Consider the following 57,671-nt stretch of genomic DNA (forward strand, 5'->3'; position numbering starts at 1 on the left):
ATCCACCGTCTCTTTCTTCATACACCTTTACTTCTTGTGATGCATACTCATTTGAAATACCTGATGATAATGATGGCTCGTTATACGTAAAGAAACTTTTCGTTATATTTACTTTCTTCTCAGTTAAGCACACCCACTTAAAACCCAAATCCGTATGAATTTTTATCCATCCACCGTCTCTTTCTTCATACACCTTTACTTCTTGTGATGCATACTCATTTGAAATACCTGATGATAATGATGGCCCATTATACGTAAAGAAACTTTTCGTTATATTTACCTTTTTCACTTTTACTTCGCTATCTTTAGATTGATCCGTTACCGCAACAAGTCGCGCTGCCTCAGCACGTGTTATCGATTTGTCAGGTTGCCACTGTTTTCCATCGATACCACTTGATATACCTAATTCTACTAAAATATTAATGAATTTCTCACCCCAATGATCTTTCACATCATTAAATAATGTCGGTAATTCTCCATTAACTTTCGAATCTAATTGATATGCTTGTACAAGCATTGTTGCCATTGCCGCTCTTGTCATTTGACCGTACGGATTAAATTTCCCGTTTCCTTCACCTTTAATAACACCTGCTTTTTCCACCGCTGCAATGTAGGAAGATGCCCAATTATCTTTCGAATCTATAAAGGTCGGCTTGTCCCCTTCTTTAACTTCTAATCCTAAAACTTTAGCCATAATTGTAGCCGCTTCAGCCCTACTTAATACGCTATGCGGTGAAAATGTTCCATCCGGCATTCCTGTAATTACTTTTTTATTTACTAAATAATTAACAGACTCTTCCGCCCACCCTGGAACATCAGGGAATGATTGTGGTGCTACTTGTAAATTACTCACTGCCCTTTCTAATTCTACTTCTCTTTTTTCCTGTTCTTCCTTTTTCTTTAATTCAAGTTCTTGTTTTTCTTGCTCTTCTTTCTGCTTTAACTCAAGTTCTTGTTTTTCTTGCTCTTCTTTTTGCTTTAACTCAAGTTCTTGTTTTTCTTTTTGCTTTAACTCAAGTTCTTGTTTTTCTTTTTGCTTTAATTCAAGTTCTTGTTTTTCTTGCTCTTCTTTTTGCTTTAGCTCTATTTGTTGCTGCTCCAATTGTTGCTGCGTTATTCTTAATTCTTCTTGCTGTTTCTTTAATTCCTCTCTCTTTTGTTTCTCTTTTAATTCAGGATTTGTTTCTTCTTGATTATTCTTTTCGTTTTCCTCTAATCGACTCTTCTCTTCAAGCTCTTTCTTCCTTTTTTGTTCCTCTAATTCATTCAAGTTTGTCTCTTCTTGGTTATTCTTTTCTTGTACTTCTAACGGATTCTTCTTTTCAAGTTCTTCTTGTTGTTTCTTTAATTCATCTAATTTTTGCTGAACTTCTTCTAATTTTTCTTTATCTTCACTATCTTGTTTTAGTAATTCTTCTTTTTTCTGTTTTAATTCGTCAACTTTATCAAATAACTCTTCCTGCTGTTTCAAAATATCTTTTCTTTTTTCTAATTCCATTTGTTTCTCTTTTATAGCATTAAATTGTTTTTGCAATTCACTCTGTCTATTACTATGTATACTCTGTAAAGCTTCTATATTATTTCTTGTATTATTTTCAATTTCCGCTAGTGAACTAGAAGGAAACGCTAATAGATTTGTTGTCAATAAACTGGCTACTGCAATTACACTATATTTTTTCATCATACACACCTTTTCTAATTTTACTTCAATTCTATTTCCTACCATATATAAATGTAAGATTCCTCCATAATCATAGCAAATCTTTTCTACGCTAAGGGACTTTTCGTAAAAATAAAAAAAGCATCGTATAATACAATGCTTTTTTTGATGTGTCTCGATATTTATTTGTTACTTTCGCGTGATTGAGAAGTAGAAAGGGCCGGAGTGATAACTAATTGTCTCGGCTCAGTTTTCTTTAAGTGATTTTTGACGTTACACTTACGACGTTGAACAACCCACGCTTTAATAGGATTTGTCAAAATAATCTTTTGCTCTTCGTTAGGGGCCTCTTCTTCCAACCTACAACTTTCGCTCCATTTATTCCATTTCATTGTAAGTTTAGAAGAAGAATGATCGTCTTCTCGATCAAACAAGTGCAAAAAATCCATTTCGCCAGCTAGCATTACGGTGTTGCTAGTTGCTAAAAAAGAAAAGGTCGTCCAACGTTTCTCCATGCCCTCCTACTCCTTTTTCACATATAGAGTGCCTAAAACTTAATTTACCTAAAATATGCTTGCCTTTTACCTTACACTTATAGTTTATCCAAAACACTACTATGCAACTATCGATTTGCCTTACAACTACCTTACATTTTTGTAAGAAACAAAAAACCTTCACTCTCTATACGTGAAGGTTTCTCATTTCTCATCTATATGATCTTTCATATGATCGACTCCAGCTTCTTGTAGCTGTGACATCATACCGTGGGAAATTGCGCCTAATACTAAGGTCATTCCAATTAGTGAAATCCGAATTGCAGGTACATCAATTATGTAAGCCAACATGCCAAGAACAATTGTTAAAAGTAATGCTTTTATAAATGTTGCACTTGTATATTCTTTCTTTTTCATCATAATCACCCTATATGGAAGCGTTTTCTTAATATAATCAGTATATCATACCATCTGACTATTTTGTGGGGATTTCTGTAAAAACCTTATATCTTCTTTGACTTTTTTCTTTCTATCCTTTACAGTCGAAATGTTCACAAGTTTTACACTGTAGGAGGATTCAAATGAAAATTGAAATAAAAGACACTTTAATTTCTGAAGAACAATTACAAGAAAAAGTAAAAGAACTAGCGCTTCAAATCGAACGTGATTTTGAAGGAGAAGAAATCGTTGTAATCGCTGTATTAAAAGGATCTTTCGTATTCGCTGCTGATTTAATTCGTCATATTAAAAACGAAGTAACTATCGACTTTATCTCTGCATCTAGCTACGGAAATCAAACAGAAACAACTGGAAAAGTAAAACTATTAAAAGATATCGATGTAAACATTACTGGAAAAAACGTAATTGTCGTAGAAGACATTATCGATTCTGGTTTAACACTTCACTTCTTAAAAGATCACTTCTTTATGCATAAACCAAAAGCATTAAAATTCTGTACGTTACTTGATAAACCAGAGCGCCGTAAAGTGGACTTAAAAGCTGAATATGTTGGCTTCCAAATTCCAGACGAATTTATCGTTGGCTACGGTATCGACTGCGCAGAAAAATATCGTAACTTACCATTTATCGCTTCAGTTGTAACGGAATAATATAATAAAATAAAGTGAAACTTTAATCAGTGGTTTTTTTTCTCCCACTGATTATTAGCCTTCACCAATCGGGCTTTTACGGGCAGTTAATCTCCCACCTGACTTCCTCGTATTCGGCGAAATTTGAGGTGGGAGTCTTACTGCCCGTTAAGCGGGGTAAACTTCCATCAATTACTGATGGAAGTTTATTTTCTATCACGATTCGTAAAAGACAAAGGGAGAGAATAAAAATGACAAAGACAAAATTTGAAAAAGTACTCCTCATCGTAAATCCAAAAGCTGGACAAGGCGACTTACATACAAATTTGGCGAAAATCGTACCACCTCTTGCGGCAAATTTTCCTGACTTACATATCCTCCATACGAAAAAGCAAGGTGATGCAACAAAATATTGCCAAGAGTTTGCTAGTAAAGTAGATTTAATTATCGTCTTTGGTGGTGACGGAACAGTATTTGAATGCACAAACGGCTTAGCTCCTCTTGAAACTAGACCTACACTTGCAATTATTCCAGGCGGAACTTGCAACGACTTCTCTCGTACGCTAGGCGTTCCACAAAACATTGCAGAAGCAGCAAGACTTATCACAAAGGAACACGTAAAACCAGTTGATGTCGCAAAAGCAAACGGACAACATTTCTTGAACTTCTGGGGCATTGGGCTCGTATCTGAAGTATCAAACAATATTGATGCGGAAGAAAAAGCAAAGCTTGGAAAAATCGGCTATTACTTAAGTACAATTCGAACTGTAAAAAATGCTGAAACATTCCCGATCAAAATTACTTACGACGGACAAGTATATGAAGACGAAGCTGTCCTTGTTATGGTTGGAAACGGTGAATATCTCGGGGGTATCCCATCCTTTATTCCGAACGTAAAATGTGATGATGGTACACTTGATATTTTCGTAGTCAAATCAACAGGCATTCAAGCGTTTAAAGATTATATCGGAAAGAAACTATTTGAAGACTCAAACGAAAATGATATCTTCCACGTAAAAGCGAAATCCATTCAGATTGAAACAGAAGAAGAAAAAGAAGTAGATACTGATGGAGAAAGCTCGCTCCATACACCGTGCCATATTGAACTATTACAAGGGCACTTTACGATGATTTATAATCCTGCGGTTGTGTAATAAAAAACGAGTGCTAGCACTCGTTTTTCTCTTCTAATCTAGTTATGTCGTTGGATCATTTCTTGTATTTCTTTAACTCTCTCTAAAGTAATTCCATTTCTTTGTTCGATCGCTAAAGGATGCTCGGTTGGCTCTAATTCAACATACGGTGCCATTCCAACTTCTCTTATATGTACATTTGTTTTTAAATTTAATGTTTCTGGATAAACTGGTATTTCTACAGATAACCAACCAAAATAAGGATCACTATTTTCTCGGGCTCTCTCATCCCACTTTTCTAATACTTCATCATAACTTTCTTTACTAAGTGATACCCACACAGTCCATATGAAATTTTCGTGGTAATCAATGATAGGAATCTCTAAACAACCTCTAATAAAGTAATGTCCATTATGCAAAGTTCTGATGTTAAATGGAAGCGTTCCTCTCTTTCATGGGGCGCTACCTCGTAATAATAATATGGTGCTTCACTTCCGTAGCATAGAGGTAGTGCAAAACGATTCATTTGTACTTTTTCTCCGGATTTTCTTCTTCTTTTCATTTATTATTCTTTCTCCTATCCTTTTCAGTCACAATCAAACTCTACCCAATTTCTCCAATGCGTATTAGAATCCTTATTCACAATAACACTTGGATCTTGCTTCTCTATCGCAGCAGCTACTGATTGGAAAAATTCATTTTCACTTACTTTTTCTTCTTCAACGTGTTTCCACTCTTCCGTTTCATACGCTACTTCCCAATCGCCTTCTAAACCGAACTCTTCTAAAATTTCTTCTTTATCCCACCATAATAATTTTCTAGCTTCGTCATTGGTAGCAAGCATACGCATGAAATCTCTTGGATAAGACTCTGTCGTTTGTACTTCTATTCCGTTATGTACATACTCTTCTTCTGTAAATTGATATTCAAAATGATGATCGCGAATTTTTAAACTACCGTTATGAATATCCGGTATAAATTCACCTTCATCATCAAATAATTCATAATCTCCATCTTTTACTTGCAAAATACCGTCATCACCAATTGAATGATTCATTCTATCACCATATACTTGGATATCATTAAATACACTTAATGAACCTACACCGACAACCTGAAATACCATTAACCAATCCTTATTCTCTTTAAAGAAAAGAGAAAACTTCACTTGTGAAATATCCATGTAGTCATTATCAAAGGCAAGAAATTCATAATTACTTTGTTTTTTATCTAACAGCTTCAAAATATCTTTTTGCATATATATCATCTTCACCTCTATATAAATTTTTCAATTTCACTAGAGTATAACATAGACATAATTGCCTTTCATTTTCTAATAATACTACTAATAAAATAGCAGAAGGGTCTGTTTGCATGCCCCAGTTCTTTTTAGATACAATGAAGGAAAGAAGCAACCTGATACAAGGGAGAGAAAAAACTGTGTTCAACCAACAGTTAGTTAATTTACGCATTGATTTTGCATTTAAACAATTGTTTGGTACGAATGGTAGTGAAGATATTCTAATTGCATTTTTAAACACTATGTTACAAGAGTCTTTAGAGTCGCCCATTGCTTCTCTACAACTAGAAGATCCACATTTACATCGGGAATATGAAGAGGATAAGTTATCTATTTTAGACATTTCAGCGACATTAAACACAGGAACAAAAGTCAATGTAGAAATACAACTCAATAATAATCACGATATGATAAAACGTAGTTTATATTATTGGGGAAAATTATACACATCCCAATTACAAAAAGGTATGCCTTACAGTTCGCTTCATAAAACCATCACCATTAATTTATTGAACTTCATAATGTTTTCAGATCACAAAGAATTTCATACAACGAGCATATTATGGAATACACAACAACAAAAACTCCTGAGTGACGACATAGAAATCCACATTATAGACATTCCAAAGTTAACAGAACAATGGCATGAAGAAAAAGTAAATCCGTGGAAAGATCAATTTGTTCGTTGGCTTTTATTGCTTTCAGCAAATGAGGATGAGCACTTAACTAAACTATTGGAGGATATTGCTATGAACCAAGATCCTATTTTACAAAAGGCGATAAATAAATGGGAACGTATGAGTCAAGATTCTTCTTTCCGACAAGCCTATAACGCAAGGGAGAAAGTTTTAATGGATGAAGCAGCAAAATTCGCCCACGCAGAGACAGAAGGTATGAAAAGAGGCTTGGAAAAAGGCTTAGAAAAGGGCTTAGAAAAGGGCTTAGAAAAAGGGCTTAGAAAAAGGGCTTAGAAAAAGGGCTTAGAAAAAGGGCGAAAAGAAGGGGTTCAACAAGGAAAAATTCAAATGATTAAAAGTATGCATGATCTTGGTATACCACTTGAAACAATTGCTAAGGCAAGTCAATTAAGTTTGCATGAGATTGAGCATATTTTAGGACATAAATAGTCATAAAAAAAGAGCTTGAATAGTTTCAAGCTCTTTTTTTATCAACTCTCCTCAATATCATCCAATTGAGTCTTATAACATTCATCACACTCTGGCCTCGTAGGAAGAATCCCTCTTTCATCAGGTAATAAAACCCTCAAAACTTCTCGATCCATCTCTACGAAAGACTTCATAATAATGGGATAGCCTTCAATAATATTCGTATACTCAATCCCTTGTTCAAACTTTCTCCCACTACGTATTTCTTCTATTATAGAATAAAAAACACCGTGCGCTACTTCAGGGTCCATATTTAATGTAATTTGTAAATCTTGATGATTAAGGTTATCTCTTAGACCATGCGTATGATAATTAGCATGGATGCCATCAATATCTTCTGCTACAAGAGTATGCATGTACCATCCATACTCTTGTAGCATATTTTCTTCCCATTCATCTGCATCCTCTTCTAAATCTTCATCAAACAAATTTGGATCATACCACACGTCCTCGTAATCTCCATCAATTAAAAATCTCCAACCAGGTGGTAACCCTAAATACTTCTTTATTTCAGGTGCCCATTCATCAATATGTTGAACGTGTAAAGGAAGAAAGAAATCTTCTTCTGTCCCCATTTCTTCACCAGCCCAAATGTACCAACCTGTCGTTCCGTTTTCTATAGGCATCCGTAACCCATTCATCGGAACGATACCATCTTTCACATTTTGCGCTATTCCTAATTTCAAGTCATTCGGAGATTCTACATACTCTACTTTATATTTGTCACATATACTCATTTGCTCTTTTATGTATTTTTCCATCCCTTTAGCACACTCCAATCCCCATCTATTTCCAATCTATTCTTTCAATCTTCCAAACTAAATTATTTGGGCTATCTTTCTCTAAAAAGGTTAACATCCATACAGTTTTTCCTTTATCGTTCATCAGCATCACTTTATGGCTTAACTTCCAAGCCACTTCACTAACATGATCAAACATCTTATACATATCTTCTTCTCTAATAAGCTTTTCCTTTTTGATTAACCGCCTCGTTCTATACTCTCTTATTTCTAAGTACACGTCAGCATAAGCCACTTCATGCTGACATGTTATACTACATACGTATTTTTTATTCGGACTACTCTTTTTTATATATACGAACTCGTTTCTATAATTCAATTCTAGTATCTTATTCTTCACTTTTTCTAACTCTTCTATATCCCAATCATATTTCACAGCTAAGCGTTTCATTTCAACATGAACGATTTGAAGGACTAATTCTTTTTTCTCTCTATCTGATAAAGAGGGAAAATTCTTCACACCCTCATACTCCACAAAAACATTCATATATTCAGGGAAAATCCGATATTTCTTCTCCCACTCATCGAGTAATGAAATATCATCCACACAATGAATCAAAATCCCTCTCTCATATTTCATTCTTACCTTTGGCATATGTCGAAAATATAACGAAGTAATACAACTCGCCTCTTTACAAAAAGATATATCTTCATCATAGTTGCTTGTAGATGTTAACTGTAATTCCTCTATGCTGCTTATATGCTCTTTCGCTTTTAGAAAACTCAACTGTATATCTCTTATAATCGGCATTTCTTCTCTCCTTCTTCGCAATACAACTATGTTCATATGCCTTAATCGATTTCAACCCAGCCCATTCCCATAGAAAGAAATAACAGTCCGACTACAAAAAAGAGGCCCCCAGTTAAAAAGTAGAACGGTGCTCCGTGCAACGGATCACTAAATAACTCTATCAAATTTCCAGCTACTACTTTCCATTTCTCTTTCTTTGAATTTTTTTCTTTTATTTCTTTAACAAATCGGCAAATACTTATACTAATCAAAATAATGCCTATTAATAGGCACCCTACTATGATCAAAATCCCCAAATATAACACTCCATGTGTACATCTATATTTATTTTTGTTTACATACTATTGTTAAGCACATCTCATTTTAGCTAATAAACAAATAAAAGAGAACATAATTTTCACTATGTTCTCTTGCTCTCTTTTTTATTTACTAACAATCCTGAAATAAGAACGAACCGTCAACAAATAATAACCAATATAAATAACACTATACACACCGATGCGAATTAGTAAAGGAACTGCAATTTCATACGGAATAACTGTCGCTAATCCTTTTAGCGCAAATAAAGTGTGTAATATACCAACTACTAAAAGAATGAAGAAGATAAATCTCATTTGTTTTTCGATTGCTTTTTTCATTTCTTTTTTCGTGACACCTAGTTTTCTAAGAACGATGTAACGCTCACGATCTGCATGCGCTTCTGTCCTCTTTAAGTAACAGCATTGAGTATAGAGATATTTTCTTAAAAAGACATTGTATACTCATAAAAAAGCCTGCAGCTGTTACACTGCAGGCTTTCAAATACTCACTCTATTTTTTATTCATTGTAATAAGATTAACCTAAATATGCTTGTTGTAATGCCTCTAAGCCATCTTTATAAATTCCATGGAATAGATTAATTACCTCTTCATCAGTAACCTCTACAGGAGTGAAGCTACCAGACCATTCAACTAATGATGTGTTAGCATCTTTACCTTCTTTAACACGAATTGTAGATAAATAATTCGTCACAGGGAACGGTGCTTGCATAATTGAATATGTGTAGTAGCGCTCTTTCTCATCAAATGCTTCTAAACGCTCTACGATCGCATCGCCATCAGGATTAGCTAAATGACGTACACGTCCGCCTTCAGTTACTTTACTGCTAGGAATATACGGTAACCAATCTGGAAGTGCATCAAAACCTCCAATTAATTGCCATACTTGTTCAGGTGAAGCTGAAATTTCAATAGATGTAATAGTATTTGCCATTTTCATTACTCTCCTTTTTATTTAACGTTAATTGGTAGTGGTGCATTAGCTGCAACTAATTTTTGTTCACGCATTTCTTCCCAGAATGCTGCCGGAATTACTGTTTTCAATGCAGCTTGGTCTTCTGCAATTCGTTCAGGTTTACTTGCACCAGGAATAACAGCTGCAACTGCTGGATTAGCCAATGCAAATTGTAAAGCAGCAGCTTTAATGCTGATTCCATGACGATCTGCAAGGTTTTTCATTTTATTAACTTTTGCAATGATTTCTGGTGACGCTTTTTGGTATTCAAAGTGAGTACCTCCAGCAAGAACACCTGAGCTATATGGTCCACCAACAACAATGTCCATATTATTTTTTACAGCCGCAGGCATTACGCGTTCTAACGCACGCTCGTGGTCTAATAATGAATAGCGACCAGCTAGTAAAGAAACATTTGGTTTTGCTTCTTCTAAGTCCAGCATAAGTTCAATTGATTCTACTTTATTTACTCCAAGGCCCCAGCCTTTAATTACACCTTCATCACGTAATTGAGTAAGTGCACGGAACGCTCCTGTTCGAGCAATTTCAAATTGTGAAATCCACTCATCTCCATAAAAATCTTGTGCTACGTCATGAATATAAACAAAATCTAAACGATCTGTTTTTAAACGTTTTAAACTATCTTCAATAGAACGAAGAGTTGCGTCCGCACTATAGTCGTTGATAATTTTATTTTTACGACCAAATTCGAAAAGTCCGCCTTTTTCACCTAAATCACGTGTAGATGGATCTTCCAATTCATCTGAAATAATTCGACCTACTTTTGTACTTAAGAAGTACTCATCACGATTTCTTTTCGATAATGCTTCACCAAGACGAATCTCCGCTAAACCAGATCCATAAAGTGGAGCTGTATCAAAGTAACGAACACCATTCTCCCAAGCAGCATCCACTGTTGCGATTGCTTCTTCTTCCGGAATATTACGGTACATATTACCTAGTGGTGCCGTACCAAAACCAAGTGTACCTTTTAATAAATCTTTCATTTAAAATCTCCTCCTAAAATGTATTTAAAAATGATGAATGAATGTAAATAATGTGAAAAGAATTGACCTAAAGGATTCGAGCAGTCAAAGCAGTATGCACTTGAAAGCACGACAGTTATTAAAAATAACGTAGATGCTTTTTAATACTGTATTTTTCAATTGCCCCTTACGCAAGCTATTATGATGTGTATTTGACATAATGAAAAGTACGTACTTTAAAGTGTTATAGGTACTAAAAAGTAACATATATACTTTTTGTTTTCATACTACTCATTTCCCTCTCACGTATGTAATTATGTCTTATCTACAACACAATAAAAAGTACGCACTTTAAAGTGTTATAGATACTAATAAGTAACAATTTTATGTTTCAACGTCTGTAGCTTCAAAATAAAATTATTAAAAATGATTTTATAAAAAAATCCTCCTATTCTTGCGGGGGTAACTGTAGAAATTATCAGTGGAACATAGAAAGTTGTTATTATTTCTTCATAAAAAAAGACCACAACGAGCCGAAATATGTTCGTTGTGGCCTTTTACCCTCTTTAAAATATTAAATTACATTTCGAACAAAAAGGAGCAGAATTTCTTCTTCTAATTTTCGCATTACATTTTGGACAATATACATATCGCTCTTCTATCTTTTCTCGTTCTATCATATGTAAGGATACTATTCTCATACTACACATAAATCCAATTAAAATAAGACTAACAATGAGTAGCATCACTCTCGCCTCCTACTAACTATTACCATAAAATAACAAAACCGATTCCCACATTGAGAATCAGTTTTATATCTACAATCCTAATTTCACCTTCGCTCCATCAGGAATTTCATCTGGCGTTACTTGTACTTTGTCATGTAAAAGCTTCCCTCTTGTAAGCACATGCCAGTACGACCCTTTTGGTAATTCATCTACTTCGTCAATTGTAACTTCTTTTTCCTTACCATTTTCATCATAAGCTTTCACTTTATATTCACGACCTCTATTTCCACCTAACTCTTTTCCATCTGTATCAATAATTGCATAATAATTCTCTATATCAAGAAAGGGATTCATTTGATCTAACAGCTTACTCCCATTTAATAAATATGCGGCTCCTGCCACAATAACAAGTAATGATCCAAAAATAAATCTTTTCATCTATATTCCGCCTTTCATTATGTTTTTCAAGAAGACCTTTCTAAGTATAGAGAGTGTTTCTTAATAAAAACTCGTACAGTTTCTTAACATTTTCTTAAACTAAAAGTGAAATATTAATTAAAAAGATTAAAACAGCGAAAAGTAACTCTTTACGCCATTGTTGACTTTTTTTATACCTTTAGTGTAAATTTACACTACAAGAAAAAAGGAGCTGTATGATGAATAAACAAGAATTTATTGAACTAGTTAATTCAAAATTAAAACTCATCCGTGTTGAAAATGATTTATCACAAGACAAAATGTCTGAAATTATTGGTTTATCGAAGAAAACATTAGTGGAAATTGAAAAAGGTAGACGCACGCTAACATGGTCAGGTGCAGTTTGTGTCGTAACACTCTTCGAACAGAGCGATACAGTCCAGATGACATTCGGGGATGATGTGAATGAAATTATAAAAACAATCGCTTTTGCACATTACAATACGAACTTCCCGAAGACTTTAGGAGGAAAAGTATGGTGGCGACAAATAAAAGAGTTAAACGGTTATCAAATACAGCAAAATATATTATCTCAACATTATCGAATTTTAGATAAAGAAGACCGCAGAATATGCCATTCATTCGAATTGGATGAAATTGAACAAAGATTTATGGAAATGGCAAAAACATCTCAATAAAATAAATTTCGGAGTGTAATTCAAATGAAGGAACAGACAAATATCACGATTTTAAATACGTTAATCATTAGCACCTTAGTATTAAATTTATTTATTTTCACATCGATAATGAGCTTTTTACCTTGGTATATTGAAGATGGATGGGGATATTTAGGATTATTATTTACATCCTTTATTTTCTTACTTTGCTTCTTTCAATCTTCGAAGCTTCATAAAGATGGAAAGTTAACTACGCTACAAAAGTTCATTCCACTTGCTTCTGCCGCACTTTCAATCTTTGTTCTTATCACTCCATCAAGTGATTTTATGACTATATTAGCTAATCTGATCAATACAATCATATTAACAATTTATATAACTGTATTTCAGACAAATCCTAATGTAAGTGATAAGAAGCTAGTACATTAAAAGGGAGAGTTATTCTACAAAATAACTCTCCCTTTTATACTACTCTCAATAAGTGTAAACCTTCATTCTATTTACTTACTCATCACCGTACTTCTTCTTTGCTTATACAAATAAGCACCACTCGCAACAACAAAAACAATTCCACCAAAATACACGCCATACTCTATTGCCATTGCTACAATCCTGTTAATGTGTTGTCCAAATAAAGAACCGAGCACAAAATAAACGAGTGTCCAAACAAATCCTGTCGTATAGGAATACAAAGCATACACCTTAAATGACATGTTATTCATTCCAACTAAATACGGTACAATATGTCTTACAACTGGTATGAAGTAACTTGTGACTAACGCATAATGGCCATACTTCTCTACCATTTGTTGAGATTTCAAAAGATATTTCGCCTTTTTCTTTTTCATTAGCTTATCAAGTACTTTCGCACCAAATATTTTCCCTAATATATAACCTAACGATAGCCCAGATACGACACCTAAATATGTTAATAAAAATGCTGGAATGACACTTAATATACCTAGTGAAGAGACAAAACCACCACTCATTACAATCATTTCGTCTGGAATTGGCATACCGATAATACCTAACCATAAACAGAAAAATAATGCCCAATAACCGTACTGCTCAATATAAGATAATAATTCATGTAATTCCATTATGCATACGCTCTCCTTAGTTCTTTTTTGCAACTAAAGACGTAGGCTGGCGGAAAATTGAGCCATACTTTTTCTAGTGTAATTTCAGGGAAGAAATGCTGTATAAATCCTTTTTTCACAAGTGAATATTGAAATGTAATGAATTCACCATTCTCATGTATCGCTTCCATCGCATTGTTTAAAATGCGCTTTGAAACTTCTTCTGGTAAAGAAGTGAAAGGCAACCCTGATAAAACGTAATCAATACATTCTATATTGAGCTCTTCCATATACTTCTTTATATTTTCAGCTGAACCGTGTACAACAATGACGTTCTGCTCATCTTTAAATTTTCTCTTTAGCTCTTTGCAAAACACTTCATTAATTTCAATAAGAAGAAATATTGTTTCCTTCTTTTTTCTCTTCATAATCTCTTTCGTAAAAACCCCTGTACCAGGCCCTAACTCTACAATACATTTCGCTTTATTAAAATCAATTACATCTACCATTTTCTTTGCTAATATTTTTGAACTTGGCGCAATTGCACCAGTATGTTTCGGATGTTTAATAAATTCATGTAAGAATGTTATGAGTTGCATATAAATCTCTCCTCATTCGTTCGATAGTTTTTAACTTGTGTCTAAGTATAACTATCGTTTCTTAACAAAAATTGAGGAAGTTTCTTAAGATTTTATTAAGATAAAGGGAAACTTTAATGAAAAATGACTCGAACATATGCGAATAAAACATCTCACTTATTTATCATAAAGAATAATGATCCTACTCAGATTTTGTATAGCACAGCTATTATTTTTATGTTAGAATCCTCTAAGATATTTGGAATTAGTATCAAAATCATTTTTGGAGGCTTTATGAATAATCAAAACGATAACAAATCAAATGCATTGTTTGCAGTTATACACATAGTGCTACCACTTTTATTACCCATTCTTCTCCCTACATTTGTAATAGTGGGAATGAAAAAATGGATGTCAGATGAAGTTCAATATCCAAGCATAATATCATTGCTCACATTATGCATTGGATTTTTTATAGTTGAAATCCTCTTCTCTCTTGTTTTGCATTTATGTAAATTATCTGAGGAAAAATTAAAGGAATTAGGTTTTTTAGGATTTACACTTTCGGCTGTTAGTACATTTCTAACTTTTTATGTAGGTTACTTTTGGCTAGCAAACCTTAACTTCACATCAGTTGAACTATCACCTCATGCCGTATTAGTTTTCGCAATAGCATGTACATTGCTATTGGAAAGTATCTTTAAAGTAATGGACATGTTTGATAATTCAAATGAAAATCAAGCTAACCTATAGATAAAAAAAGCATTCGACTAACATACTAGTCGAATGCTTTTTACTAAGATTAAACAACTCCCCTATTATTTCGCACTCACAATCTTATAATAAGAACGAACTGTTAAGAAGTAATATCCAATATAAATAGCGCCGTATACTCCAATACTAATTAGAAGTGGAATCATAATTTCAAATGGTAATATATTTGCTAATCCTTTTAGTGCAAATAAGCTGTGTAAAATACCGATTACTAACGGAATAGCGAAGATAAAGCTTACTTGTTTTGCGATAGCTTTCTTCATTTCTTGCTTCGTTACACCAACTTTATGAAGGACAACGTAACGATCGCGGTCAGCACTTGCTTCTGTAAGTTGCTTGAAGTAAATGATTGAGCCTGTCGCTAATAGGAATACTAATCCTAAGAATAGCCCGATGAACATCATTAATCCTGTTGTTTCAAGTCCCATTTGGAATCCTGTATAGAAATCGTTAAATGGTTTTAAAACTTCTGATTCACCAGCTGGCATAACGCTCGCTAATTTTGCTGTTAGCTCTTTACTATTTCGCTCACCTTTTACATCAATATTTTTTACAGTACGTGTTTCGTTTAATCGTTTCGCTTGCTCATATGTTTTATCCGGAACGATTACAAATAGTTCATTTAAGTTTGTAACACTTCTATTATTTACACCTTTAATTGTTAGCTCTTTCGATTCATTTCCAACAGGGAATACAGCTGTATTTCCTGTATAAAGAGGACCGAAATCAAGTTTTTCAATATATAAACTATCATATACGAAAGCTTCATTCGCACTTAAATTTACAGGTTCTACATCTAAATGTTTCGCAAGTGTATTAAAGCTTGATTGAGAAATAAGCTGGTACTGATTCGTAACATTATAGTGTGTGTTCAGAACTTGATCAGCTCTTTCACCTTTAAATGTTCCTTTCACAGGAATCATTTCAATTTCTGATTCATATGTCACTGGATGATTATTCTTCTCTCCAGAAAGTATTTCATTTACTTTTTTATCTAATACTTCATCTTTTTTCTCATAAGAATAACTATACGGCGCAGCCACTTTTGATTGCGTGAATGTATTGTAATACATCGTAACTGACGTACCAACCGCTGTTAATGTAACTGCACTTAAAATAGCAATCGTCGCAAGTGATTTCGCATTTCCCTTAATACGGTATAGTAACTGAGATGTCGTTACCATATTCATACCGTTATAAAACGCTGACTTATTATTTCTTGCACGTTTCAATACGAATACTGTGAAGAACATGAACAATAAATAAGTCCCTGCTACTGTCGCTAATAAAATGTATAATGCAACGACCATAAAGTCTGCATACATAACTGCCTTCATATACATTAACGCTAAGAAATAACCTGAACCGATTAAGAAAACTGAAATTAAAGCCATAATGACAGATCCTTTTGGCATTGCTTCTCCTTCACGTTCTGCGCGGAAAAGTTCAATTAACTTAAAGCGATAAATTAAACGATATCCTTGAAGTGATGTATATAAAATAATCACAAGGAAAATAATTGCTGTATCAATAATGGCAGCCATCGGTACTTCAAAATGAACGTTTAAGTTTAAGCCCATCATACTTACTAGTAGTTCAAGGAATAATTTTGAAAGGACACTACCAATCGCAATCCCGATTACTAATGACATTAATCCCATTAACATATTTTCATAAAAGAGCATTTTACCAATTTGTCTTTTACGAATACCTAATAAAGAATATAAGCCAACTTCTTTTTTACGTTTACGTGTAAAGAATCCGTTCGAATATATAATGAACACTGCTACGAAAATGATAAGCATCACACTGGAAACTTGGAACGCGCCGCTAATTTTTTTAGAAGCTTCTGCTGCTTTTTCCATTTGTGAATTATATTGCAGTGCTTTAAATGTAAAGTAAATTACAATACTAAAAATCATAGATGCAAAATATACAAAGTAGTCTTTAAAGTTCCGCTGTATGTTGCGGAGGGCAATGCTAGATAAGGTCATCAGTCATACCTCCAGAAATAGAAGACATTACATCCACGACTTGTTGGAAGAATTGTTTACGCGTTAATTCCCCGCGATGTAATTCTTTATATAATTCACCATCTTTAATGAAAATAACTCGTTTACAGTAACTTGCCGCAAATGCATCGTGCGTTACCATTAAAATTGTTGAGTTATCATATTCATTTAATGATTTCATACTTTCTAATAAATCTGTTGCTGATTTAGAATCGAGTGCTCCAGTTGGCTCGTCCCCAAAAATCATACTCGGATTTGTAACAATCGCACGCGATGCTGCACAACGCTGTTTCTGTCCACCAGATACTTGATATGGGAACTGACTTAAAATATGATCGATACCGAACTTTTTCGCAATTTCAAGAACACGTCGATCAATTTCATTTGCCTTTACTTTCGATAAAGCAAGAGGTAACGCAATATTCTCTTTCACTGTTAACGTATCTAATAAGTTATAATCTTGGAAAATGAAACCTAAATGATCGCGGCGGAATAACGCCAGCTTATCATCATTCATCTTCACGATATCTTTTCCATCAATTAAAATCTCACCGTTCGTCGCATTATCAATTGTAGAAAGAACATTTAATAGTGTCGTCTTACCAGAACCAGAAGGTCCCATAATTCCAACGAACTCGCCTTCTTTTACTTGTAAGTTAATACCTTTTAACGCTTCAAATTTATTTCCACCCGTGTCATATACTTTTTTAATATTTTTTGCTTCTAACACTGTTTTCATCTCGACATCCCTCATTTCTTCTATTCTCTATCTTCACTATATACATTCTCTACTCTTGCCACTATCGATGTTTCTTACACAAACATGACAGTTATGTAAGGCACATAAGTAAAGACATCAAAATTTAACCTACTGAATCAAAGTACTTTGTTACTATAACATTGGGATATCATACCATCCATTCATTCTCCTTACAGGAACATTACAATTTTGTAAGGTAAAAAATGTACCTACAAAGTTGTGCACGAAATGTCGGATGGAGCTATTTCGTTCCTGCTATTCTATGTACAGAGGAGGTCATAATATGGATTCACTTAAAAATATGAATGCTGCAATGCGGTATATCGAAGACAACCTTACGAATGAAATTGATTTTAAAGAAGTTGCGAGGCTAGCTCTCTGTTCTGAGTATCACTTTAAAAGAATGTTTTCGTTTTTAACAGGTATATCACTATCTGATTATATTCGCTGTAGACGTCTTACTCTCGCTGCCTTTGAACTAAAAAACAGCAATGTAAAAGTCATTGATGTCGCTATAAAATATGGATACAACTCACCAGATTCATTCGCTCGTGCATTTCAAAACTTGCACGGTATAACACCTTCAGAGGCCCGAAATAGTAGCCATTCTTTAAAGGCTTATTCACCAATGACCTTCCAACTATCCATTCAAGGAGGAAATGAAATGAACTATCGAATTGAAGAAAAAGACTCATTTCGAATTATAGGTATTACAAAACGAGTACCCATCGTTTTTAACGGTGTAAATGAAGAAATTGCTTCTATGTGGAAAAGTTTAAACCCAGAGTCTATTCAAACATTAAAGTCCCTTTCAAACATTGAACCTACTGGAATTATTAGTGCTTCTACTAATTTTTCTGAAGGAAGAATGGAGGAAAAAGGAGAACTTGATTACTATATTGGCGTAGCCACAACAAAGGATTGTCCAGAGCAGTTTAAACAACTCGAAGTTGCAGCTTCAACATGGGCTATATTCGAAGCTGTCGGCCCATTTCCTGATGCACTACAAAATGTATGGGGACGTATTTATTCTGAATGGTTCCCTTCTTCGAACTATGAACTAGCGGAAGGACCGGAGATATTGTGGAATGAAAGTAAAGAGATGTCCTCACCGAATTTCAGAAGCGAAATATGGGTACCTATTTTAAAAAAGTAATATAAGGGTCTAAACCTTTTCAAAATAAAGAAGCTGCTCTTCCTCTTTAAAGGAAAAGCAGCTTCTTATTTTATCCCGCTATTTGCGGGCATTAAACGTACGATTGGTGAGGGGTGATAATCAGTGGGGGATGCCCCCCCACTGATTAAAGTTTTACTTTATACTTCTTCTCGACTCGTTCTTATACAAGAAAATAGTAATAATCGTAAGCACTATAACAACTAAAAAAGTAAATGCTCTGTAGTTCGAGATCGCAGCCGTACCGATTAACAAAGCAGGTATAACAGCCACAATTAAGCCACCAAACATACCAACAAATGATCCTACACTTTGTTTTACTACTTGGGTTTCTGATACCCAATCATAATACCCAAATCGATTATTAATAAAAATCCCCCATACTGCCGAAAATAATGAATATGCTAGCGGTGTTATTACGATTAAAAGAGAACTCCAAACATCTAGTTTTAATCCTATTATCAGTAATACGGCACTAATAAGTGATGCAGGTATACTTAATGAAAGATTCATAAGCATTTTACTGTCATAAATCACCTTTGGCGCTATAGGCAATGACTTAATAATCCATACATTTTTTCCTTCTAAAGACAATGACACACATGTTGTACACGTCATCGAAATCGCTGCTGCAATAGCAAATGGCGCAATCTTTTGCAACAGGGGCTCAACTCCAGGATACGCTATTAATTGACTTGGCCCTACTACAACTATAGCCAGCGAGAAAGCTATCGCTATCACGACTCCCATTCCACTATTTATGACATACACCGTAGAAGAGAAGAAACGTTTCAGTTCTTTTTTATACAATGCGACCAATACACTTTCTTTTCTCATACTATTAATCTCATAATTTGAAAGCATATGATAAGTGGAAATCCCTGTGTTTATTTGCTTATATTTTAACGAAAGTATTTTTATAAAAAGATAATACCAAGTAACCGATATTCCAACGAATAGGATGAAAGCTACAATATCAGCATGAACAATTGCTTTTTGAAACATGTTAGCTAGTGGATACACTTTCGTTAATTGCTCCGAGACAATTGCACCAATTCCATTCCTATCAGTAAGGCTATATTGAGCATTTCCGTTTTTTAGCATAAAGAAGCCAAATGTAATAATTACTATAAAACTTAAAATCGTAGTTATTTTATTCGCATTTTTAAATTTAGAAGCGATTGCTGTAATCACCGCTCCAAAGATCGCTGCAATTGTTGTTGGAATTAAAGATGCTATAAACATACTGATGAACCACATAAAGTAAAAAGAAACTGATGGATTCCCATGTATGCCATACACAACTCCCATCGGTAGCATGATTATGATTGAAAAAATCGTATTCAGCAAGTATAAATACAAAAATCTACTTGCAATAACAGTACTTACACGAATCGGCAATGACATTAAAAAGTCGTAATCCTTAAAAGCAAAAATTTCTCCATTTGCCTTAAATATAGTGAAAAACAACGTTAATACACTACTAATAACTAGTGCATAAACGGGAATAATTTCACTCATTCCTAGTTTCACCAATCCATATGCCGAGGTTCCGCAATATAACATTAGCATGACACCAACTAGGGCAATAGATGCTGTCAGCAAAATCTTATTCTGCCTCTTTTTCTTATCTTTTTCGTATTTAAAAGTGTTTAAACCGAGCTGCGTTACCAAACGGATTTTCAAAAGCCCTAAACTATTAGTATTCATTAGCAAGCTCCTTCATAAAGAGCTCTTCCAATGAGCCTTCCTTTATTAAAGAATTCACTTCCCCTGAAAGTGCTAATTTCCCTCTATTAATCATCGCTATTTTATTACATAACTTCTCCGCCACATCTAAAACGTGCGTAGAAAAGAAAATCGCACTTCCCTTTTCACAAAGCTCTTTCATAATACCTTTCAATACTACGGCTGCCTTTGGATCAAGACCAACGAAAGGTTCATCTAAAACTAATAATTTCGGTTTATGTAAAACCGCCGATATAATCGCTACTTTTTGTTTCATACCGTGTGAATAAGAAGATATTAAGTCTCCTAAGTAAGGTGTAATCTCAAAGGCATCCCCATACTTCTGTATCTGTTCTTCCCGATCCTTCGCAGACACTTTAAACACATCCGCAACAAAATTCAAATATTGAATTCCTGTTAATTGCTCATATAAATCTGGATTATCAGGAATATACGCCATTACTTTTTTACATGCAATCGGATCCTTTTTTACTGAATGGCCATCAACAAAAATCTCCCCCTCTTCAAAATCTATAACTCCTACTAACGACTTAATTGTTGTACTTTTCCCCGCACCGTTATGACCGATAAATCCAAAGATGTCTCCTGCTTTAACAGTAATATTTAAATGATCTACCGCTTTCTTACCACCTTTGTATGTCTTACTAAAATTTATAATTTCTAACATGTGATTTCCCCCAAATCATCTTTTTGACTGAATTTTCAGACTCAAAAGATAGAATTTACTCAGCGAGCTTTTTCATTATCCTCACTGAGTATTTAAATCTCTTAACCCATAGAAACTATAAATATAAAATTTGACTCGTACAGTTCAATCGATTATTGCTCACAATTGCATTTCTTTTTTATAAATAGCATATGACTTTATCGTTGATATGAAGAGGCATATTAATATTATTCCAATCCCTATAAAAATATTAAATGGATCTGGAAGCAAAGCCCCGGCATATATACAAAGTGAACCTATTACAAATACCCTCGAAGCAAACCTGTGTGTTTTTCTCCAAACTACAGGGTTTTCTAACGTCCAGTCCATCCGGATTCCTACTAAACCATTTGGCTTCGTTTGTTGCATATAATTGCCGAGTACAAGAAACAACGTTCCAAGCCCGAAATTAAATGCAATGGAGGCCGATGCAATATAATTAGACGCTGCTAATAGCGCAAATATGTTACATCCAAATCCTATAAAAAGAATGGCATAATTAATTGCAGTAAGAACTTTAGCTTGCTGTGTAGACTTATCTTTCATGAATCCAAAAGCTAGCCATATCATATAAAGTACTACCATACTTCCTATTGAAAATGAACTAGCCTCTACTTTAGAAAAATATCCATCTACCATTCCTGCAGCATTATAATGACGTGGAATTTGTTCTGGTAAATACGGCCATACAATATACCATCCAATTGTAATCCCAATAATTAAACTCCATGGCAATACGTGTCTTTTCATCCTCTCTCCCCCATATTTTTTATTAGGCCCCTATTTCTTTCTTATAAGCAACATATGAATATCCCATCGTTAATCCTACTGCACCGATAATAATGCCAATGATTAGGAAAGCTTTCCACGCTACCGGAGCAAAAATACTTAAAATCATAATAACTCCTAATACAACAAACACCTTTCCGCTAAAACGGTGCGTTTTTCTCCACACTTCTTCGTTACTTAGCGTCCACGGTGTTTTTATACCTACAAAGTAATTTGGTTTACATTGTGGTAAATAATTGCCGATGACTATAAATAAAAGACCAACAAGAATATGCGGTGTACTATTCATTGGAATGTCATAACCTAATCCAGCCCCAATTCCAATGATACTTACTAAAAATAATAGGAATAATACGCTATAATTCATCACATTATATCCTTTAGAAAACTTCTCATAATTCCTATGCTTCGGATCTATCTTAGGCAATACAGTTAATAAGGCATATATAAAAACCATAATTGCTACATCAAAAATCATCATCCCCATTTTTGACATATGCCCATCTACCTCACCAGCGACATTCCAATGACTCGGAACCTCTCCGGGTAAATGCGGCCATGCGATGCACCATGCAATAATCGTTAAAGCGATTAACAATAACGGAAATATATGCTTTCTCATTTCCCTACATCCCCCTTATTCGTAAACGTAAACACCCAAGTCAATAAATCTTGAAAGACAGTTGTGTTTAAAGAGTACACAACGAATTGCCCTTTTTTTTCATCTTGAATAAGTTCAGCATTTTTAAGCGCACTTAAATGATGTGAAATACTTGGCTTTGTCATATTGAACTGTTCAGCAATTTCGCCAGCTGTTAAATCGCCTTCTTTTAATAAGTCTAAAATTTTTCGCCTTGTTGGATCTGCTAATGCTTTGAATGCTTGATTCAATGTCTTTCTTCCTTTCACTAATTAGACATTTAGATATTTATCTAAATATTAAATCGAAAACCGCCAATTGTCAATTATATCCATAGCCCTTTTTACTTTTTCCACTTTTGACCTATACTGTTTACTAGCTTATATTTCAACATAATGAAAAGACTTGAAACACATGATACACTATAGCTACAATTGTTTTTTTAGGAGGAATATACATATGTATAAAATTTTAATCGTTGAAGACGATCCAAATATTTCATCATTACTGCAATCTCACATTCAAAAATACGGTTACGACGCTGTTGTTACTGAAAACTTTGATGATATTATGGAATCGTTTAACGCAGTGAAACCACATCTTGTTTTACTTGATGTAAACTTACCGAAATTCGATGGTTTCTACTGGTGCCGTCAAATTCGTCATGAATCTACTTGTCCGATTATTTTCATTTCGGCACGTGCTGGTGAAATGGAACAAATTATGGCGATTGAAAGTGGCGCGGATGATTACATTACGAAACCGTTCCACTATGACGTTGTAATGGCGAAAATTAAAGGTCAATTACGCCGTATTTACGGTGATTATGCCCCAAATATTTCTGAACGTATCGTTGATGTAGAAGGACTAAAATTATTCCCGGAACGTCCAGAAATTCATTTTGGATCTGAGCAAGTTCTTTTAACGAAGAAAGAAGCTATTTTAGCAGAAATGCTATTATCTAAATTCCCTCGTACAGCAAGCCGTGAAGATTTATTAGCTGCCCTTTGGGATGATGAGAGCTTCGTTGAAGAAAATACATTAAACGTAAACATTACGCGTCTTCGTAAAAAGTTTAATGAGCTTGGTATTGAGAACTCTATTGAAACAGTACGTGGACTTGGGTATCGTTTTAACGCAACTTGGAGTGAATAAGCATGAAGCTATTTTTACGTGATCATTTTGCATTTTTTCTACTATATGTATTAAACTTCGGTATCATTTTCGTTCTTTATGATGCAGTAGATGGATTTCAAAATAATAAATTTTACTTCATCGTTTTAAGTTTATATTTATTCATTTGTTTCCTCGCTTATCGTTACGTTCGAAATCGTAGAATGTACCATAGATTAAGTGAGCAACCAGAGAAAATGGAAGATGCGTTTATTGAAAGAGCAACTGCTCCGATGCCTCACGGTGTAAATGAGCTCGTGCGCACGCAATATCGTCTATTCCAAAAAGAACTACAATCGTATGAAGTAAAACAACAAGAACATCAATTATTCATTAACCATTGGGTACATCAAATGAAGACACCTGTATCTGTTATGCAGCTTATGGTGCTCGAAATGGAAGATGAACATTTGATTCCGAAATTCAAAAAAGAATTAGAACGATTAAATCAAGGACTCGATATGGCTTTATACATGGCAAGGTTAAATAACTTCCATGAAGATTTCCATGTTGAGACGATTTCATTAAAGGATACGGTAACAAAAAATATTAACGGATTAAAAGAACTATTCATTCGAAACGGAGTCTTCCCTGTTTTAGAGGTTCATTCTGATTTAAAAGTTGCTTCTGATGCGAAATGGTTAAAGTTCATCATTTATCAGTTAATGACAAATGCAGTTCGTTACTCCGGTGAACGTGGAAAGAAAGTGTTCTTATCCGCTTACCGAAACGGAAAAGATATTATTTTAGAAGTTCGCGATGAAGGTGTTGGTATTCCGCAAGAAGATATTCGAAGAGTATTTGAACCGTTTTACACTGGGAAAAACGGTCGCGCATTCGGAGAATCTACTGGTATGGGACTTTATATTGTAAGTAAAATTTGTGATTATTTAGGTCACTCTGTCAAACTAGATTCTGAAGTTGGTAAAGGAACGACGATTAAAATCATCTTCCACAACGCTGCAAATAATCAAGCAGAAACTGAGGAGAAGGTGACCGAAGCATGATCGTAACATATGCTAGCAAAATGTATGAGAACTTACTCTCATACATTTTTTGCAATAAGACTACATATTTGCCTTCTAGCGGGAGGTACATATTATGACATTTTGGCAGTTTGCCTTTAAAAATGTAACACGTAATGCCAGAGCTTATTTTGCTTATTTCGTAAGCAGTTCCTTTTCCATTGCTGTTTTCTTTTCGTTTGCTGTTTATTTGTTTCATCCAAAATTACAAAATCCCACTATGATCTCTGAAATTTCAGGATTAATGATTTTTTCAGAAGTTGTTATTGTTTTGTTCTCGTTCTTTTTTCTACTCTATTCAATCGGATCGTTTTTAAAAGTTCGTAAAAAACAATTTGGTATTTTAACTATTTTAGGTATATCAAAAAAACAATTACACCGACTCGTTTTCACTGAAAATATGTTAATTGGTATTTTATCTATCTTTTTCGGTATGCAGTTTGGACTTGTCTTTTCGCAGCTTTTCTTATTAGTAACAGCGAAAATTACACATCTACCAGGGATATATTTATATCCCCCTACGAATGCTTTCATTTTAACAACGATTGTGTTTCTTGGTCTCTTTATCGCTGTATCTTCATTTACACCCATGCTAATTCGTACGAAAAAGACGGTAAACCTATTAAAAACTAATAGTGGGAAACAAAAGGAAAGAAAACCATCCATATTTATCTCTCTATTTGGTGTTATCTGTTTATTAGGTGGTTATATTTTAGCTGCAAACCCTAAATATTTCTTCTCAATAAACACGCAAGTAGGCGTTATCTATATGGTTTCAAGTGTTTTTGTGATTCCAACACTTGTTACAATTGGGACATATTTTTTCTTTTCTCAAATTAGTTTCTTACTTATTTATATTTTAAAGAAAAGAAGAAAGTTTTATATGAAACGAATTAATATGCTTTGGATTTCGGATTTAGTAAGTCGTATTCGAACGAATATCAATATGCTTTTTATTGTAGCGATGCTTTCTACAATTGCTTTCACAATGATTACGTTCCTATATGGATTCGGAAAGTTTACAAAGCTAGATGTTACGAGAAGTTCACCTTTTCCATTTTCTTATTTTTCATATGACGCAAACCCTTTTACTAACGAGCATCTAACTTGGCTTGAGCAGCAGTTACAAAAAGAAAATTTCTCTTATAAAAAGATCAAAGCTGATTTATATGAAACACCACTGAAAGAAGATGAAGGTATAACGACTTACAATGACATCTATGCAATGAAACAAAGTGACTATAATAAACTCGCAGCTGCCCTGCGAATGAAACAACTATTCATGAGCGATAACGAAGCATATGTCTTAAGCGATGGCGCTTATTTCACCTTATTCAGCCAATTTGAGCCAAGCTTCAATAGAAAATCCATTACACTTTCTAGCACAAATACGATATTACAAGTAAAGGGCTATGAACAAGCAGGGGCCATTCCCTCTAACTTTTCATATCAAACTTTAATTTTACCTGATGTTGTTGTAAACAACTTACCAAGTACAACAAAGCGTGTATCAGCGTACAATTATAACGTACAAAACTGGGAAAAGACGTATGAAATTGCTAATGATTTTATGAAAAAAATACAAAAAGATCGAGAGGCATTCCAATACGAAGGCCCCCTTATACGCTCCTATGAATCAGCAGACTCATTATATAGAATCACATCAGGAAGTGCTGCATACTTCCTAATCGGGACATTCTTAGGTGTCATTTTCTTTATTGGAGCAGGTAGCGTTCTTTATTTCAGAATGTATACGGATTTAACGAACGAACAAGAAAAATATGTAGCAATTTCAAAAATTGGTGTAACAGATGCAGAGATGAAAAAATCTGCAACCATTCAACTTAGCATTTTATTTTTCGTTCCGTACGTTATGGCGTCCATTCATACAATGTTTGCAACAAAAATGCTTCAAGATGTAATTGATTTATCACTATTCAAAGAAATTTCAGCCGTTCTTATTATTTTTGGCGTAGTTGAAGTCATTTTTTTCTTATTCATTCGCTCCCTTTACATGCAAAAGTTATCAGAGTATACGAATGGTTAAGTTTTATAAATACATTAGTACAGGAAAAGGGTATCTCTTATAGCCTTTTCCTCTTCACTCTATTAGGAGGTTTAGGTGAATGACATTTTGGCAGTTTGCCTTTAAAAACGTGACACGAAACGCCAGAGCTTATTTCGCCTATTTTGTAAGCAGTGCGTTCTCCATTGCAATCTTTTTCTCATTTGCAGTTTATTTATTTCATCCTAAACTGCATATGACAGACGTGAATTATTCTCTGAACATATTAATGACAATTTCAGAAGTTGTCATTGTGTTCTTTTCATTTTTCTTTTTACTGTATTCAATCGGGACGTTTTTAAAAGTACGAAAAAAACAGTTCGGGATTTTAACAGTACTTGGCATATCTCAAAAACAATTAAAACGACTCATATTTATAGAAAATATGTTAATTGGTGTTCTTTCTATATTTTTTGGCATTCAACTTGGAGTTGTCTTTTCACAGTTCTTTTTATTAGTTACCGCCAAAATTACACACGTACCTGGTTTATATTTATATGGGCCTACAAGTGCTATCGTTTTAACTATCATCATCTTTCTCGGGCTCTTCATTCTCGTATCATCTTTTACACCGATGCTCATTCGTACGAGAAAAGCCGTACGTCTTTTAAAAGAAGGAACACAACAAAAAGAAAGAAAAGCATCCGTACTCGTCTCTCTATTTGGTGCGGCATGTTTAATAACTGGATATGTATTAGAATCCAATCCATTATATTTTATGTCGTTAGGCGATATAATGGGGCTTGTATATGTCGTCTCTAGTATATTTGTCATTCCATCGCTTATTGCAGCTGGAACATACTTTTTCTTTTCACAAATTAGTTTTTTACTTATTCGTATTTTAAAAACGCGAAGAACGTTTTATATGAAACGAATTAATATGCTTTGGATCTCTGATCTAGCATCGCGCATTAGTACAAATATTAATATGCTCTTTATAGTAGCGATGCTATCGACGCTCGCTTTTACAATGATTACATTCTTATATGGATTCGGAAAGTTTACAAAGTTTGATGAAATTAGGGAAAATCCTTTCCCGTTTACGTATTTATCACATACTGAAAATACATTAGCTGATGAACATTTAAACTGGTTAGAGCAGAAATTTAATGAAGAGCACTTTACTTATACAAAATTTAAAACGGATATATATGAAGTATCTTCAGCTGAAGATAACACGCAGCTCTATTACGCAATTAAACAAAGTGACTATAATGTACTTGCTAAGGCTTTAAATTGGGAAACGCTCACGGTAAATAAGAATGAATCTTATATTCTTATGAAAGACTTAGATAATCAGGTTATTGGAACGCTTCATAATAAAGACAAGAAAAATACTCTTACACTTACTCAAAACAATTTACAACTACAAGTGAAAGAATATAAAGGTTATAACCCATTCCCAAATCGCTTAATATATCAATTGCTCATACTATCTGATGAAAATGTAGAAGCATTATCCACCGTTTCAAAACAAATGAGTGTATATAGCTTTAAAGTTTACGATTGGGAAAAAGCACATAACATCGGTTCGGCATTTACAACAAAAATCGCTAACGACAATGCTGCGATTCAAGCAGAGCACCCACCATTCCATGCCAGTGAAGCAAGTGACTCTCTATACAAAACAAAACAAAATGTCGCTTCATTCTTCTTAATCGGTACTTTCCTTGGTGTTATTTTCTTTATCGGTGCTGGTAGTGTTCTTTATTTCCGCATGTATACAGATTTAACAAATGAGCAAGAAAAGTATATAACGATTACGAAAATCGGCTTAACTGAAGCTGAAATGAAACGTTCAGCGACGATTCAGCTTGCTATTTTATTCTTCGTCCCTTACATTATGGCATCGATCCATACTATGTTTGCGACAAAGATGCTACAAGAAATATTACATCTCTCGTTCTTCGCTGAAATTACAGTCGTACTTATGGTTTTTGGAACAGTTGAAATTTTATTTTTCCTTTTAATTCGTTCCTTTTATATGCAAAAATTATCACAACACATTAAGTTTTAAAGGATAGAAAGGTGATTACTATGGAAGAAGTATTACACATAAAAAACGTCTCAAAAGTGTATGAGGGAAAGGTCCCTCATACCGCTTTAAAAAATATAAATTTACACGTAGATAAAGGTGAATTTGTCGCTATCATGGGGCCATCTGGTAGCGGTAAATCTACATTTTTAAACGTTATTTCTACAATTGATTCTCCTACTTCTGGTGATGTCGTTATTAACGGAAAAAAACCGCACACATTTCGTAGAGAGAAGTTAGCTATTTTCCGCCGCCAAGAGTTAGGGTTTGTTTTCCAAAACTTTAACCTACTAGATACACTAACAATCGGCGAAAATATCGTACTACCTTTAACGTTAGATAATGTTCCATTAAAAGAAATGGATGAAAAGCTTGATAACATTTCAAAAAAGCTTGGAATTGATCATATTTTGGACAAACGTATTTTTGAAGTTTCTGGAGGACAAGCACAGCGTACTGCAGTAGCGCGTGCCGTTATTCATCATCCGTCTCTTTTACTAGCTGATGAACCGACAGGTAACTTGGACTCAAAAGCAGCTATCGATGTAATGGAGTTATTTACGAAGTTAAACAAAGAAGAAGATGCAACGATTTTAATGGTTACGCACGATCCGTTTGCAGCAAGTTATTGTAACCGCGTCATTTTCATTAAAGATGGAGAACTTTACAATGAACTGCACCGCGGATTGTACCGTGAGAAATTTTATCAAGAAATATTAGATGTCCTAGCATTATTAGGAGGAAGACGTGGATGACATTTTGGCAATTTGCATTTAAAAATGTCTCGCGTAATTCGAAAGCATATTTCGCTTACTTTGTAAGTAGTGCGTTTTCTATCATGGTTTTCTTTTCCTTTACTGTATACGCGTATCATCCGCGGTTACAAATTATGAATAAATTACAGGAACAAGATCCGCTCATGAACTTGGCTGGCATGGCACAGTTTGTTATCGTTTTGTTCTCGTTCTTCTTTCTCTTATATTCTATCGGGACATTTTTAAATGTCCGGAAACAACAATTTGGCGTTTTAACTGTTCTCGGTATTTCACACAAACAATTAAAACGGCTTTTGTTTACTGAGAATATGATTATTGGAATACTAGCTATCTTTGCTGGTATTCAAGGTGGCCTTGTATTTTCTAACTTTTTCTTACTCGTTACTTCTAAATTAACAAATGCAAAAGGCCTCTATTTATATTGGCCAACAGAAGCAATTATCGTTACAACGGTAACGTTTATCATTTTATTTTTCATCGTTTCTACGTTTACACCGATGTTCATTCGTACTCGGAAAACAACTCGATTAATTAAAAATAATAAAAATGAAAAAGACGAAAAAAGGCCATCTATACTCATTTCATTGTTTGCCTTAATTTGTTTAGGGCTGTGCTATTATATCGCTGGTTATCCGCAAGGCTACATAACAGAAAAAAATGCACAAAATGGATCTGTATACCTTATCATGTTATCTATTTTACCGCTCGTAATAGTCGGAACATATTTATTCTTTTCACAGACGTTTCTCCTCTTTATCTTTATCTTAAAAAAGAGGAGAAAGTTTTATATGAAACAAATAAACATGTTATGGATTTCAGATTTAGCTAGCCGTACACGTAGTAATATTAATGTGCTCTTTATCGTTTCTATGTTGTCAGCACTTGCATTTACAATTATTACTGGGTTATTTGCTGCTAATAATAATACGAAAGCATCGATATTAGAACGATATCCTTTCCCCTTCACGTATACATCCAAAGGTGAAAATCAATTGGAACAAAAGCACATTGCTACAATTGAAACGGAGCTTACAAATGCTAATTTTCAATACAATCAGCATAAGTTTACAGTGTTACAAGATACCGCTTTAAAAGAAGACATTACTCTTGTGAAAATGAGTGACTATAACACACTTGCGAAACAGTTAAAGAGGCCAGAAATAACCCTTGATTCTACACAAGTTTATATTATTTCTCAGTACTCGCCAGAACTCTTAAATCTTGTATCAAATCCATTTGCAAAACAAAATACAATTACAATCGGATCTAATAAAAAGGAATTTCATATTAAAGGATTTATTAATAAAGGGATCGAACCATCCTTTCTTTTCCCACATATAATTGTTGTACAAGATTATGTATTTGATAATATGATTCCTCATATTGAAACGACCATAGTTTATAACTACTTCGTTGAAAACTGGGAAAATGCAATTGTTCCGACGAAAAATATGTTAAAACATATTAGAAATGATACGGATAGCTTCTATAAGGCATATAAAGATCCAGAATTGGCTCCTAACGCCCCATTTGATATTTATACAGCTGCTGATGATCTAAACTACAGTAAAGGAAATTCAATTGCTACTTTCTTTATTTGGACATTTCTCGGCTTTATTTTCTTTATCGGGGCAGCCAGTGTTTTATACTTCCGTATGTATAACGACTTAACGACTGAAAAACAAAAGTACATTACAATTACAAAACTCGGTTTAACAGAATCAGAAATGTTTCGTTCTGCAACGATTCAATTAGGAATTTTATTTTTCATTCCTTATATCGTTGCTGGTATTCATACAATATTTGCGATTCAGTTTTTACAAAGCATGTTTGCTTTTTCTTTATTAAAAGAATTAATCATTATACTTACGTTGTTCGGGATTTTCGAGATTATTTTCTTCTTCTTAATCCGCTCTCTTTACATCAATAAATTATCACAGCATATTAAAACATGAATAAAATGGCCTTGTGCAATACGCACAAGGCCATTTTCAATAGTTTTTAATAATTAGCAGCAATATCCACCATAGCCGCCGCCATATCCACCATAACCGCCGTAACCACAACCGCCGCCTCCGCCGAAGCAGCTAGCACCGATAATGATTAATAAAATAAACAATACGATTAGAAGCGCAAAGCCACCTCCGTGGCCATGTCTGCGGTGACAATCATCATGTTTGTGTTCACACTTTTCGCTCATTACTCTATTCCTCCTTTAGTATCATTCATAACAAGATCGTCTTGCTCTAAATGAGGGGATTCCATTTATATTATGTTTTCAGGGCAAATCGGAAGCTTGGCCTTCCTAAAAACGGGCTTGTTTCATGAAAAGAGCCCCAACACAAAAAGAGGATACCTTTAAATAGGCACCCCCTTCTTTTAAACAAACATATTAAGTAAAAGCGCAAAGCCGAATGCAATAAATGATAACAATGTCTCGAGTACCGTCCACGTTTTAAAAGTTTCTTTTACTGTCAAACCTAAATACTCTTTTACAAGCCAGAACCCTGCATCATTTACGTGAGAAAACATTAATGAACCTGCGCCCGTTGCAATAACAAGCAACTCCAAATTCACACCAGACATGTGCTGAATAACTGGTGAAACAATTCCTGCTGCTGTTGTTAATGCTACTGTAGCTGAACCTGTTGCAATTCGGATTAACCCCGCTACCATGAACGCTAAGACGATTGGTGATAATGAAATATGTTCTGCCATTTGAGCGATGGCTGTTCCAACACCACTTTCAATTAATATTTGCTTAAATCCACCACCTGCACCGATAATTAAAATAATTGAACCGACTGGTAATAAACTTTCATCTGTTAATTTTTTTATCATCTTTTTATTAATTCCTTGTTTTATGCCAAGCAAATAAAATGCTGCGAAACATGAAATTAGTAAAGCGATTACTGGGCTTCCAATAAAGATTAAAAATTCCGTCATTTCTTTCGGTAATGAAATATATGGTGCCACTACCGATAAAATCATTAAGACTACTGGTAATAAAATGATAAAGAATGAAACTTTACGACTTGGCAAATCATTAGATACTGTTGTAACACGAACAAGTTCTGGTTCATTTTCAGGTATAACTCGCTTATGTACCCACTTTGCAAATACAGGCCCTGCAATAATTGCTGTTGGTAATGCGATAATTAATGAATACAATAGTACCTTTCCTAAGTTTGCATTATAAATACCAATTGCTGTCATCGCACCTGGATGCGGAGGCACTAGCCCATGTACAATCGATAATCCCGCAATAACAGGTAACGCAATTAACAATATATTTTGCTTTGTTGTTTTTCGAATGGAAATAACGAGCGGTAATAAGATGACGATCCCTACTTCAAAAAACACTGGAATCCCGATTACAAATCCAGCAAATAACATCGCCCAAGGTAATTTTTTCACCCCGAAGAATCGAATGAAGAAATCTGCTACTTGCATGCCAGCCCCTGAATCAGACATCATTTTACCCAAAATCGTACCGAGAGCTAAAATACCGACTAAATGCCCTAGTACACTTCCAACACCAGTTTCATAGGCAGTAACAATTTTGGTCAAGTTCAATCCAGACATGATAGCTAAAAATAGGCTAGCAACCGTTAAACTAATAAACGCATGCCATTTCCACCACGATACTCCTAAAATAACAATCGCGATTGCAAGTAACGTGACGATTAATAAGTATATATCCATATCCCATTCCCCTTCGATATGAAAATTTTTTACAAAAAAAGAGGGAATTAGTCCCTCTTCACTTTTTACACATCATAATTAACTACATAATGCTGCATTTCCGTATTGTAGTAGCCTTCACTATATTCAATTACCTCGCCTACTTCATCGTAAGAATAACGCATACGTTTTAATAATGCTGTCTCTTCTTTTTCCCCTAACGCTTCCGCAACGAAACTAGGTGCAGCCCCAACAGCAAATTCATCTCTGAAATTTTCTAAATGTATACCTTGTTCCTCGACTAAATCGTAAAGCGATTGTAAATCAAAGTCCGCTAAGTCTGTACTTGCCATGCGCGCTGAAAAATAGTGCGTATAATGAATATACGGAGCATCATTTAAAGAGTATAGACGCTCGATTCTGAAACTCTCATTGCCAAATAAACGAAATGGCACTGTCCCTTCTTCATTATGGACTACTTCTGCCTTTAGCAATTTCTTTTGTACTTTATAGCCTTCTTCCACTAACACTTCTGTAAATTTTTTACCTTTTGAAAGTTTTGTCGCAGAAGTATTACGAATGACTTTCGTTCCTTTACCACTTTTCTTTTCTAAATATCCTTCTTGAGCTAGTTCTTTAATTGCGTTTCGTACTGTAATTTTACTCACTTTGAACTCTTCTTCTAATTGTGGTTCAGAAGGAATATTCGTATGAATGGCATATACACCATGTAATATTCGATCGCGAATAATATTTTTTATTTGCAAATATAATGGTCCTTTTTTCCTCGTTACGTTCACTATTACACCCACTACCTTTCTACATCACCTACTGATGCCGTCATTGCCCGAAGTATATCTTTCTCTGATGACATTGGCGTATCACCGACGATTGTATGTGCAAGCATTCCAGCTGCTGACGCAAATGAAACAGCTTTCTCTGGTGCAAACTCTTCTATCTCGCCATGAATAATCCCGCTCGTATAAGCATCTCCAGCACCTATTCTATCATATACAGAAAACGTAAGGGTTTTTGCAAAAGTGAACGCACCATCTTTACATATAAATCCGCGAAGCGAGTGTGTATTATCGCTATTAATAAAGCGATGTGTACCAGCAATTGTAGCGATATAATACGTTTCAGCTACTTTTGGAATAAGATCAACAAGTTGTGCTTCTCGCTCCGTTTCTTCGGTTTTCATTCCTAAAACAAACATCGCATCTTTTTCGTTCATCATAACGATATCAGCAAGAGCCAGCATTTCTTCATAATGCGGTTTCGCCTGCTCATATCCGTCTTCTCCCCACAGAGATGGACGATAATTGCAATCAAAAACGACAGTGCCTCCGTTTTCTTTAACTGCTTTCGCTAAAGATTTCATATGATGGCGCACAGTATCATTCATCGCAAGTGTAATCCCGCAAAAATGAACGATATCAATTTCCTTTGCGATTTCTTCAAATTGATACATTTCTTCACATGCCGTATTGAAGCTACTTTCTAATCGATTCGAATATGTAACTCGGCTTGCACGTGCTCCAAATCCATTTTCTAAAAAGTACATGCCGACATATTTACCGCCTCTTGAAACAAGCGAGGTTTGCACACCTAACTTTTGAATGTACGATAATGCCGCATCTCCAACCGAATTTTCCGGTAAAGTTGAAATAAGAAGCCCTTCATGCCCTAGATGAGAAAGCGCGGCTGCAACGTTCACACCTGTACCAGAAAATGAGTAATTTAATGTGCTAGCTTGCGACAACAACTCATATCCTGGCACTTGCAGGCGCATCATTACTTCACCGAATGCCGCGATTTTCTTACGCATATTGATCAACTAACTTCTTCACTACCGCTAATAATTCACGAACATCTTCTGTTTTCGTATTGCCAGTCTCTTTATCAATAATAGAAGAGTACACATGCGGGATAACTTGCTCTACGTTTGCCTCTAACGCAATACGTACAATTGTTTCGAAGTTTTCTTTATCAATTCCGCCTGTTGGCTCTAATGCAAACCCTTCTTCCGCACATGCTTTCGCAACCGCGCGATATTCTTCTTCATGAGCTAGACCTTTCATTGGGAAGTACTTCAATGAATTTCCGCCCATATCACGTACAAGTGCGATCGCTGTTTTAATTGGAACGATTGCTTTTTCTTCTCCAGCCGCACTAATTGGACCAGTAGAAATATTTACGTACCCTACTTTTCCTGTTGGCGATACTAAACTATTAATCCAGCTATCTTTTCCGCCAAGATTTGCACGTGTCGCTCCAACTGAAGGGAACACTTGGTTAATATGGCTACCAGGATAATGCTTCGCAATTTCAGCTACAACTGCCGCTTGGCGATTATCTCCTGCTCCTAGTCCGATTGATACAGCGTCATCAATTTCTTTTCCGTATGCCTTCATCGCTGTAACTGCTTCTTCTACTGTTGGGTAGTCTTTTGATAACACTCCTACTACTACATAACCTTCTGCTGCTTCAAAAATATCTTTCGCATTTTGGATATTGTTCGCTAATACATTTAATGCTACGCGGCCTTTATAAAAACGTTTTTGAATGTTTGTCATTTTAGTTTCCCCCTACAATTCCTCTCATTTTTTCTTCAATTACATGTATGTCATCACCTTGAAGTGGACGTGGATCAATATCAAAGAATCCCTGTCTTACTCCGTAATCACGTGTGTAAATGGCAATTTCCCCTTCGCGTAATGCATTTACAACGTCTTTTGCTGATTTATTTAACTCATTCTCGTTAATGTGAATACGTGCTCTAAAGATTGCTCTTCCTGCTTCATCTTGCACGATTGTTACATTTACACCATTTAATTCTTTTAGCGGTATAAGTACTTGTAACAATTCTTTTTCTTGCTGGCTCTTATCTTCTTTTACTCCGTACTCATCAAGTGCTTGAAGTAAGCCGAAAGTTGTTTCTTTCCCAACTTTCATACTTCTCCCGATGCAATGTAATTGCACTTTCAGCCACTCAATATATTTTCGTTTCCCACCAACAATACCAGAAGTAGGCCCTTCAATCGCCTTTGAACCACTATAAATGGCAAGGTCTGAATACTTCACATATTTTTGAATATCTTCTTCAGCTGCCGCATCGACGATAAGTGGGATGTTATTTCGCTGCGCTACTTCCCATGCTTCTTCAACAGAAATCATATTTTTTTGCACTGCGTGATGTGATTTCACATAAAGAATCGCTGCTGTATTTTCACCAATCGCATCTTCAATATGCTCTGCTTTCCCTTCATTTGCATAACCAACTTCAACTAGTTTTCCTCCACCTAAGTAAATCATCGTTTCAACAGGAGCACCGTATTGAACGTTATGACCTTTTAACATAATCACTTCGTTTTTCGCGATGACCTCTTGATGAAGTCTTTCACTTTTACGTCGATTTCCTTCTGTAACGATAGCAGCGATAGAAAGCGCAATTCCACTCGATGCTGAATTCACAACAACCGCTGCCTCTGAATCTAGAATTCTCGCAATATGGTCTCCTGCTTTATCTACTAAATCAGCAATTTCCACATAATTTTGTCCACCATGTTTCATTGCATCCATAACTGTATTTGCCGGAGCGGATACACCTAAAATACTCATTCTACCGCTCGCATTAATCACTCTTTTTAATCCGTACTTAGCATTCAATGAATGACCCATTGATTACAACCCCTTTCGTATCAATCCTTCTTTCAGCAATGCGCTGATCCCCTTCTGAATCAATTAACGTAACCTTCTCATCTTTCACCGTAAATAAAGTTAAATTTGCAATATCTCCTTCTTGAATACGGCCAAGCTCTGGTTTTTTCAGCCACTCTGCCGCATGTTTCGTCACCGCATCAATTACTTCTTCTAGCGGATAACCTAAGTAAAGGAATTTCGAAAGAACGTGAGCCATACTATACACTGGACCGTGTATACGATTCTTCCGGTAAATATCTGTACTAATTGTATTAAAGGCAATATCGTGATGCTTCGCTGCTTCTGCTACTTTAAAAGAAAAACTAGCATTACCGTGACCAACATCTAAATGTACGCCGCGATTCACTGCATCTAGTAACACAGGTAGCGGTTTGCCTTCTTCATCAAATAAATTATTTTCTTTCCCGTTTAAGTAATGTGTAATCACATCATCTTTTTCTAAAAGAGGTACAACTTCCTCTATGCGAGGAGGTGCTGAACCGATATGTACCATAATCGGTAATGATGTTTCACGAGATAAAGAACGCGCAACATGAAGCGGTTCAATTCCACTATCACAAACGACACTTTTACTCATTCTCGCCTTTAATCCGACGATTATATCTTTATACTTTTCTACTGCTTCTATTACTTTCTCTTTATCTATCCATTCCATATTGGATAATTCATCAATTCGTTTCAAACCGATGCGAGAAATATTTAAAAAGGCAAATAAATTCGTTTTCGCCTGCTCTCTACTTTTTACTAAATCTGCAATGCGATCAGCTCCGCAGCTACCCGCATCAACAATTGTCGTTACCCCTTGCTTAACGCCAATTTCATCCACCTCATCGCCATACGGATCAAACTCTGGAAAAGCATGAACGTGTAAATCAATCCAGCCACTCGATACGTAAGTACCAGAGTAATCAAGAACCTTTCCACCCTCGCCAGCACCAGCTTTCGTCACCTGTGCGATTTTATTATTTTCAACTACAATGTCAATCTCTTCCCCGTTCACACGTTTCACATTACGTAGTACGAATCGTTCTGTCATTGTACTTCCACCCTTTTCTATAAGAAGCCATAAGAATACGCTTACATTAAAGTTTTATTTTATATCTCTTTCACACGTTTAGCGTAACACAAAAAAAGGGAGAAGTAAATATAACGTTATAATGTTTAAATGTAAATAAAAAGATGCTGCTCCAAAACGGAACAACTTCTTTTTCTATTCCTGAACCGTCACAATAATCCCCTCCATATTATTCCCCGAAATTTCATACTGCTTATTCGCCGGCACATTCACTTTCATATCCCCCGAAACTTTATGATAAGAAACCGTATATTTCTTACCTTCCACATCGGTTGTGATTTCTTTTTTCTCTTTCAAGAAATCTAAGTATTCCTCTAATGTAATTTTCTTTTTTTGCATAATCGCACTATGAGGTAAGCCGACATAACGAATGTGCCACGGCTCATATTGAATGCCTGTAATATTGCTTTTATTTTTCGGATAACGTAAAACAAAGCCGTGCTTCCATACGTTCTCTTCAATCCATTTTCCTTCAGGCGCTTTTTCCATTTTCTTTTGAGTTGATCCAACGTCCAGTGATAACCCTAAATTATGCTCACTGTATCCTGCTGGGAGTGCATAATCAGATCCCATGTCTTTATATAATTTACTTTGCTCTTGAAAATCTCGATACCCGCTATTCATTAAGAAGTGTTGTACGCCATCTTTTCCAGCCGCATCGACAACGTTCAAAAACTTTTTTACAACATCCTTTGATAAACGAAGATTTCTATCAAATATTACGTAACCTCTTACTAATTCACTGCTGTGATTTACATTTATAATGTCAGACCTAATACTATCTTTTTTTACTGGGTAATCTTTATTAACTAATAATAGATCCCCTTTATAAATTTCTTCTTTTGTAATCTCTATCTTTTCCATATTTGCATTATTTATTGAACTATTTTCCCCACCGATTTTCACATCAATTTCTTTTTGAAATAACGGTGATATATATAAGCCTACACAGATTGTGCATGCGATAAAAAGAGAAATAAATACCCACTTTTTCATTTCTAGTTCCTCCTTAACGTAACTTACGTATAGAATAGAAAAAACTATTAAAATAAAAAGTGGGGTAAAGTTTAAATTTTTATTAAATTGTTAAATTCTCGTCTTTTGGCAATCGCACTTCAAATATTGTTCTAACTACATTACTTTCAGCCGAAATCTTCCCATCATGTTGTTCAACAATATTTTTCGCAATAAATAGCCCAAGGCCTGTACCACCTTGCTGCTCTGATCTTGCCTTATCACCTGTATAAAACATATCAAAAAGATACGGTAAATCTTCTTCTGGAATGCTATCTCCGTAATTAATAACTTGTACGACAACTTCTTCATTATCGATATACCCATTCAGATCAACAAATTGCCCATCATATCCGTATCGAACGGCATTTGTTAACAAGTTTTCAAATACTCTAGCTAACAATTTTCCATCACCGTTAATCGGTAAATGAGGATCAACATGCAATCTTGCTTCTAAATGATGTTTCTCTAATAGCGGATACAATTCCTCATCTAGCTGTATAAGCAACTCACTTATATCAATCGGCTTTTTATTTAGTTGTAACATGCCATAATTCATACGTGTAATTTCAAATAATTCATCAATTAAGCTTTCAAGCCTTTGCGATTTCGTAAAAGCAATCGTGGAAAAGTGTTTAATTTGTTCCTTCGTCAAATTCTCATCTTTAAGAATTAAATCTAAATATCCTAACACTGATGTTAACGGCGTTCTTAAATCGTGAGCTAAGTTAACAATAAGCTGATCCTTACTACTTTCCGCGAAGTCTCCTCGTTCCACTGCTTCCTTTAATTTCTCACTCGCTACATTAATTTCGCTTGCGATATATCCAAACTCATCATTTGATGAAATGCGCACTTGATTTGTAAAATCTCCGTTCGCCAAATGATGAATCCCGTTTGAAATCTCATCAAAATACTTTAAATACGGTCTAGTAAGGAAGAAGAAAAACATAATGGACAGAGGGATAAAAATAATTAAAAAGAAATTAACGTCCCCAATTTGTCTTACCACGGAACGAAATTGAGCTAAAGGATCTTCATAACGAACAACTAATTTATAATAAATCCTTAATCCTTCATAAATGAAATATGTTACGCCACCGGCTAATATCATACTTAACGCAAATAGCATAACCATCTTCGAGCGAAAACTTCTCATCTTTTTAGCCATTGAAAGTATACCCTACTCCCCACACTGTTTTTATTAACTTATTCTTTCTTTTATCTTCCCCAAGTTTTTTCCGCAACGTACGGATATGTACCATAACTGTATTTCCGCCTTCAAAATAATCATCTGCCCATACTTGCTGAAAGATATTTTCCACATTGTACACTTTCTTCGGATGGCTCGCTAATAAATATAAAATATCAAACTCTTTCGGTGTTAATTCAACTTGTTCTCCGTACACATTCACTGTTCTTCGCTCCGGATCAATAACGACTCCGCCTACCTCTAAAGCAGATTTATTCTCCGCTACTTTTGGCTGATTTAACGTAAGAAACCGGCGTAATTGTGCATTTACACGTGCAACTAATTCAATCGGTGTAAAAGGTTTCGTCATATAATCATCTGCACCTAATACAAGACCTGTCACCTTATCAAAATCAGACGTTTTCGCACTTAAGAAAATGATTGGCATATGGTGCTTCGCACGAATTTGGCGTGTCACTTCATAACCATCCATCTTCGGCATCATAATATCTAAAACCACTAAATCGATTGGCTGCGTTTCAATAATATGAATTGCCTCTTCTCCATCAGCTGCTTTCACGACGTGGTAATCTTCTTTTTCTAAATGTATCTCAATTAAATCAGCAATTTCTGCCTCATCATCAGCTATTAAAATTGAAATGCGCTTCATTTTACTCCCCCTTTTATACGCTAGATTGTAAACTAGTCTATCCAATTTGTACAATACGAAAAGGCTACTCGTTAAAGTAACCTTGGTAAATAAAATTATATCAGCGATTTTCCAAATATATCGACCACAACTTGAATTATATCGGCGATTTTTCAATTATATCGACTTACCGACAATTAACGACAAAATCCCTACCGCTCCAAAACAATACGCTGTTTCGTAATTTCCGCCAATCTCCCGCGATCCACCTCATACTCAGCATCAATGCTTTGCGGTACAATCACTTTCCCATCTTTAAGCATCACTTCCGGCGAAATAATATCCTTCTCCCAATGTCTACTAGAAGCAGATATATCGCCTGGAATCGTAAAGTTCGGTAACGAAGCGAGCGCAACATTTTGCGCTCGTGAAATCCCCATCTCTACCATACCACCGCACCAAACAGGGATATTATGCTCCATACAATAATTATGAATTTGAACCGATTCTGTTAATCCGCCCACTCGCCCTGGTTTAATGTTAACGATTTGGCAACTGCCAAGTGTAATCGCAACGCGCGCGTCTTCTAAACTATGGATGCTTTCGTCTAAGCAAATTGGCGTTTCAATTTTCTTTTGCAGTAGTGCATGATCAAGAAAATCGTAATCCGCTAGCGGTTGTTCAATCATCATCAGCCTGAATTCATCTAATCGTTTCAGTTTCTCTGCATCCGCTAATGTATACGCAGAATTCGCATCAGCCATTAACGGGATGTACGGAAACTCTTTACGAATTTCTTTTAATAACTCGTAGTCATGTTCTGGCTTTATTTTCACTTTAAAACGCTCGTATCCTTCTTCCGCGTACTTCTCGATTTGTTTTAACATAATCGGAATCGTATTAATTCCGATTACAACACCGACTTCAATTTCAGACTTAGTTCCGCCAAGTAATGTCGCTAGCGATTTCTTTTGACGCTTCGCATATAAATCCCAAACAGCCCCTTCAATTCCCGCCTTTGCCATTCGGTTTCTTTTTATATGTTGAAATAGACCCGGTACCTCATTCGGATGAGAAATTTCAGCCTTTAATAAATCAGGTAATAAAAAGTCTTGCAGTACATGCAGTGCTGTCTTCACCGTTTCTTCCGTATACCACGGTTCAGAAAAAGCAACGACTTCGCCAAATCCAATGTACCCGTCCGTATCTTCTAATTCAATGACGATACTCTCACGCTTTTCGTAAGTTCCGTAGCTCGCCGCAAACGGGATTACGAGTGGCATTTCCGTTATATAAAGTGTCGCTTTTTTTATCTCCACCTACATCTCCTCCACTAATTGTCTTAACTCTCGTCTTAACAATTTTTTCGAAGCATTTCGTGGTAATTCCTCTAAGAAGCATGCTTTCTTCGGCACTTTATATTTCGCTAATTTCTCCTCGCAAAAATGCAGAATTTCTTCTTCTGTTACCGCCCCGCTTTTTACAACAAAAGCAGCCGGTACTTGTCCCCATTTATCGTCAGTCATACCGACAACACCTGCTTCCGCTACCATCGGATGAGAAAGCAACACTTCTTCAATTTGAGCTGGATATATATTTTCTCCGCCTGAAATGATTAAATCACTGCGGCGATCTAATACGTATAAAAATCCTTCTTCGTCTAAATAACCGAGGTCACCAGTATGAAGCCAGCCATTTTGAATTGTCTCGCGCGTCGCATCTTCACGATTAAAATAGCCACCTGTTACGTTTGGTCCTTTTACTACGATTTCGCCTTCCGCATGTGGCGGCACTACGAAGCCATCTTTTTCAATACGGAGTTGGCACTGGAATAAAGGTTTTCCAGCTGATCCTACTTTCGTTAACATGTAATCTGCGGATAACGTACAAATTTGCGACGACGTTTCTGTCATTCCGTACGTTTGATACACAGGAATTCCTTTATCTACACACGTTTCTAATAACGGTTTCGGCGCTGGTCCCCCGCCAAGTAACATGCATCGTAAAGAAGATGGATATGTTCCTTCTCCAAGTCTCTCTAATAAATCTGTTAACATTTTAGAAACGACAGAAATAATCGTAACACCTCTAGTTTGAAGTGCTTCATGAATGAAATTAGCATCATATTTCGGAACGAGTAAAATGCGCATACCATACATAATATTTTTCATTAAAAGAGATAGTCCGCCAACATGGAACATCGGCATACAAGCTAACCAGCAATCATCATCACGAAGCCCTAAATTAAGCGAAGAACCGACCGCACTTGCCCAGTGATTGCCGTACGTTAAAATAACGCCTTTCGGTTTCCCTGTCGTCCCAGACGTATAAATAATTGTCATCGCTTCTTCTAAAGAGAATTCTTCTTGTATAGAGGCTTCTGCCTTTGGCCCATTCATCACTTCAGCGAATGAATAGACAGGAACACCCTTAGCCTCAAAATCTTGATCCGTCACTAAACAAACAACTTCAGCATCATCCATTTGCCAAAGTAGCTCTTCTCTTGAAAGACGCGTATTTAAAAGTACAGCTACTGCCCCTACGTAAGATAGGGCGTGAATCACTGTAATCATCTCCATACCATTTTTCATCAGAACAGCCACCTTTTGCGCCTTCTTCACTCCTACATGCGAAAGATGTTCACAAACAGATACTACTTTTTCATGCAGCTGCACGAAAGTAACCTTCTCCTCTTCAATTTCAATTGCAGTACGATCAGGTGTTAAAAATGCACGTTGCATTAACCAATTAGGCATCGTCTCCATCATTCATTCTCCTTTCATGAAAGAAAGAGACTTGATATGACATCAAGTCTCTTAGTTGTTTTGTTTCCGGTTTGATCTCATCTAGCTGCAGCGGCTAGAACAGTCGGTCGTTTCACGCCTTCCTACGAGGCAAAAAGCGCCTCTATGTCAGGAGTTCCAACGCCCTCTTGTTCTAAGCGAGCCGCTTCCGCTTTTGGTTTGATCACGGGAAACGAGGGAATTGACCGAAGTCCGGACTGCGTTTTTCTTTGAACGCGTCGCGACCTTCTTTTGCTTCGTCAGTTGTGTAGTACAATAACGTTGCGTCTCCAGCTAGTTGTTGAATACCAGCTAGACCGTCTGTGTCTGCGTTGAATGCAGCTTTTAGGAAACGAAGTGCCATTGGGCTGTTTGCTAAGATTTCTTGTGCCCATTGTACTGTTTCTGCTTCAAGCTCTTCTAATGGTACTACTGTATTTACTAAGCCCATGTCAAGCGCTTCCTGTGCATTGTATTGACGACATAGGTACCAAATTTCGCGAGCTTTCTTGTGACCTACCATACGAGCTAAGTAACCAGCTCCGTATCCACCGTCAAAGCTTCCTACTTTAGGACCTGTTTGTCCGAATACAGCGTTGTCTGCAGCGATTGTTAAGTCACATACGATATGAAGTACGTGTCCTCCACCGATTGCATAACCTGCTACCATTGCGATAACTGGTTTAGGAATTGCGCGAATTAGACGTTGTAAGTCTAATACGTTAAGACGTGGAATTTGGTCGTCACCTACATATCCGCCATGACCGCGAACTTTTTGGTCGCCGCCAGAACAGAATGCACGTCCACCTTCACCTGTTAAAATGATAACGCCAACATTTGCATCATCACGAGCGTGTGCAAAAGCATTGATTAACTCCATTACCGTTTTTGGACGGAATGCGTTATGTACTTCAGGGCGGTTAATCGAAATCTTTGCGATACCATTGTATGTTGAATAAATAATATCTTCGTAATTGCCTTCTGTTACCCATTCAATAGCCATTACTATTACCTCCTTGTATATTTCTGATCTCCTCTATAAGTTTGGCTTCCTTCTTAGATGAAAAAAGCATCACTGCATAGTTTTTAGAAATCCCTTTACTATTGTATCAAACTTTTCCGGTTGTTCCACATGAATTGCATGGCCAGCACCATCAATTTTGACAAATTTCGCGTCAGAGACGCATTTTTCAATGTTTTTTAATATACGAAAGAACTTTTCATCATGCTCCCCGTTCATTAAAAGAACAGGAATTTTTAAGTTTGGCAGCTCGTTCCACCATGAAGGCTGAGCCCCTGTTCCCATACCGCGCAAACTATTTGCAAGCCCTTTTGGATTGTTAGCAAGTCGTTCTTTTCGCACTGCTTCTTGTACGTTTTGTGTTAAACTTTTTTGCGTTTCAAAAAGCGGAATATTTCCCCACATCGATACAAAGCTTTCAATGCCTTCTCGCTCAATTTTATTAGCAAGTCGCTCATCTTTTTCACAACGTTCTTTTCTATCCTCTTCACTTTCAAGCCCAGCTGTACAATTTTCTAATAAAAGAGAACGTACATATTCTGGATATAAGCATGCCATCGTAATCGCAAGTCTACCTCCCATTGAATAGCCAAGTATATGTGCTTTTTCAATATGAAGATAATCCAGTAGTTCCTTCATTTGCAGTGCCACATTTTGAATATCATAATGTGGCACATCTGCAGGACTTTCCGTTTTTCCGTGTCCAACAATGTCCACTAGAATGACTTGAAACTGCTCGCCCCAAGAAGGAACGAAAGAACGCCACGTTTCCATGCTTCCCGTAAAACCATGAAGAAGTAGAAGTGGTTCCCCGCTTCCGACTACTTCATATTCATACGATACACCTTGCAGCGTTACGTTCATTTTGATTCACCTTGTAAAGATGTAGTGATAACTTCCATTGTTTTCGCCCATAATTCACGATGTAATTTCAAGTTTTCATCACGATTCGTACAAATTTCCACAACGTGTAAACCTTTCGCCCTCGTTCCAGTTTGTACTTCTTCTCGGAATTGCTCCCAACCATTTACACGGCTAAATGAACCGCCGTACATTTTGACAACATGCTCGTAATCAAGCCCAATTGGTGTTCCAAATAAAGATTCGAAATGTTCCTTTTTCTCATATTGTGGTAAGAATGAGAAAATACCGCCACCATCATTATTTACAACGACAATCGTTATATTTAACTCATGTAATTTTGCGGCTAATAACCCGTTTAAATCATGATAAAATGATAAATCACCAATTACTAATACGAGTGGATCACAAATAATACTCGCTCCTAAAGCAGTCGAAATGATGCCATCAATACCATTTACACCGCGGTTTGCCATCACTTGAATATTTTTATCCGATGTGAAGAAAAATGAATCTGTATCGCGAATTGGCATACTATTACTCGCAAATAACGTTGCGCCTTCTGGTAATACACGAACAATATCCGTAATGACTTTTCCTTCAAATGCAGTTTCATATGTTTCCATTTCACGAAGCGCTTCCTTCGTTTTTTCGTTTATATGTTTCCACATTCCGAACCAATCATTCTTTTTCATAACTGGCATTTTTTCTATTAGTGCACTGCAAAATGCAATATCACTTGCTTGGACAACTTCTGTCGCAACAAGAGCTGGGTCTCTCCATTCCCCAGATTCATCAACAACGATATGAACGGCTTTCGTTTGTTTTTTGATGAACTGCGTTAATGATTTAGAAACAGGCATTCCACCAAAGCGTATTAAAACTCGCGGCTTCCACGTTTCCTTTAACAATTCATTTCGTAAAAATGTATCGTAACAATCTATAACCATCGTTTTATCATGATTACCACTACGAATGTTAGAAAGCGGATCTGCTAAAATTGGATATCCTGTTTTCTCAGCTACTTTCGTAACAACTTTTGCGATTTCTGGATGACTGTCGTCTCCACAAATAATAAGCCCCTTTTCCATGTTTGAAAGGCGCCCTACAAGAGAATTTACATATTCACTCGGCATCGTCACATTTCCTTGCTGAACTACTCTTGTATATTCACCACGCCCTTTATCCCATAAACTTTCTAATGAGAAATCCGGGATAAGCGGCTCACGAACTGGAAAATTAAGATGAACAGGTCCTTGCGGCGCTAAACAGGCACTTGCTATCGTACGCTGCGTCGTCATGCGAGCGTAATGATACATCGCTTCACTTGCTTCTGGAAGTGCCATCTCTGTAAATTGCTTCACAAAAGTACCATATAAATCAAACTGATTCATCGCCTGTGGTGCACCTATATCTCTTAATTCATGCGGTCTATCTGCTGTTAAGACGATAAGCGGCACTCTTGAATGAAAAGCTTCACATACAGCTGGATAATAGTTCGCCGCTGCCGTTCCTGACGTACATAATAGTGCAACAGGTCGTTTTTTTGCTTTTGCAATACCAAGCGCAAAAAATCCTGCTGATCTTTCGTCTACATGTAAATATGTTTTCATTCCTTCATGTTGTTCCATTAGTAAGGCAATCGGCGTTGACCGTGAGCCAGGACTAATGACAACATCACATACATTTAGACGCGTCAGTTCATCCACGAACGCGCCTAAATAATATGATAATGCTTCTATATGATTGTTCATTTCATTAATTCCTCCAAAGCACCAAGCATCGGTCTAAACTTCAAACTTGTTTCTTCATATTCAAGCTGCGCTACTGAATCAATTACGATACCGCAGCCGGCAAATAAGGATGCTTTCTCGCCATTTAATAATCCGCAGCGAAGTGCAACCGCAAATTCACCATTTCCTTCATCATCTATAAAGCCAATTGGTGCACCATACAATCCTCTATCCAAAAGCTCTACATCACGGATTAATTTCAATGCCTCATGACGAGGTGTACCACCAAGAGCTGGCGTTGGATGCAATTCTTCTATCATCGCTAAAAGACTTGTATCACCTTTCGCTTCTACTGGTGTATATAAATGGATTAAGTTTTTCGTTGTTAATAAGCCTGGGCTCTCCGGAATATTAACAGATTCACAATGCTCGCTTAGTACACCTCGAATCATATTAACTACATAACCGTGTTCAGCCAAATTCTTTTCATCATGAAGAAGCGTCTCACCATTTTGTTTACTTTCTTCTATAGAATTACCATGACCAATTGAACCCGCAAGGCACATCGATGTAAACTTCTCGCCTTCTTTTCGAATCAATCGCTCAGGTGTCGCCCCTAAGAAGCATGCTCCTTTATAATCAAAAGAAAATACGTAACAATCCGGTTGCCCAATGCGAAGCGCTTCTAAAACAAGAGCGGAATCAATATGCTGATCCATCGTCAATTTTAGCTCTCTTGCTAATACAACCTTCTGCACGTTCCCTTGCTTCATTTCATCCTGCACTTTTCCAATCGCATTCATCCAGCCCTTCGGATCAACTTCTACTTTCGAAGTAGTTGTTAGTTTGGCTCCTTCTAGTGCACATTTACTCTCTTGTAAAATTCTTTCTTCTAAAGAAATAATTTCGTTAGAAAGAGTTTCTGCACAATCTTCAGCTGAAACGAACTTATTAATGGTTAACCACGCTTTTTCATTTTTTACAGTTAATAAAAATGCTGGTAGTGAAAATGTGGTATCCTCAAATTCTTTCCAAAGATCTGTTTTTTCTTTTTCTTGGTCAAATGAAAATCCACCAAATAAAAGAGGGCCTGTTCCAAATTCGTATCCTTCTCTTTGTACAAATGCTTTCTCTTTTACTTTATCCCACTCGTCACCAGCAGTTTGAAAGCGTTTGTGAGAAGAGTTTGCTATAGTGAAAACAGAGCCAATTCCAGCAAATATTACATGCTGAGCTGGGTCTGCAAAATAACATCTATTTTCGAATGCAATCCTTTTTCCTGCTGCATAAAACAGAAGTGGATCCATCCATTCTATTTGTTTTACAAAACTAACTAATATTTTTTCATCAGTCGCACGCTTAATGGCTGCAACAAAAACTTCTTGTAAGCCTTTTCGTTTCGTTTGAATCACAATTGTCTCCCCCCTATGGGCGAAAAATAGTCATAATTACGCTTGATTTTAAGATACACCTCAAACGAAAGGCCTGTCAACGTTTAGCATTTCTGAGAAATTCACCTTCTCTTCCTAGAAAATAAACGTTGACACTAAATGATGCTTTTTCTACACTTAATTGTGTACAATATGTGACCTAAGGAGGATTCAACATGGAAATGAACGTCGAAACGAATTCCTCTCCTACGGCGCCAAAGCCAAGTAAACAAACAGGCTGGCGCATTTGGTGGAGTTTATTACGTCCCCATACATTAACAGCAGCTTTCGTTCCTGTTTTCATCGGAACAGCGTATGCGATGCAGGTCGGAGGTATAAATCAAATACATCTCCCTCTTTTCCTTATAATGCTTCTTGCTTGTCTTCTCATTCAAGCAGCAACAAACATGTTTAATGAATACTTTGATTATAAAAGAGGGCTCGATCACGAAGGTTCAGTTGGTATCGGCGGCGCTATCGTTCGCGATGGCATTCAGCCTAAAACAGTACTTAACTTAGCATTTGGATTTTTCGGCATCGCAATACTATTAGGTGTTTATATTTGTATGAATTCTAGCTGGTGGCTTGCTGCAATCGGTCTTGTTTGTATGGCCGTTGCTTACCTTTATACAGGTGGCCCACTTCCAATTGCATATACACCATTTGGAGAATTAACAGCCGGATTATTTATGGGTGTCATTATTATTGGGATTTCATTCTTTATTCAAACTGGAACTGTAACATCCGAAGTCATTTTACTATCTATTCCAAGCTCCATTTTAATTGGTGCGATTTTACTAGCTAATAACATTCGTGACTTGGATGGAGATAAAGAAAACGGTCGTAAAACGTTAGCAATTCTCGTTGGACGCGAAAGAGCCGTTGGTGTACTTGCCTCTATGTTCATCGTATCCTACATTTGGACAATCGCTTTAATCATCGTTAACATCGTATCACCATGGATGCTTATCGTATTTTTAAGTGCACCGAAAGCATTTAAAGCGACGAAAGGCTTTATCGGCAAAAGCATTCCAATGGAAATGGTACCTGCGATGATTTCAACAGCAAAAACAAATACAATTTTCGGTTTCCTAATGGGAATCGGATTATTGCTTGGATATTTCCTATAGAAAGGAGCTGCTTACGCAGCTCCTTTTTTTATATACCAACTTCTAAGCTGAAATTCATCTCATAATTCCCACCTCCAACGCTCATACTATGTAAAGAAACTGAATTGTAGGAAGGTGGACGACTATGTTAACTCCACAACAAATAAATCAATTTAAATCTATTTTAGAAAAACAACAGCAAGAAGTTGAACAAACAATACAAACTCATGAGAATACAGATCGTGCTTCTGAACGTGATTCAGTGGGAGAATTGTCTAGCTATGACAACCATCCAGGTGATATGGCTACAGAATTGTACGAACGTGAGAAAGATTTCGGGCTCATCGAATTTTGGCATAAACAACTAGAAGATACGAAACATGCCCTGCAAAAAATTGAGGCTGGTACGTACGGTATTTGCGAAGTGTCTGGTGAGGAAATTCCGCTTGAAAGATTAGAAGCAATGCCGACTGCTACAACGTGTATACAGCACACTACAAATAAATTGGATATGAACACGCGACCAGTTGAAGAAGAGGTGTTGGCTCCTTCGTTTCATAAGCACGACGAAGATCATTCTGTAGAGTACGATGCTGAAGATGCATGGCAAGACGTCGCAAATTACGGTACGTCTGAAACTCCATCTGATTTAGAAAGACAAGATTCCAAAAACTATAATGGCATGTACGTAAATAGTGAAGAGAATGTAGGCTTCGTTGAGGATTTTGAAAACTTTATTGGTACGGATATGTATGGCAAAAACCCACAAGTTTTCGCTACAGAGGAACATGAAGAATATGAGCAAATGCTTGATGACTTTGAAGAACGTACTTTTAAAGGTGAATTATCTTCAAATGAATCTAGTTCCAAAGAATAAAAAAAGCATTCCGAAATTCGGAATGCTTTTTATCGCTAGCTAATTAGTTTTTTGTAACGTTAGCTGCTTGTGGTCCGCGGTTGCCTTCAACGATTTCGAAAGAAACTTCTTGACCTTCTTCTAAAGTTTTGAATCCTTCGCCTTGAATAGCTGAGAAATGTACGAATACGTCTTCTCCGCCTTCAACTTCGATGAAACCGAAACCTTTTTCGCCGTTAAACCATTTAACTTTACCTGTTTGCATGTCATGTACCTCCTAAATAAAAATGAAACTATGAATCCACATGAAAAGGTGGATATAAAGGACATGAATGTATAACAAGCTTACAGCCTTTAATTCAACGTGCTTTATTTCCGTACCACATTATGTAGCTCAATAGTGACTTCACTATATCACGCTCAATCCAAAACGTCAAATGAGAACACTTTCATTCCGGCGTTTTTTATAATCCTAGTATAATCATAAATTCCTATTCTATTTTACTTTTATTTGAAAATTAACAAAACTATAGTTTTCTAATCTCTTTAAATTCTGTACAATATGATTATCTATTACATTGAGGTGAAAAAAATGAAGGCACATGAAATCGAATATAAATTATATGGCGATGATATGCAGTTCGTTGAAATTGAATTGGACCCAGAAGAAAGCGTTATTGCTGAAGCTGGCGCAATGATGATGATGGAAGATCATATTGAAATGGAGACAATCTTCGGCGATGGTTCAGGACCATCTGGCGGCTTATTTGGGAAATTAATGGGCGCTGGTAAACGTCTCGTTACAGGTGAAAGCATGTTTATGACCGTATTTACAAATACAGGTCATGGCAAACGCCACGTATCATTCGCCGCTCCGTATCCAGGAAAAATTATTCCTGTTGATTTAACAGAGTATCAAGGAAAAGTCGTTTGTCAAAAAGACGCCTTTCTTTGTGCCGCAAAAGGTGTTTCTATCGGAATCGAGTTTACAAAGAAAATTGGAACTGGTTTCTTCGGTGGTGAAGGTTTCATCATGCAGAAACTTGAAGGTGACGGACTTGCTTTCATGCACGCAGGTGGAACAGTATATAAACGTGAATTAAAACCTGGTGAAAAACTTCGCATTGATACAGGTTGTCTCGTTGCAATGACAAAAGACGTTAACTATGATGTTGAATTCGTTGGAAAAGTAAAAACAGCTCTATTTGGCGGTGAAGGTTTATTCTTCGCAACATTAGAAGGTCCTGGAACTGTTTGGATTCAGTCTTTAACACTTAGTCGCTTAGCAGCACGCCTTACAAGCCCAGCAGCTCAAAGCAGCGGTGAAGGCAGCGTTTTAGGCGGACTTGGTCGCCTTTTAGATGGGAAAGAATAAATAGAGTCCTTCTGGGGCTATAGCCATCAACTTAAGAAAATGAAAACACCCTTTCATAGTACTGCATGAAAGGGTGTTTTCATTTACGTCTACAAACAACAACACGTTGGTTGAGGAGTTACGCATACTAGGTGAAGAATTCCGAAATGAATTTTCCGAATCATCAGTCCATGAGGTTAGATAATATGTCCAGACATAATGCTGTCCTCGTTTTTTCTCCATTTTAGTTCACCCCTCATTATTTAGATAAAATCTGCCTTAAACTAACGGGACAGGGTAGTTTAATAAGGTAATATTTGGATCAAGATAGATATAAGTAGAAAAATTAATAAGGTTTACTTCAGTAAAATAAGGTATATTATATTTGTTGAATAGATTCTCTTTAAAGACAAGAAAAGTAGGTGAACAAAGTGGGAAAATATCAATTGGATTACAAAAGTCAGGTAGCTGTGGCAAAGTTTCATGAAAAACAGACGCCTGCCAAATTTGATAAAAAGCAACAACTTGAAAAATTGCGTGCGGAGTATTTGAAAAAGAAGCAAAAACAAACTGATAAATAACATGTTACATTTTTTCTAATTTTCTGTATATCGTGCAAACAAACACAAGAAAATAGGCAAGTTATTCATCGTTCAAATATATACAGGCTATTTTTTCAAACCTCTTACTTAATGAACTAAAAAAGTCGATTCCTTGAGACGGAAATCGGCTTTTTTTAGTTAGGTGGACTATACAAACCATTTTTAACCATATAACATTCCATCGCTTCATTAAGCCATAACTCTTCTTCCTCTGTATAAGGAGAGGGCATCATCTTATTATATTGTCCTTCTATATCATCTACTTCTTCACTTAAAGCATACATCGTTTCTTCTCCGACATACTTAAGGGTTGCCTTCATATGCTGATCGACAAGCGTTTGTACTTCTGGATCATCAACATGTTTTCCAAATAGCCTTTTTACTTCTTTTGATAAGCGTACAAACTCTTTATCTAGCGCTACCATCTCTTCTTCAGGCTTATTATATAATCCATCAACCAGTTCCTTCGGTATATATTCTTCCAGCCATAAGCGTTGTTCGTTTTCTTTTTGGATACTATTAATTAAGCTCATTAATATGTTACTATCTACCTCTTCATCTTCCTTAAGGCATACCATTGTTCGTTCAATCGCCTTTATCGCAACTTCAAGTTGTTTTTTCTTTTCTTCAAAAGCTACCCTTTGATTTTGTAATGTTTCTTTTAAGCTTATATTCAAACTTTTCACATTGAGCATGACACGAATTTCTTCTAAACTATATCCTAATACTTTAAGACTCACTATTTTTTGGAGCGCTAATATATCTTTATCTTTATATACACGGTGTCCTGAACTTATATTTTTTTCAGGTTTAAGCAATCCAATTTCATCGTAATATTGTAGTGTCCGTATTGATGTGCCTGTTCTCTTTGAAAACTCACCAATTGAATAGCCTTCCTTTTTGCTCATCCTACACTCCTCCTAACAATATGTTTACAAAAATCATACTCCCTCACGTAACTGTAGGTTCAAGCCTTTTTTCAAAAAGAATGAATCAAGTTCCTCACTGCATATATTGAACTATACCTTTTCTTAAGGAGGGCTTTCTTGATGCGTACTCCTTTATCCTTTGATAAAGATACTGCCATATTATTAGCATCTTGCTGCGATCTAACGTATGAACAATATAAACAAAATGGGATTTTTGAAATACCTGATGGATTCCAATATGTACAAGGCTTTCAAGGGAAAGCGATTCAAACGATGGAATGGTTTGGGTTCATATTAGAATCTGAAGATACGATTATTGTAGCTTTTAGGGGCACACAAACAGATACAGACTGGATTATCGATTCACTCGTCAACCAAAGGCCATACCCATATGCTTTAAACAGTGGAAATGTCCATAACGGCTTCCTTTCTATTTATGAATCTTGCCGAGATTCTATTATGGATATGCTCGTATCATTGCCAGCCCATAAGAAACTTCTTGCAACAGGTCATAGCTTAGGAGGGGCACTCGCTACATTACACATACTAGATGCACGTATAAATACTGCCTTCTCACAGTATGGTCTTTATACATTTGCCTCTCCAAAAGTTGGAGATATTGCCTTTCGAAATTATTATAAACTGCAAGTAGCTAGTAGCTTTCGTTTCGTCAACTTATTTGATGTCGTTCCACTTCTCCCTCCCCGAAACATAAATTTTAATGATCGTGATTGGGAATATGCACACGTTCATCACAACATGACATTTACGAAAAATACAAAATCCATTATAAATAATCATTCCATTACAACATACAAAACATGTCTGACTTCTCATTTTTAAACAGTAAACAATTGGAAATTAAATATTTTTATACTATAATAATCTATGAAATGACTTTCGGATGAGGGGACCTTACATGCTAAAATTTTTCTTTGCAATTTTTCTGATAATAATTTTTTCGTTTACAGGTTTCTTTACATTTTCATACTTTGCGACAGGGGAATATGGTGGAACAGGTATAATATATACGTTCATGCCTTACCTTTCTTAAGCAAAATAAGTAAAACGAGCTTAATCTCATTAAGCTCGTTTTATTTTTCTACTCAAGCGTATCCCCGTTTTAAAAGTGAATAAATAAAAGCCCCTTCAAAAGGGGCTTTTATCTAAAACAGTTTAACAGTATTACCAATTCCCCAAATTTCATTACTGTACTGCAAAATTGTTCGATCACTCGCAAAATGCCCAGATTGTGCAATGTTCAAAATCGACATTTCCAGCCATTTTCGCCTATTTTCATAGGCCCTTCCGACAGCTTCTTGTCTTTCAGCATATGGGCTAAAATCTCGAAGAACGAAGTATTCATCGTTTTGAATAACGAGAGAATCATAAATCGCTTCAAATTCAGCTCCCGACTGTGCAAAGAAACCACTCGTTAACTGATCTACTACTTTTTTAATGTGCATATTATGGTGATAATAATCACTTGCACGATATCCACCATTTTGATAGTAATGAAGAACCTCATCTGCCGTTAAGCCAAAAATGAAGCAGGCATCATCACCGACCCGGTCTTTTATTTCAATATTAGCTCCATCTAACGTTCCGAGTGTGATTGCACCATTCATCATGAATTTCATGTTACCTGTTCCCGAAGCTTCTTTACTCGCAGTTGAAATTTGTTCACTTACATCTGCCGCCGGGAATATATCTTCAGCTAAAGAAACTCGGTAGTTTTCTAGAAAAATAACTTTCATAAACTGACTTACGTACGGATCGTTATTTACTTTTCTTGCAAGCTCATTTATTAATTTAATAATTTTCTTCGCGTAATAATAGCCAGGTGATGCTTTCGCTCCAAAAATAAAAGTACGCGGGTAAAATGAAAAACTAGTATCCTCTTTTAAACGGTTATATAAGTATAAAATATGAAGAACATTTAATAATTGTCGTTTATAGGCATGTAGTCTTTTCACTTGCACATCAAAAATAGAATTTGGATCAACCGTGATCCCCATTTTATTATGAATGCGCTCCGCTAAAATAATTTTACGCTCTTGTTTTACCCCTGCAAGCTTTTCTTGAAAACTAGTATCATGTATGAAGTTTTGCAGTGCTTGCAGCTTAATTGGCTCTTTCTTCCACTCTTCACCAATTGCTTCCGAAATAAGATTCGTCAGCTGCGGATTCGCCTTCATTAGCCAGCGCCTATGAGCAATTCCATTCGTTTTATTATTAAACTTATCTGGATAAAATTCATAGAACAATCGCATTTCACGCTGCTTTAAAATTTCTGTGTGGATTTTCGCCACACCGTTAACGCTATGGCTACCAACAATCGCTAAATGAGCCATTTTCACAAGGTCATGCGCAATAATGGCCATGTCCTCAATGCGCTTCCAATCGTACGAATAACGGTCCCAAAGCTCATGACAGAAACGTTCATTAATTTCTTCAATAATCATATAAATTCTCGGTAATAACGGTTTAAAAATGTGAATTGGCCATTTCTCAAGTGCTTCTGATAACGTCGTATGATTCGTATAGGAAATCGTCTGCGTTGTTATGTGCCAAGCTTCTTCCCATGTCAATTTTTCTTCGTCTAATAAAATACGCATAAGTTCTGGAATTGCTAGAACCGGATGTGTATCGTTTATATGAATCGCGATTTTTTCATGTAACTGACGAAGACTACCGTGTCTCTCCCTATGCATACGAACGATATTTTGCAAACTTGCTGATACGAGGAAATACTGTTGTTTTAAACGAAGTATTTTCCCCTCATCATGCGTATCATCTGGATATAAAAACTCCGATACAGCCTCTGTTTCACGCTTATATTTCAAAATATCTTTACAATTTTGTGGGAAAGGAACTGGCTCCGCATTCCAAAGTCTAAGCGTATTTACAGTACTTGTTTCATACCCTACAACTGGTACGTCGTATGGTACTGCCATAATAACTTCTGCATTTGTATGCCTGAACTCTAAACGCCCATCAATTTCTAGCGGTTCAACGCTTCCGAAATAACTTACTTCTACAGCTTGATCATACCTTCTTACTTCCCAAACATTTTCATGAAGAAGCCACTGTTCTGGAAACTCTACTTGATAGCCATCAACAATTTTTTGATCAAACAGGCCATGCTTATAACGAATACCACAGCCATGTCCTGGTAAGTTTAAAGAAGCAAGCGAGTCGAGGAAACAGGCTGCTAATCGTCCAAGTCCACCATTTCCAAGTCCTGCATCAGCTTCAACCTCTTCTAACTCGTGCAAAGAAATTCCAAGTTCAGAAAGCCCCTTTTCACATACATCCCTGATACCTAAGTTTAATATGTTACTTCCAAGCAAACGCCCAAGTAAAAATTCAATGGATAAGTAATACATTTGCTTTTGGTCTCCAGACCGATAACTTTCATTCGTTGCAATCCATTGACTATTCATATACTCACGTACCATATGACCGAGGGTATTATACTGATCACGAGTTGTAGAATCTTTGAAACTTTTCCCATACATCGTTTCTAATTTTTCTAGAAAAGCGGATTTGAAGCTTTCAACATGAGTAAACATTTATTCACCACCTCAATGTTATTCCATGAGACTTTTATACAATTTCTTGTACGCAAGAGCCGATTTCCCCCAACTATAATCTTCAGTCATCGCTTGCTTTACAAGCCTATCCCATACCGGTTTATCTTGATAAAACTCAATTGCACGGAGAACTGTATGTAACATGTCATGTGCATTAAAGTTCGTAAAGCTAAAGCCATTTCCAATTCCAGTTTCTTCATCGTAAGAATGTACAGTATCATTTAATCCACCTGTTTCTCTTACAATTGGAAT

Annotated in this window: 57 protein-coding genes and 3 pseudogenes (1 of these 60 running past the window's edge); 18 read left to right on the plus strand and 42 right to left on the minus strand. The window is 36.0% G+C overall.

Translation table 11 applies throughout. The annotated features are described in order from the left end of the window. The 3 genes from JDS80_RS22740 to JDS80_RS22750 all read right to left on the minus strand — a co-directional run. Positions 1 to 1,684, minus strand: a 1,684-nt coding sequence (locus JDS80_RS22740; RefSeq protein WP_199640032.1) for an S-layer homology domain-containing protein, incomplete at its 3' end; no start/stop codon positions are given. Positions 1,685 to 1,842: 158 nt separating this feature from the next. After that, on the minus strand, positions 1,843 to 2,175 hold the full coding sequence (locus JDS80_RS22745) for a hypothetical protein (RefSeq protein WP_071744383.1): 333 nt from the start codon (positions 2,173 to 2,175) through the stop codon (positions 1,843 to 1,845). Positions 2,176 to 2,358: 183 nt separating this feature from the next. Further along, positions 2,359 to 2,574: a hypothetical protein gene (locus JDS80_RS22750; RefSeq protein ID WP_071770444.1), complete on the minus strand. Its 216-nt coding sequence runs from the start codon at positions 2,572 to 2,574 to the stop codon at positions 2,359 to 2,361. Between the two features lie 161 nt (positions 2,575 to 2,735). On the opposite strand from JDS80_RS22750, the gene hpt reads away from it, so the two are divergent. After that, positions 2,736 to 3,263 carry a hypoxanthine phosphoribosyltransferase gene (hpt, locus tag JDS80_RS22755; RefSeq protein WP_000687586.1) on the plus strand — a complete coding sequence of 176 codons (528 nt, stop codon included), beginning with the start codon at positions 2,736 to 2,738 and terminating at the stop codon, positions 3,261 to 3,263. A gap of 230 nt (positions 3,264 to 3,493) precedes the next feature. Further along, entirely contained in the window at positions 3,494 to 4,396 is a 903-nt protein-coding gene (locus JDS80_RS22760; RefSeq protein ID WP_098889446.1) for a diacylglycerol/lipid kinase family protein, read from the plus strand. A gap of 38 nt (positions 4,397 to 4,434) precedes the next feature. Here JDS80_RS22760 and JDS80_RS22765 read toward each other — a convergent pair. Continuing rightward, positions 4,435 to 4,937, minus strand: a pseudogene (locus JDS80_RS22765) (DUF2199 domain-containing protein). Between the two features lie 24 nt (positions 4,938 to 4,961). Beyond that, a complete protein-coding gene (locus tag JDS80_RS22770; protein WP_199640033.1) occupies positions 4,962 to 5,642 on the minus strand; it encodes a DUF7003 family protein in 681 nt (226 codons plus the stop codon). A 173-nt stretch (positions 5,643 to 5,815) separates the two neighbouring features. Between JDS80_RS22770 and JDS80_RS22775 the strand changes: the two are divergent. Beyond that, a pseudogene (locus JDS80_RS22775) lies at positions 5,816 to 6,802 on the plus strand (Rpn family recombination-promoting nuclease/putative transposase). Positions 6,803 to 6,843: 41 nt separating this feature from the next. On the opposite strand, the gene JDS80_RS22780 reads toward JDS80_RS22775, so the two are convergent. From JDS80_RS22780 to JDS80_RS22815, 8 genes and pseudogenes are all read right to left on the minus strand, one after another. Next, complete coding sequence (locus JDS80_RS22780) at positions 6,844 to 7,602, minus strand: DUF4262 domain-containing protein (protein WP_199640034.1); 759 nt, start codon at positions 7,600 to 7,602, stop codon at positions 6,844 to 6,846. 25 nt (positions 7,603 to 7,627) lie between these two features. Then, on the minus strand, positions 7,628 to 8,392 hold the full coding sequence (locus tag JDS80_RS22785) for a hypothetical protein (RefSeq protein ID WP_199640035.1): 765 nt from the start codon (positions 8,390 to 8,392) through the stop codon (positions 7,628 to 7,630). A 41-nt stretch (positions 8,393 to 8,433) separates the two neighbouring features. Further along, complete coding sequence (locus JDS80_RS22790) at positions 8,434 to 8,688, minus strand: hypothetical protein (RefSeq protein ID WP_199640036.1); 255 nt, start codon at positions 8,686 to 8,688, stop codon at positions 8,434 to 8,436. A gap of 126 nt (positions 8,689 to 8,814) precedes the next feature. Further along, positions 8,815 to 9,108, minus strand: a pseudogene (locus JDS80_RS22795) (FtsX-like permease family protein); the annotation flags it as partial. Positions 9,109 to 9,227: 119 nt separating this feature from the next. Continuing rightward, entirely contained in the window at positions 9,228 to 9,644 is a 417-nt protein-coding gene (locus tag JDS80_RS22800) for an SRPBCC family protein (RefSeq protein ID WP_199640037.1), read from the minus strand. 17 nt (positions 9,645 to 9,661) lie between these two features. Further along, a complete protein-coding gene (locus JDS80_RS22805; protein ID WP_199640038.1) occupies positions 9,662 to 10,672 on the minus strand; it encodes an aldo/keto reductase in 1,011 nt (336 codons plus the stop codon). Positions 10,673 to 11,217: 545 nt separating this feature from the next. After that, positions 11,218 to 11,397 (minus strand): hypothetical protein, encoded by a 180-nt coding sequence (locus tag JDS80_RS22810; RefSeq protein WP_199640039.1) that lies wholly within the window; start codon positions 11,395 to 11,397, stop codon positions 11,218 to 11,220. Between the two features lie 72 nt (positions 11,398 to 11,469). Then, on the minus strand, positions 11,470 to 11,817 hold the full coding sequence (locus tag JDS80_RS22815) for a YxeA family protein (protein WP_199640040.1): 348 nt from the start codon (positions 11,815 to 11,817) through the stop codon (positions 11,470 to 11,472). A 218-nt stretch (positions 11,818 to 12,035) separates the two neighbouring features. On the opposite strand from JDS80_RS22815, the gene JDS80_RS22820 reads away from it, so the two are divergent. Both JDS80_RS22820 and JDS80_RS22825 read left to right on the plus strand, forming a co-directional pair. Next, entirely contained in the window at positions 12,036 to 12,494 is a 459-nt protein-coding gene (locus tag JDS80_RS22820; protein ID WP_098889450.1) for a helix-turn-helix transcriptional regulator, read from the plus strand. A 24-nt stretch (positions 12,495 to 12,518) separates the two neighbouring features. Then, positions 12,519 to 12,902 (plus strand): hypothetical protein, encoded by a 384-nt coding sequence (locus tag JDS80_RS22825; protein ID WP_098889451.1) that lies wholly within the window; start codon positions 12,519 to 12,521, stop codon positions 12,900 to 12,902. A gap of 71 nt (positions 12,903 to 12,973) precedes the next feature. Here the strand turns inward: JDS80_RS22825 and JDS80_RS22830 are convergent, their stop codons facing one another. Both JDS80_RS22830 and JDS80_RS22835 read right to left on the minus strand, forming a co-directional pair. Further along, positions 12,974 to 13,573: a DedA family protein gene (locus tag JDS80_RS22830; protein ID WP_199640041.1), complete on the minus strand. Its 600-nt coding sequence runs from the start codon at positions 13,571 to 13,573 to the stop codon at positions 12,974 to 12,976. Beyond that, positions 13,573 to 14,151: a class I SAM-dependent methyltransferase gene (locus JDS80_RS22835; protein ID WP_098889453.1), complete on the minus strand. Its 579-nt coding sequence runs from the start codon at positions 14,149 to 14,151 to the stop codon at positions 13,573 to 13,575. The genes JDS80_RS22830 and JDS80_RS22835 overlap by 1 nt, the downstream gene beginning before the upstream one ends. 273 nt (positions 14,152 to 14,424) lie before the next feature. Here JDS80_RS22835 and JDS80_RS22840 point away from each other — a divergent pair, with 273 nt between their 5' ends. Next, a complete protein-coding gene (locus tag JDS80_RS22840; protein WP_199640042.1) occupies positions 14,425 to 14,883 on the plus strand; it encodes an epimerase in 459 nt (152 codons plus the stop codon). Between the two features lie 65 nt (positions 14,884 to 14,948). Here the strand turns inward: JDS80_RS22840 and JDS80_RS22845 are convergent, their stop codons facing one another. Both JDS80_RS22845 and JDS80_RS22850 read right to left on the minus strand, forming a co-directional pair. Further along, a complete protein-coding gene (locus tag JDS80_RS22845) occupies positions 14,949 to 16,898 on the minus strand; it encodes an ABC transporter permease (protein WP_199640043.1) in 1,950 nt (649 codons plus the stop codon). Next, on the minus strand, positions 16,885 to 17,655 hold the full coding sequence (locus JDS80_RS22850) for an ABC transporter ATP-binding protein (RefSeq protein WP_199640044.1): 771 nt from the start codon (positions 17,653 to 17,655) through the stop codon (positions 16,885 to 16,887). Before JDS80_RS22850 ends, JDS80_RS22845 begins: the two co-directional genes overlap by 14 nt. A gap of 304 nt (positions 17,656 to 17,959) precedes the next feature. Between JDS80_RS22850 and JDS80_RS22855 the strand changes: the two genes are divergently transcribed. Next, positions 17,960 to 18,832, plus strand: a complete 873-nt coding sequence (locus JDS80_RS22855) for an AraC family transcriptional regulator (protein WP_199640045.1) — start codon at positions 17,960 to 17,962, stop codon at positions 18,830 to 18,832. 153 nt (positions 18,833 to 18,985) lie between these two features. Here the strand turns inward: JDS80_RS22855 and JDS80_RS22860 are convergent, their stop codons facing one another. The 5 genes from JDS80_RS22860 to JDS80_RS22880 all read right to left on the minus strand — a co-directional run bounded on the left by JDS80_RS22860 (position 18,986) and on the right by JDS80_RS22880 (position 22,985). Continuing rightward, positions 18,986 to 20,560, minus strand: a complete 1,575-nt coding sequence (locus JDS80_RS22860; RefSeq protein WP_199640046.1) for a putative ABC transporter permease subunit — start codon at positions 20,558 to 20,560, stop codon at positions 18,986 to 18,988. Further along, positions 20,550 to 21,266 (minus strand): ABC transporter ATP-binding protein, encoded by a 717-nt coding sequence (locus JDS80_RS22865; protein ID WP_199640047.1) that lies wholly within the window; start codon positions 21,264 to 21,266, stop codon positions 20,550 to 20,552. The genes JDS80_RS22860 and JDS80_RS22865 overlap by 11 nt, the downstream gene beginning before the upstream one ends. Before the next feature lie 159 nt (positions 21,267 to 21,425). Beyond that, a complete protein-coding gene (locus tag JDS80_RS22870) occupies positions 21,426 to 22,055 on the minus strand; it encodes an SdpI family protein (RefSeq protein ID WP_098889458.1) in 630 nt (209 codons plus the stop codon). A 22-nt stretch (positions 22,056 to 22,077) separates the two neighbouring features. Beyond that, the gene (locus JDS80_RS22875) at positions 22,078 to 22,716 is read right to left on the minus strand and encodes an SdpI family protein (RefSeq protein ID WP_199640048.1); all 639 of its coding nucleotides are present in this window, start codon (positions 22,714 to 22,716) and stop codon (positions 22,078 to 22,080) included. Then, positions 22,713 to 22,985, minus strand: a complete 273-nt coding sequence (locus tag JDS80_RS22880; protein ID WP_199640049.1) for an autorepressor SdpR family transcription factor — start codon at positions 22,983 to 22,985, stop codon at positions 22,713 to 22,715. Before JDS80_RS22880 ends, JDS80_RS22875 begins: the two co-directional genes overlap by 4 nt. 208 nt (positions 22,986 to 23,193) lie before the next feature. Between JDS80_RS22880 and JDS80_RS22885 the strand changes: the two genes are divergently transcribed. From JDS80_RS22885 to JDS80_RS22910, 6 genes are all read left to right on the plus strand, one after another. Continuing rightward, positions 23,194 to 23,889, plus strand: a complete 696-nt coding sequence (locus JDS80_RS22885; protein WP_071770431.1) for a response regulator transcription factor — start codon at positions 23,194 to 23,196, stop codon at positions 23,887 to 23,889. Between the two features lie 2 nt (positions 23,890 to 23,891). After that, positions 23,892 to 24,914, plus strand: coding sequence for a sensor histidine kinase (locus JDS80_RS22890; RefSeq protein WP_071744365.1), 1,023 nt, complete (start codon positions 23,892 to 23,894; stop codon positions 24,912 to 24,914). Between the two features lie 94 nt (positions 24,915 to 25,008). Then, positions 25,009 to 26,979, plus strand: a complete 1,971-nt coding sequence (locus JDS80_RS22895; protein WP_199640050.1) for an FtsX-like permease family protein — start codon at positions 25,009 to 25,011, stop codon at positions 26,977 to 26,979. 79 nt (positions 26,980 to 27,058) lie between these two features. Continuing rightward, positions 27,059 to 29,014, plus strand: coding sequence for an FtsX-like permease family protein (locus JDS80_RS22900; RefSeq protein ID WP_199640051.1), 1,956 nt, complete (start codon positions 27,059 to 27,061; stop codon positions 29,012 to 29,014). A gap of 20 nt (positions 29,015 to 29,034) precedes the next feature. Next, positions 29,035 to 29,787, plus strand: a complete 753-nt coding sequence (locus JDS80_RS22905; protein ID WP_000393250.1) for an ABC transporter ATP-binding protein — start codon at positions 29,035 to 29,037, stop codon at positions 29,785 to 29,787. Next, positions 29,784 to 31,763: an FtsX-like permease family protein gene (locus JDS80_RS22910; protein WP_199640052.1), complete on the plus strand. Its 1,980-nt coding sequence runs from the start codon at positions 29,784 to 29,786 to the stop codon at positions 31,761 to 31,763. The genes JDS80_RS22905 and JDS80_RS22910 overlap by 4 nt, the downstream gene beginning before the upstream one ends. Before the next feature lie 53 nt (positions 31,764 to 31,816). Here the strand turns inward: JDS80_RS22910 and JDS80_RS22915 are convergent, their stop codons facing one another. The 16 genes from JDS80_RS22915 to JDS80_RS22990 all read right to left on the minus strand — a co-directional run bounded on the left by JDS80_RS22915 (position 31,817) and on the right by JDS80_RS22990 (position 48,955). Then, complete coding sequence (locus tag JDS80_RS22915; RefSeq protein WP_199640053.1) at positions 31,817 to 32,008, minus strand: YjcZ family sporulation protein; 192 nt, start codon at positions 32,006 to 32,008, stop codon at positions 31,817 to 31,819. A gap of 179 nt (positions 32,009 to 32,187) precedes the next feature. Continuing rightward, entirely contained in the window at positions 32,188 to 33,513 is a 1,326-nt protein-coding gene (gene gntP, locus JDS80_RS22920; protein WP_199640054.1) for a gluconate permease GntP, read from the minus strand. Positions 33,514 to 33,578: 65 nt separating this feature from the next. Continuing rightward, on the minus strand, positions 33,579 to 34,304 hold the full coding sequence (locus tag JDS80_RS22925; protein ID WP_199640055.1) for a UTRA domain-containing protein: 726 nt from the start codon (positions 34,302 to 34,304) through the stop codon (positions 33,579 to 33,581). Further along, entirely contained in the window at positions 34,304 to 35,320 is a 1,017-nt protein-coding gene (locus tag JDS80_RS22930) for a sugar kinase (protein ID WP_199640056.1), read from the minus strand. Before JDS80_RS22930 ends, JDS80_RS22925 begins: the two co-directional genes overlap by 1 nt. After that, the gene (gene dagF / locus JDS80_RS22935) at positions 35,313 to 36,068 is read right to left on the minus strand and encodes a 2-dehydro-3-deoxy-phosphogluconate aldolase (RefSeq protein ID WP_089171896.1); all 756 of its coding nucleotides are present in this window, start codon (positions 36,066 to 36,068) and stop codon (positions 35,313 to 35,315) included. Before dagF ends, JDS80_RS22930 begins: the two co-directional genes overlap by 8 nt. A gap of 1 nt (position 36,069) precedes the next feature. Beyond that, the gene (locus JDS80_RS22940) at positions 36,070 to 37,173 is read right to left on the minus strand and encodes a DgaE family pyridoxal phosphate-dependent ammonia lyase (RefSeq protein ID WP_071744357.1); all 1,104 of its coding nucleotides are present in this window, start codon (positions 37,171 to 37,173) and stop codon (positions 36,070 to 36,072) included. Then, entirely contained in the window at positions 37,151 to 38,251 is a 1,101-nt protein-coding gene (locus JDS80_RS22945) for an amidohydrolase/deacetylase family metallohydrolase (RefSeq protein WP_199640057.1), read from the minus strand. The genes JDS80_RS22940 and JDS80_RS22945 overlap by 23 nt, the downstream gene beginning before the upstream one ends. 174 nt (positions 38,252 to 38,425) lie before the next feature. Beyond that, a complete protein-coding gene (locus JDS80_RS22950) occupies positions 38,426 to 39,286 on the minus strand; it encodes a M15 family metallopeptidase (RefSeq protein WP_199640058.1) in 861 nt (286 codons plus the stop codon). Positions 39,287 to 39,368: 82 nt separating this feature from the next. Further along, positions 39,369 to 40,475, minus strand: coding sequence for a HAMP domain-containing sensor histidine kinase (locus tag JDS80_RS22955; RefSeq protein ID WP_071744354.1), 1,107 nt, complete (start codon positions 40,473 to 40,475; stop codon positions 39,369 to 39,371). Further along, positions 40,468 to 41,166, minus strand: coding sequence for a response regulator transcription factor (locus JDS80_RS22960; protein WP_199640059.1), 699 nt, complete (start codon positions 41,164 to 41,166; stop codon positions 40,468 to 40,470). Before JDS80_RS22960 ends, JDS80_RS22955 begins: the two co-directional genes overlap by 8 nt. A 191-nt stretch (positions 41,167 to 41,357) precedes the next feature. Further along, positions 41,358 to 42,464: an o-succinylbenzoate synthase gene (gene menC, locus JDS80_RS22965; protein WP_199640060.1), complete on the minus strand. Its 1,107-nt coding sequence runs from the start codon at positions 42,462 to 42,464 to the stop codon at positions 41,358 to 41,360. Further along, positions 42,465 to 43,910, minus strand: a complete 1,446-nt coding sequence (locus JDS80_RS22970; RefSeq protein ID WP_199640061.1) for an o-succinylbenzoate--CoA ligase — start codon at positions 43,908 to 43,910, stop codon at positions 42,465 to 42,467. Positions 43,911 to 44,112: 202 nt separating this feature from the next. Then, on the minus strand, positions 44,113 to 44,931 hold the full coding sequence (gene menB, locus JDS80_RS22975) for a 1,4-dihydroxy-2-naphthoyl-CoA synthase (protein ID WP_000963892.1): 819 nt from the start codon (positions 44,929 to 44,931) through the stop codon (positions 44,113 to 44,115). Between the two features lie 69 nt (positions 44,932 to 45,000). Continuing rightward, positions 45,001 to 45,813, minus strand: a complete 813-nt coding sequence (gene menH / locus JDS80_RS22980) for a 2-succinyl-6-hydroxy-2,4-cyclohexadiene-1-carboxylate synthase (protein ID WP_199640062.1) — start codon at positions 45,811 to 45,813, stop codon at positions 45,001 to 45,003. Next, positions 45,810 to 47,564 (minus strand): 2-succinyl-5-enolpyruvyl-6-hydroxy-3-cyclohexene-1-carboxylic-acid synthase, encoded by a 1,755-nt coding sequence (gene menD, locus JDS80_RS22985; RefSeq protein WP_199640063.1) that lies wholly within the window; start codon positions 47,562 to 47,564, stop codon positions 45,810 to 45,812. Before menD ends, menH begins: the two co-directional genes overlap by 4 nt. Continuing rightward, positions 47,561 to 48,955, minus strand: a complete 1,395-nt coding sequence (locus JDS80_RS22990) for an isochorismate synthase (protein ID WP_199640064.1) — start codon at positions 48,953 to 48,955, stop codon at positions 47,561 to 47,563. Before JDS80_RS22990 ends, menD begins: the two co-directional genes overlap by 4 nt. A 194-nt stretch (positions 48,956 to 49,149) precedes the next feature. On the opposite strand from JDS80_RS22990, the gene JDS80_RS22995 reads away from it, so the two are divergent. Both JDS80_RS22995 and JDS80_RS23000 read left to right on the plus strand, forming a co-directional pair. Beyond that, positions 49,150 to 50,103, plus strand: coding sequence for a 1,4-dihydroxy-2-naphthoate polyprenyltransferase (locus tag JDS80_RS22995; RefSeq protein ID WP_000425742.1), 954 nt, complete (start codon positions 49,150 to 49,152; stop codon positions 50,101 to 50,103). 124 nt (positions 50,104 to 50,227) lie between these two features. After that, on the plus strand, positions 50,228 to 50,959 hold the full coding sequence (locus JDS80_RS23000; RefSeq protein WP_071744346.1) for a yteA family sporulation protein: 732 nt from the start codon (positions 50,228 to 50,230) through the stop codon (positions 50,957 to 50,959). Between the two features lie 43 nt (positions 50,960 to 51,002). Here JDS80_RS23000 and cspD read toward each other — a convergent pair whose 3' ends face one another. Then, complete coding sequence (cspD, locus tag JDS80_RS23005; protein WP_001193053.1) at positions 51,003 to 51,203, minus strand: cold-shock protein CspD; 201 nt, start codon at positions 51,201 to 51,203, stop codon at positions 51,003 to 51,005. A gap of 327 nt (positions 51,204 to 51,530) precedes the next feature. On the opposite strand from cspD, the gene JDS80_RS23010 reads away from it, so the two are divergent. Further along, positions 51,531 to 52,313 carry a TIGR00266 family protein gene (locus tag JDS80_RS23010; RefSeq protein ID WP_071770416.1) on the plus strand — a complete coding sequence of 261 codons (783 nt, stop codon included), beginning with the start codon at positions 51,531 to 51,533 and terminating at the stop codon, positions 52,311 to 52,313. Between the two features lie 410 nt (positions 52,314 to 52,723). Further along, positions 52,724 to 52,873, plus strand: a complete 150-nt coding sequence (locus JDS80_RS23015) for a hypothetical protein (protein WP_000521653.1) — start codon at positions 52,724 to 52,726, stop codon at positions 52,871 to 52,873. 155 nt (positions 52,874 to 53,028) lie between these two features. Here the strand turns inward: JDS80_RS23015 and JDS80_RS23020 are convergent, their stop codons facing one another. Further along, on the minus strand, positions 53,029 to 53,802 hold the full coding sequence (locus tag JDS80_RS23020; protein ID WP_199640065.1) for a MerR family transcriptional regulator: 774 nt from the start codon (positions 53,800 to 53,802) through the stop codon (positions 53,029 to 53,031). A 141-nt stretch (positions 53,803 to 53,943) separates the two neighbouring features. Between JDS80_RS23020 and JDS80_RS23025 the strand changes: the two genes are divergently transcribed. Further along, positions 53,944 to 54,666 (plus strand): lipase family protein, encoded by a 723-nt coding sequence (locus JDS80_RS23025; protein ID WP_001260108.1) that lies wholly within the window; start codon positions 53,944 to 53,946, stop codon positions 54,664 to 54,666. Between the two features lie 323 nt (positions 54,667 to 54,989). Here the strand turns inward: JDS80_RS23025 and glgP are convergent, their stop codons facing one another. Then, complete coding sequence (glgP, locus tag JDS80_RS23030) at positions 54,990 to 57,398, minus strand: glycogen phosphorylase (protein ID WP_199640066.1); 2,409 nt, start codon at positions 57,396 to 57,398, stop codon at positions 54,990 to 54,992. 18 nt (positions 57,399 to 57,416) lie between these two features. Beyond that, on the minus strand, positions 57,417 to 57,671 hold the 3' end of the coding sequence (glgA, locus tag JDS80_RS23035; protein ID WP_071744341.1) for a glycogen synthase GlgA. It continues 1,176 nt past the right edge of the window; the window shows 255 of its 1,431 coding nt (coding positions 1,177-1,431); its start codon lies off the right edge, out of view — the gene reads right to left on this strand; the stop codon is at positions 57,417 to 57,419.

Source organism: Bacillus cereus group sp. N8, assembly GCF_016483685.1.
In the GTDB taxonomy this organism is placed as follows: domain Bacteria; phylum Bacillota; class Bacilli; order Bacillales; family Bacillaceae_G; genus Bacillus_A; species Bacillus_A proteolyticus.

Excerpts from the sequence above, each read along its gene's own strand:
- JDS80_RS22745 (WP_071744383.1), bottom strand. The coding sequence starts at position 2,175 with ATGGAGAAACGTTGGACGACCTTTTCTTTTTTAGCAACTAGCAACACC.
- JDS80_RS22750 (WP_071770444.1), bottom strand. The coding sequence starts at position 2,574 with ATGATGAAAAAGAAAGAATATACAAGTGCAACATTTATAAAAGCATTA.
- hpt (WP_000687586.1), top strand. The coding sequence starts at position 2,736 with ATGAAAATTGAAATAAAAGACACTTTAATTTCTGAAGAACAATTACAA.
- JDS80_RS22760 (WP_098889446.1), top strand. The coding sequence starts at position 3,494 with ATGACAAAGACAAAATTTGAAAAAGTACTCCTCATCGTAAATCCAAAA.
- JDS80_RS22770 (WP_199640033.1), bottom strand. The coding sequence starts at position 5,642 with ATGATATATATGCAAAAAGATATTTTGAAGCTGTTAGATAAAAAACAA.
- JDS80_RS22780 (WP_199640034.1), bottom strand. The coding sequence starts at position 7,602 with ATGGAAAAATACATAAAAGAGCAAATGAGTATATGTGACAAATATAAA.
- JDS80_RS22785 (WP_199640035.1), bottom strand. The coding sequence starts at position 8,392 with ATGCCGATTATAAGAGATATACAGTTGAGTTTTCTAAAAGCGAAAGAG.
- JDS80_RS22800 (WP_199640037.1), bottom strand. The coding sequence starts at position 9,644 with ATGGCAAATACTATTACATCTATTGAAATTTCAGCTTCACCTGAACAA.
- JDS80_RS22805 (WP_199640038.1), bottom strand. The coding sequence starts at position 10,672 with ATGAAAGATTTATTAAAAGGTACACTTGGTTTTGGTACGGCACCACTA.
- JDS80_RS22810 (WP_199640039.1), bottom strand. The coding sequence starts at position 11,397 with ATGCTACTCATTGTTAGTCTTATTTTAATTGGATTTATGTGTAGTATG.
- JDS80_RS22815 (WP_199640040.1), bottom strand. The coding sequence starts at position 11,817 with ATGAAAAGATTTATTTTTGGATCATTACTTGTTATTGTGGCAGGAGCC.
- JDS80_RS22820 (WP_098889450.1), top strand. The coding sequence starts at position 12,036 with ATGAATAAACAAGAATTTATTGAACTAGTTAATTCAAAATTAAAACTC.
- JDS80_RS22825 (WP_098889451.1), top strand. The coding sequence starts at position 12,519 with ATGAAGGAACAGACAAATATCACGATTTTAAATACGTTAATCATTAGC.
- JDS80_RS22830 (WP_199640041.1), bottom strand. The coding sequence starts at position 13,573 with ATGGAATTACATGAATTATTATCTTATATTGAGCAGTACGGTTATTGG.
- JDS80_RS22835 (WP_098889453.1), bottom strand. The coding sequence starts at position 14,151 with ATGCAACTCATAACATTCTTACATGAATTTATTAAACATCCGAAACAT.
- JDS80_RS22840 (WP_199640042.1), top strand. The coding sequence starts at position 14,425 with ATGAATAATCAAAACGATAACAAATCAAATGCATTGTTTGCAGTTATA.
- JDS80_RS22845 (WP_199640043.1), bottom strand. The coding sequence starts at position 16,898 with ATGACCTTATCTAGCATTGCCCTCCGCAACATACAGCGGAACTTTAAA.
- JDS80_RS22850 (WP_199640044.1), bottom strand. The coding sequence starts at position 17,655 with ATGAAAACAGTGTTAGAAGCAAAAAATATTAAAAAAGTATATGACACG.
- JDS80_RS22855 (WP_199640045.1), top strand. The coding sequence starts at position 17,960 with ATGGATTCACTTAAAAATATGAATGCTGCAATGCGGTATATCGAAGAC.
- JDS80_RS22860 (WP_199640046.1), bottom strand. The coding sequence starts at position 20,560 with ATGAATACTAATAGTTTAGGGCTTTTGAAAATCCGTTTGGTAACGCAG.
- JDS80_RS22865 (WP_199640047.1), bottom strand. The coding sequence starts at position 21,266 with ATGTTAGAAATTATAAATTTTAGTAAGACATACAAAGGTGGTAAGAAA.
- JDS80_RS22870 (WP_098889458.1), bottom strand. The coding sequence starts at position 22,055 with ATGAAAAGACACGTATTGCCATGGAGTTTAATTATTGGGATTACAATT.
- JDS80_RS22875 (WP_199640048.1), bottom strand. The coding sequence starts at position 22,716 with ATGAGAAAGCATATATTTCCGTTATTGTTAATCGCTTTAACGATTATT.
- JDS80_RS22885 (WP_071770431.1), top strand. The coding sequence starts at position 23,194 with ATGTATAAAATTTTAATCGTTGAAGACGATCCAAATATTTCATCATTA.
- JDS80_RS22890 (WP_071744365.1), top strand. The coding sequence starts at position 23,892 with ATGAAGCTATTTTTACGTGATCATTTTGCATTTTTTCTACTATATGTA.
- JDS80_RS22895 (WP_199640050.1), top strand. The coding sequence starts at position 25,009 with ATGACATTTTGGCAGTTTGCCTTTAAAAATGTAACACGTAATGCCAGA.
- JDS80_RS22900 (WP_199640051.1), top strand. The coding sequence starts at position 27,059 with ATGACATTTTGGCAGTTTGCCTTTAAAAACGTGACACGAAACGCCAGA.
- JDS80_RS22905 (WP_000393250.1), top strand. The coding sequence starts at position 29,035 with ATGGAAGAAGTATTACACATAAAAAACGTCTCAAAAGTGTATGAGGGA.
- JDS80_RS22910 (WP_199640052.1), top strand. The coding sequence starts at position 29,784 with ATGACATTTTGGCAATTTGCATTTAAAAATGTCTCGCGTAATTCGAAA.
- JDS80_RS22915 (WP_199640053.1), bottom strand. The coding sequence starts at position 32,008 with ATGAGCGAAAAGTGTGAACACAAACATGATGATTGTCACCGCAGACAT.
- gntP (WP_199640054.1), bottom strand. The coding sequence starts at position 33,513 with ATGGATATATACTTATTAATCGTCACGTTACTTGCAATCGCGATTGTT.
- JDS80_RS22930 (WP_199640056.1), bottom strand. The coding sequence starts at position 35,320 with ATGCGTAAGAAAATCGCGGCATTCGGTGAAGTAATGATGCGCCTGCAA.
- dagF (WP_089171896.1), bottom strand. The coding sequence starts at position 36,068 with ATGACAAACATTCAAAAACGTTTTTATAAAGGCCGCGTAGCATTAAAT.
- JDS80_RS22940 (WP_071744357.1), bottom strand. The coding sequence starts at position 37,173 with ATGGGTCATTCATTGAATGCTAAGTACGGATTAAAAAGAGTGATTAAT.
- JDS80_RS22945 (WP_199640057.1), bottom strand. The coding sequence starts at position 38,251 with ATGACAGAACGATTCGTACTACGTAATGTGAAACGTGTGAACGGGGAA.
- JDS80_RS22950 (WP_199640058.1), bottom strand. The coding sequence starts at position 39,286 with ATGAAAAAGTGGGTATTTATTTCTCTTTTTATCGCATGCACAATCTGT.
- JDS80_RS22955 (WP_071744354.1), bottom strand. The coding sequence starts at position 40,475 with ATGGCTAAAAAGATGAGAAGTTTTCGCTCGAAGATGGTTATGCTATTT.
- JDS80_RS22960 (WP_199640059.1), bottom strand. The coding sequence starts at position 41,166 with ATGAAGCGCATTTCAATTTTAATAGCTGATGATGAGGCAGAAATTGCT.
- JDS80_RS22970 (WP_199640061.1), bottom strand. The coding sequence starts at position 43,910 with ATGGAGACGATGCCTAATTGGTTAATGCAACGTGCATTTTTAACACCT.
- menB (WP_000963892.1), bottom strand. The coding sequence starts at position 44,931 with ATGGCTATTGAATGGGTAACAGAAGGCAATTACGAAGATATTATTTAT.
- menH (WP_199640062.1), bottom strand. The coding sequence starts at position 45,813 with ATGAACGTAACGCTGCAAGGTGTATCGTATGAATATGAAGTAGTCGGA.
- menD (WP_199640063.1), bottom strand. The coding sequence starts at position 47,564 with ATGAACAATCATATAGAAGCATTATCATATTATTTAGGCGCGTTCGTG.
- JDS80_RS22995 (WP_000425742.1), top strand. The coding sequence starts at position 49,150 with ATGGAAATGAACGTCGAAACGAATTCCTCTCCTACGGCGCCAAAGCCA.
- JDS80_RS23000 (WP_071744346.1), top strand. The coding sequence starts at position 50,228 with ATGTTAACTCCACAACAAATAAATCAATTTAAATCTATTTTAGAAAAA.
- cspD (WP_001193053.1), bottom strand. The coding sequence starts at position 51,203 with ATGCAAACAGGTAAAGTTAAATGGTTTAACGGCGAAAAAGGTTTCGGT.
- JDS80_RS23010 (WP_071770416.1), top strand. The coding sequence starts at position 51,531 with ATGAAGGCACATGAAATCGAATATAAATTATATGGCGATGATATGCAG.
- JDS80_RS23020 (WP_199640065.1), bottom strand. The coding sequence starts at position 53,802 with ATGAGCAAAAAGGAAGGCTATTCAATTGGTGAGTTTTCAAAGAGAACA.
- JDS80_RS23025 (WP_001260108.1), top strand. The coding sequence starts at position 53,944 with ATGCGTACTCCTTTATCCTTTGATAAAGATACTGCCATATTATTAGCA.
- glgP (WP_199640066.1), bottom strand. The coding sequence starts at position 57,398 with ATGTTTACTCATGTTGAAAGCTTCAAATCCGCTTTTCTAGAAAAATTA.